43 protein-coding genes, 1 tRNA gene and 3 pseudogenes (2 of these 47 only partly in view) are annotated in these 57,671 nt (G+C 71.9%); 29 read left to right on the top strand and 18 right to left on the bottom strand.

The window, feature by feature from the left end; genetic code table 11:
* The 4 genes and pseudogenes from ADL29_RS06675 to ADL29_RS06660 form a co-directional block, all read left to right on the top strand.
* A protein-coding gene (locus ADL29_RS06675; protein WP_053922787.1) for an alpha/beta hydrolase crosses the window boundary here: on the top strand, nucleotides 1–474 show its end. Its footprint begins 1,089 nt before the window's first position; only the last 474 of its 1,563 coding nucleotides appear in the window; its start codon lies beyond the left edge, outside the window; the stop codon is at nucleotides 472–474.
* 185 nt (nucleotides 475–659) lie between these two features.
* Nucleotides 660–5,393, top strand: coding sequence for a cation-translocating P-type ATPase (locus ADL29_RS06670; RefSeq protein ID WP_211274259.1), 4,734 nt, complete (start codon nucleotides 660–662; stop codon nucleotides 5,391–5,393).
* Between the two features lie 262 nt (nucleotides 5,394–5,655).
* Nucleotides 5,656–6,102, top strand: a pseudogene (locus tag ADL29_RS06665) (RNA-guided endonuclease TnpB family protein); the annotation flags it as partial.
* 290 nt (nucleotides 6,103–6,392) lie between these two features.
* Entirely contained in the window at nucleotides 6,393–6,908 is a 516-nt protein-coding gene (locus ADL29_RS06660; protein ID WP_053922784.1) for a hypothetical protein, read from the top strand.
* Between the two features lie 28 nt (nucleotides 6,909–6,936).
* On the opposite strand, the gene ADL29_RS06655 is transcribed toward ADL29_RS06660, so the two are convergent.
* Nucleotides 6,937–7,386: a DoxX family membrane protein gene (locus ADL29_RS06655; RefSeq protein WP_046926839.1), complete on the bottom strand. Its 450-nt coding sequence runs from the start codon at nucleotides 7,384–7,386 to the stop codon at nucleotides 6,937–6,939.
* 174 nt (nucleotides 7,387–7,560) lie between these two features.
* On the opposite strand from ADL29_RS06655, the gene ADL29_RS06650 reads away from it, so the two are divergent.
* The gene (locus ADL29_RS06650) at nucleotides 7,561–8,799 is read left to right on the top strand and encodes an amidohydrolase family protein (RefSeq protein ID WP_053922783.1); all 1,239 of its coding nucleotides are present in this window, start codon (nucleotides 7,561–7,563) and stop codon (nucleotides 8,797–8,799) included.
* 31 nt (nucleotides 8,800–8,830) lie between these two features.
* Here the strand turns inward: ADL29_RS06650 and ADL29_RS06645 are convergent, their stop codons facing one another.
* From ADL29_RS06645 to ADL29_RS06640, 3 genes and pseudogenes are all read right to left on the bottom strand, one after another.
* Nucleotides 8,831–9,589, bottom strand: a complete 759-nt coding sequence (locus ADL29_RS06645) for a glycosyltransferase family 2 protein (RefSeq protein WP_053922817.1) — start codon at nucleotides 9,587–9,589, stop codon at nucleotides 8,831–8,833.
* A gap of 5 nt (nucleotides 9,590–9,594) precedes the next feature.
* Nucleotides 9,595–10,387, bottom strand: a pseudogene (locus tag ADL29_RS40600) (UTRA domain-containing protein).
* Complete coding sequence (locus ADL29_RS06640) at nucleotides 10,336–14,349, bottom strand: NACHT and WD repeat domain-containing protein (RefSeq protein ID WP_053922782.1); 4,014 nt, start codon at nucleotides 14,347–14,349, stop codon at nucleotides 10,336–10,338. Before ADL29_RS06640 ends, ADL29_RS40600 begins: the two are co-directional and overlap by 52 nt.
* Nucleotides 14,350–15,434: 1,085 nt before the next feature.
* Here ADL29_RS06640 and ADL29_RS06635 point away from each other — a divergent pair.
* A complete protein-coding gene (locus tag ADL29_RS06635; RefSeq protein ID WP_053922781.1) occupies nucleotides 15,435–16,808 on the top strand; it encodes an alkaline phosphatase in 1,374 nt (457 codons plus the stop codon).
* Between the two features lie 239 nt (nucleotides 16,809–17,047).
* Here ADL29_RS06635 and ADL29_RS06630 read toward each other — a convergent pair.
* Nucleotides 17,048–17,121, bottom strand: a tRNA-Pro gene (locus ADL29_RS06630).
* Between the two features lie 169 nt (nucleotides 17,122–17,290).
* Complete coding sequence (locus ADL29_RS06625; RefSeq protein WP_053922780.1) at nucleotides 17,291–18,217, bottom strand: metallophosphoesterase; 927 nt, start codon at nucleotides 18,215–18,217, stop codon at nucleotides 17,291–17,293.
* 137 nt (nucleotides 18,218–18,354) lie between these two features.
* On the opposite strand from ADL29_RS06625, the gene ADL29_RS06620 reads away from it, so the two are divergent.
* Nucleotides 18,355–18,819 (top strand): GatB/YqeY domain-containing protein, encoded by a 465-nt coding sequence (locus tag ADL29_RS06620; protein ID WP_053922816.1) that lies wholly within the window; start codon nucleotides 18,355–18,357, stop codon nucleotides 18,817–18,819.
* Between the two features lie 150 nt (nucleotides 18,820–18,969).
* Here the strand turns inward: ADL29_RS06620 and ADL29_RS06615 are convergent, their stop codons facing one another.
* On the bottom strand, nucleotides 18,970–21,165 hold the full coding sequence (locus ADL29_RS06615) for a transglycosylase domain-containing protein (protein WP_053922779.1): 2,196 nt from the start codon (nucleotides 21,163–21,165) through the stop codon (nucleotides 18,970–18,972).
* 384 nt (nucleotides 21,166–21,549) lie between these two features.
* Between ADL29_RS06615 and ADL29_RS06610 the strand changes: the two genes are divergently transcribed.
* The gene (locus ADL29_RS06610) at nucleotides 21,550–21,891 is read left to right on the top strand and encodes a WhiB family transcriptional regulator (protein ID WP_046926830.1); all 342 of its coding nucleotides are present in this window, start codon (nucleotides 21,550–21,552) and stop codon (nucleotides 21,889–21,891) included.
* Nucleotides 21,892–22,023: 132 nt separating this feature from the next.
* Here ADL29_RS06610 and bagB read toward each other — a convergent pair whose 3' ends face one another.
* Nucleotides 22,024–23,334: an ATPase BagB gene (bagB, locus tag ADL29_RS06605; RefSeq protein WP_053922778.1), complete on the bottom strand. Its 1,311-nt coding sequence runs from the start codon at nucleotides 23,332–23,334 to the stop codon at nucleotides 22,024–22,026.
* Nucleotides 23,331–24,308, bottom strand: a complete 978-nt coding sequence (gene bagA, locus ADL29_RS06600; RefSeq protein ID WP_046926828.1) for an ATPase BagA — start codon at nucleotides 24,306–24,308, stop codon at nucleotides 23,331–23,333. The genes bagB and bagA overlap by 4 nt, the downstream gene beginning before the upstream one ends.
* Before the next feature lie 173 nt (nucleotides 24,309–24,481).
* Between bagA and sp36 the strand changes: the two genes are divergently transcribed.
* The 5 genes from sp36 (at nucleotide 24,482) to ADL29_RS06580 (ending at nucleotide 28,058) form a co-directional block, all read left to right on the top strand.
* Entirely contained in the window at nucleotides 24,482–24,643 is a 162-nt protein-coding gene (gene sp36, locus ADL29_RS42385) for a Sp36 family protein (protein WP_003975360.1), read from the top strand.
* The gene (locus ADL29_RS06595) at nucleotides 24,640–25,104 is read left to right on the top strand and encodes a RidA family protein (protein ID WP_046926827.1); all 465 of its coding nucleotides are present in this window, start codon (nucleotides 24,640–24,642) and stop codon (nucleotides 25,102–25,104) included. The genes sp36 and ADL29_RS06595 overlap by 4 nt, the downstream gene beginning before the upstream one ends.
* A 97-nt stretch (nucleotides 25,105–25,201) precedes the next feature.
* Nucleotides 25,202–26,167, top strand: coding sequence for an NUDIX hydrolase (locus ADL29_RS06590; RefSeq protein ID WP_053922777.1), 966 nt, complete (start codon nucleotides 25,202–25,204; stop codon nucleotides 26,165–26,167).
* The gene (locus ADL29_RS06585) at nucleotides 26,164–26,994 is read left to right on the top strand and encodes an MBL fold metallo-hydrolase (RefSeq protein WP_053922776.1); all 831 of its coding nucleotides are present in this window, start codon (nucleotides 26,164–26,166) and stop codon (nucleotides 26,992–26,994) included. Before ADL29_RS06590 ends, ADL29_RS06585 begins: the two co-directional genes overlap by 4 nt.
* 23 nt (nucleotides 26,995–27,017) lie before the next feature.
* On the top strand, nucleotides 27,018–28,058 hold the full coding sequence (locus tag ADL29_RS06580; protein ID WP_245689175.1) for an agmatine deiminase family protein: 1,041 nt from the start codon (nucleotides 27,018–27,020) through the stop codon (nucleotides 28,056–28,058).
* 109 nt (nucleotides 28,059–28,167) lie between these two features.
* Here ADL29_RS06580 and ADL29_RS06575 read toward each other — a convergent pair whose 3' ends face one another.
* Nucleotides 28,168–28,842 carry a Crp/Fnr family transcriptional regulator gene (locus ADL29_RS06575; RefSeq protein WP_006604164.1) on the bottom strand — a complete coding sequence of 225 codons (675 nt, stop codon included), beginning with the start codon at nucleotides 28,840–28,842 and terminating at the stop codon, nucleotides 28,168–28,170.
* A gap of 494 nt (nucleotides 28,843–29,336) precedes the next feature.
* On the opposite strand from ADL29_RS06575, the gene nth reads away from it, so the two are divergent.
* From nth to ADL29_RS06555, 3 genes are all read left to right on the top strand, one after another.
* Entirely contained in the window at nucleotides 29,337–30,344 is a 1,008-nt protein-coding gene (gene nth / locus ADL29_RS06565; protein ID WP_078970801.1) for an endonuclease III, read from the top strand.
* A 94-nt stretch (nucleotides 30,345–30,438) separates the two neighbouring features.
* Entirely contained in the window at nucleotides 30,439–31,167 is a 729-nt protein-coding gene (locus ADL29_RS06560; RefSeq protein WP_063781368.1) for an NUDIX hydrolase, read from the top strand.
* 13 nt (nucleotides 31,168–31,180) lie between these two features.
* On the top strand, nucleotides 31,181–32,380 hold the full coding sequence (locus ADL29_RS06555; RefSeq protein ID WP_053922814.1) for a MarP family serine protease: 1,200 nt from the start codon (nucleotides 31,181–31,183) through the stop codon (nucleotides 32,378–32,380).
* Nucleotides 32,381–32,806: 426 nt separating this feature from the next.
* Here ADL29_RS06555 and ADL29_RS06550 read toward each other — a convergent pair whose 3' ends face one another.
* The 5 genes from ADL29_RS06550 to ADL29_RS06530 form a co-directional block, all read right to left on the bottom strand.
* Nucleotides 32,807–33,751: an alpha/beta fold hydrolase gene (locus ADL29_RS06550; RefSeq protein WP_053922773.1), complete on the bottom strand. Its 945-nt coding sequence runs from the start codon at nucleotides 33,749–33,751 to the stop codon at nucleotides 32,807–32,809.
* Entirely contained in the window at nucleotides 33,748–34,206 is a 459-nt protein-coding gene (locus tag ADL29_RS06545; protein ID WP_053922772.1) for a phage holin family protein, read from the bottom strand. Before ADL29_RS06545 ends, ADL29_RS06550 begins: the two co-directional genes overlap by 4 nt.
* Before the next feature lie 45 nt (nucleotides 34,207–34,251).
* On the bottom strand, nucleotides 34,252–35,604 hold the full coding sequence (gene nhaA, locus ADL29_RS06540) for a Na+/H+ antiporter NhaA (RefSeq protein ID WP_245689193.1): 1,353 nt from the start codon (nucleotides 35,602–35,604) through the stop codon (nucleotides 34,252–34,254).
* Between the two features lie 281 nt (nucleotides 35,605–35,885).
* On the bottom strand, nucleotides 35,886–37,862 hold the full coding sequence (gene acs, locus ADL29_RS06535; protein WP_053922770.1) for an acetate--CoA ligase: 1,977 nt from the start codon (nucleotides 37,860–37,862) through the stop codon (nucleotides 35,886–35,888).
* A gap of 146 nt (nucleotides 37,863–38,008) precedes the next feature.
* A complete protein-coding gene (locus ADL29_RS06530; protein ID WP_053922769.1) occupies nucleotides 38,009–40,342 on the bottom strand; it encodes a SulP family inorganic anion transporter in 2,334 nt (777 codons plus the stop codon).
* A gap of 319 nt (nucleotides 40,343–40,661) precedes the next feature.
* Between ADL29_RS06530 and ADL29_RS06525 the strand changes: the two genes are divergently transcribed.
* Nucleotides 40,662–41,969 (top strand): polysaccharide deacetylase family protein, encoded by a 1,308-nt coding sequence (locus ADL29_RS06525; protein ID WP_053922768.1) that lies wholly within the window; start codon nucleotides 40,662–40,664, stop codon nucleotides 41,967–41,969.
* Here the strand turns inward: ADL29_RS06525 and ADL29_RS06520 are convergent.
* A complete protein-coding gene (locus tag ADL29_RS06520; protein WP_053922767.1) occupies nucleotides 41,950–42,936 on the bottom strand; it encodes an ATP-binding protein in 987 nt (328 codons plus the stop codon). The genes ADL29_RS06525 and ADL29_RS06520 overlap by 20 nt on opposite strands.
* Before the next feature lie 100 nt (nucleotides 42,937–43,036).
* Here ADL29_RS06520 and ADL29_RS06515 point away from each other — a divergent pair, with 100 nt between their 5' ends.
* Entirely contained in the window at nucleotides 43,037–43,894 is an 858-nt protein-coding gene (locus ADL29_RS06515) for a Fic family protein (protein WP_046926816.1), read from the top strand.
* Between the two features lie 515 nt (nucleotides 43,895–44,409).
* Here the strand turns inward: ADL29_RS06515 and ADL29_RS06510 are convergent.
* Entirely contained in the window at nucleotides 44,410–45,291 is an 882-nt protein-coding gene (locus ADL29_RS06510) for an HAD family hydrolase (RefSeq protein ID WP_046926815.1), read from the bottom strand.
* Nucleotides 45,292–45,849: 558 nt separating this feature from the next.
* Here ADL29_RS06510 and ssd point away from each other — a divergent pair.
* The 7 genes and pseudogenes from ssd to ADL29_RS44440 form a co-directional block, all read left to right on the top strand.
* Nucleotides 45,850–47,025, top strand: coding sequence for a septum site-determining protein Ssd (ssd, locus tag ADL29_RS06505; protein WP_053922766.1), 1,176 nt, complete (start codon nucleotides 45,850–45,852; stop codon nucleotides 47,023–47,025).
* Nucleotides 47,022–48,179: a TadA family conjugal transfer-associated ATPase gene (locus ADL29_RS06500; protein ID WP_053922765.1), complete on the top strand. Its 1,158-nt coding sequence runs from the start codon at nucleotides 47,022–47,024 to the stop codon at nucleotides 48,177–48,179. The genes ssd and ADL29_RS06500 overlap by 4 nt, the downstream gene beginning before the upstream one ends.
* Nucleotides 48,180–48,394: 215 nt before the next feature.
* On the top strand, nucleotides 48,395–49,060 hold the full coding sequence (locus ADL29_RS06495; protein ID WP_342671141.1) for a type II secretion system F family protein: 666 nt from the start codon (nucleotides 48,395–48,397) through the stop codon (nucleotides 49,058–49,060).
* Nucleotides 49,060–49,857: a type II secretion system F family protein gene (locus tag ADL29_RS06490; protein WP_053922812.1), complete on the top strand. Its 798-nt coding sequence runs from the start codon at nucleotides 49,060–49,062 to the stop codon at nucleotides 49,855–49,857. The genes ADL29_RS06495 and ADL29_RS06490 overlap by 1 nt, the downstream gene beginning before the upstream one ends.
* A gap of 32 nt (nucleotides 49,858–49,889) precedes the next feature.
* Complete coding sequence (locus ADL29_RS06485) at nucleotides 49,890–50,135, top strand: DUF4244 domain-containing protein (RefSeq protein ID WP_169795194.1); 246 nt, start codon at nucleotides 49,890–49,892, stop codon at nucleotides 50,133–50,135.
* The gene (locus tag ADL29_RS44950; RefSeq protein ID WP_063788398.1) at nucleotides 50,122–50,499 is read left to right on the top strand and encodes a TadE family type IV pilus minor pilin; all 378 of its coding nucleotides are present in this window, start codon (nucleotides 50,122–50,124) and stop codon (nucleotides 50,497–50,499) included. Before ADL29_RS06485 ends, ADL29_RS44950 begins: the two co-directional genes overlap by 14 nt.
* Before the next feature lie 16 nt (nucleotides 50,500–50,515).
* Nucleotides 50,516–50,749, top strand: a pseudogene (locus tag ADL29_RS44440) (Rv3654c family TadE-like protein); the annotation flags it as partial.
* A 96-nt stretch (nucleotides 50,750–50,845) separates the two neighbouring features.
* Here the strand turns inward: ADL29_RS44440 and ADL29_RS44435 are convergent.
* The gene (locus tag ADL29_RS44435) at nucleotides 50,846–53,290 is read right to left on the bottom strand and encodes a DEAD/DEAH box helicase (RefSeq protein ID WP_078970791.1); all 2,445 of its coding nucleotides are present in this window, start codon (nucleotides 53,288–53,290) and stop codon (nucleotides 50,846–50,848) included.
* A gap of 80 nt (nucleotides 53,291–53,370) precedes the next feature.
* On the opposite strand from ADL29_RS44435, the gene bldG reads away from it, so the two are divergent.
* The 4 genes from bldG to ADL29_RS06455 all read left to right on the top strand — a co-directional run.
* Entirely contained in the window at nucleotides 53,371–53,712 is a 342-nt protein-coding gene (gene bldG / locus ADL29_RS06470; protein ID WP_053922764.1) for an anti-sigma factor antagonist BldG, read from the top strand.
* A gap of 108 nt (nucleotides 53,713–53,820) precedes the next feature.
* Nucleotides 53,821–54,264 (top strand): ATP-binding protein, encoded by a 444-nt coding sequence (locus tag ADL29_RS06465; RefSeq protein WP_053922763.1) that lies wholly within the window; start codon nucleotides 53,821–53,823, stop codon nucleotides 54,262–54,264.
* Between the two features lie 633 nt (nucleotides 54,265–54,897).
* The gene (locus ADL29_RS06460) at nucleotides 54,898–57,303 is read left to right on the top strand and encodes a sodium-translocating pyrophosphatase (protein WP_053922762.1); all 2,406 of its coding nucleotides are present in this window, start codon (nucleotides 54,898–54,900) and stop codon (nucleotides 57,301–57,303) included.
* A 216-nt stretch (nucleotides 57,304–57,519) separates the two neighbouring features.
* Nucleotides 57,520–57,671 carry the 5' end (the start) of a hypothetical protein gene (locus ADL29_RS06455; protein WP_053922761.1) on the top strand. The gene runs 436 nt beyond the window's last position, so the window shows 152 of its 588 coding nt (coding positions 1–152); its start codon is at nucleotides 57,520–57,522; its stop codon lies off the right edge, out of view.

Here is a 57,671-nt window from a genome sequence, read left to right as displayed (position 1 = left end):
CCCCTCCTGATGATGGCCGACACCTACAGCGGCCGGAACGACAAGGGCCGCTACAACAACCTGCACGCCGCCAACGGCGCGATCAACTGCGCCGACACCAAGCAGCGCAGCACCCCCAAGGATGTGCAGGCCAGGCTGCCGGAGTTCCGCAAGGCGTCACCGGTCTTCGGCGAGCTGACCGCGAAGGGTCTGCTGGGCTGCACCGGCTGGCCGGTCACGGGCAAGAGCGACACCCCCGAGGTCTCGGCACCGGGCGCCGCCCCCATCGTCGTCATAGGCAACGCGGGCGACCCGGCGACTCCCGTCGAGGGCGCCCGCAAGATGGCCGACAAGCTCGGCAAGGGAGTGGGAGTGCTCCTCACCGTCAAGGGTGAGGGCCATGGCACGTACGGCGTCAACGAGTGCGCCACCACGGCCGTGAACGGGCACCTGCTGGACGGCAAGGTCCCCGCGGACGGCACCGTCTGCTCCTGACGACCGCGTAGGACGAAGGGCCGCCCGCCGACCGCCGGGCGGCCCTTCCGGCATCCCGCGCAACCGGTCCGCCGGTCGCGGCGCGTCCTCTCCCGACCCGTTCGGCGGCCATGGCCACCGGCCCGCCGCGGTACGGGTCAAGGCGGCGGGCGCTGTGCCCGGCACTGCCACGGGAGAGGGATGACGTGAAGGTTCCGGCTGCGGGCGCAGGGGGCACGGTGCTGGGGCTGCCGGTCGCGGCCGCCCGCCTGGCGTCGTTGCTGGCCCTGGGCGGTGCGGTGTCCGGTGCCGCCGTCTCGGCGCGGATCGCGGTCCGGGCGGGTGAGCGGGCGGCCGGGATCGTCTCGGCGGGCTTCGGTGTGGCCGAGGGCCAGTGGCAGTGGGCGGGCCGTGCCGCGGGAGCGTTGCGGGATCTGGCGCACGGCGAGCGTCCGCGACGGGTGTGGGCACGTGGCGGCCGGGCGCACATCCAGGCGCACGGCCTGTCCGGAAGCGGCGAACGGCACCACCACTATGTGCGCGCGCTCACCGGGGCGTTGCACCGGATCGAGGGGGTGCGCTGGGCGGAGGTGAACGCGGTCACCGGGCATGTGCTCATTGCGTACGCCGAGGGTTCGGTCGGCCTCGAGCGCCTGGTGGAGGCCATCGAGGCGGTGGAGGAAGCGCACGATGCGCGCCGGGCCGTCGACCGTACGGACCAGCGGCACCCGGACACGGACCGGCGGCACCCGGACGACGACCTGGCCGCCTCGGCCGCGGCGGTGGCGCTCGCCGCGGACTGCCTGGGGGCGGGCGTGGCGCTGCTCGGCCGGATGTCCGCGCTGCCGGTCGTGCCCAGCCCGGTACGCGCCGCGGTGGCCCTGGCGGATGCGATGCCGCAGGTCAGGCGGCTGCTGGAACGGCGGATCGGGCACACCCGGGCGGACGTGCTGCTCGCCGTCGTCAATGCGGCCGTGCAGGGGACGGCCTCCGGCGCGACGCCGCTTGCGGTGGACGCGGTGTACCGGGGCTTCCAGCTCTACGAGATCCTGGCGCGCCGGCGGGCCTGGAATCTGCGCGAACCGGAGCTGGTCGTGCCCGCACCGGCCGCGCCGGACGGCGCGGCGCAGCATCCGCAGGAGTGCCTGGGGCGCAGCCAACGGCCGTGCCCGCTTCCGCCGGGACCGGTGGAGAAGGCCGCCGACCGTACCGCGCTCGGGCAGCTGCTCGGCGGTGCCGCGATCCTGCTCGGCACCGGTGACCCCGCCGCGGCCGGGGACGCGATTTTGGCCACCGTCCCGAAGGCGGCGCGGCTGGGGCGCGAGGCGTTCGCCACGGTTCTCGGACACGACCTCGCCCGGCGGGGAGTGGTGGTGCTCAATCCGGTCGCGCTGCGTCGCCTGGACCGCATCGACGCGGTGGTCATCGACTCCTCCGTGCTGTGCAACGGCGAACTGAGGCTGCTCTCCGCCGTCTCGACCAGCGATGCCCATGACGACGCGGCGGTGTGGCGGCTCGCGAGCGGCGTGCTGGGCGCCTGCGGGGAGTCCGGCCTCCCCGGCGGGGGACCCTGGCCGGGGAGCGAGGGCTGGCGACTGGTGCGGGCGGAGGACGCACCGTCGGGCAGCGGCCCGGCGCATCCGGCCGGAGTGACGCTGGACCTGGTGGACCGTACGGGCCGGCGCGGCGGCAGGGTACGGGTGGGCACCTCGCTCGATCCGCTGGCGGAAGCGGTGCTCAGCGCGGCACATGAGGCCGCGGCCACGGTGGTCCTGACCCAGCACGCCAGCGTGGCCGAACTGCTCGCCTGGGGCGACGAGTCCGCGCCCGAGGCCGACGAACTCACCGCACAGGTCCGGTCCCTGCAGCGGGACGGCCACGGCGTGCTGGTGATCGCGCACGACCGGCAGCCGGCCCTGGACGCCGCCGACGTCGGCGTGAACGTACTGCGCCGTCCCGGGGCGACCGACTGGTGCGCCGACCTGGTGTGCGGGCCGGGGCTCGCCGAGGTGTGGCGGCTGCTGGGCGCGGTGCCCGCCGCGCACCGCGCCGCCGGGCGGGCCGCCCGCTTCTCGCTCAGCGGCTCGGCGCTCGGCGCGCTGCTCGTCGCCGGCCGAAGACGCCGCCGCAGCGGGATGCCGGCCCGGGCGGTCCCCGCGTGGCTGGACCTCCCCCCGGCGCACGCCGCCTGCCTGACCGCCATGCTGGCCAACGCCCTCACCGCCCGCCGGCTGGACCACCGGCCGCTGCCGCCTCCCGTGGTCCGGGACGCCTGGCACGCGCTCAGCGCGGACGAGGTGTACCGCCGGCTGCACCCCGGCTCCACCACGACAACGGAGCCCGACGGCACCGGCACCGCGACGGCCATGCGGAACCACGTACTCCGCCTCGGCCACCGGATCGTGTCGTGGGGCGAGGACCGTCCACTGCTCGGCCGCGCCGTGATCACCCCCGTCCGGGGCGCCATGCGGCTGGCCGCCGCCGCACAGCACGAGCTCGACGATCCCCTGACCCCGGTACTCGCCCTCGGCGCCGCCGCATCGGCCATCGTCGGATCCAGTGTGGACGCGCTGCTGGTCGTCGGGGTGATGGCCGGCAACGCGGTGATCAGCGGAGCGCAGCGGATGCGGGCCGAGCGGGCCCTCGGAGAGCTGATGCTCGGTCAGCAGGTGAGGGCGCGGCTGCTGTGCCCGGACGAGCAGCAGTCCGGACGGCAACCGCTCGGGCAGCTGCACCACACGCCGAGCGAACGGGTCCCCGGCGAGTCGCTGCGGACCGGTGACCTGATCGCGCTGCGTGCCAACGACGTCGTGCCGGCCGATGCCCGGCTGCTGTGCACCGATGCCCTGGAAGTCGACGAGGCGGCGCTCACCGGTGAGCCGGTGCCGGTGGAGAAGACCGCCGAGCCGGTGCCGGGCGCCGATCCGGCCGAACGCCGCTGCATGGTCTACGAGGGCACCACGGTGCTGGCCGGAAGCGGTATCGCCGTGGTCGTGGCCACCGGCGCGGCCACCGAGGCCGGGCGGGCCGCCGCCGTCGCCGGGCAGGTCGACGCGTCGGCGGGGATGCAGGCCCGGCTCGCCGAACTCACCGGGATCGCGCTGCCCGCCACGGGCATCGCCGGTGCCGTCGTGACCGGCCTGGGCGTGCTGCGCGGGCTGCCGTTGCGCCGGGCTCTGGAGTCGGGGGTCGCGGTGGCGGTGGCCGCCGTGCCCGAGGGGCTTCCGCTGGTCGCCACCGTCTCGCAGCTGGCCGCGGCCCGCCGGCTGTCCCGGATCGGCCTGCTGGTCCGGTCCACCCGGGCGCTGGAGGCCCTCGGCAGGGTGGACACCCTGTGCTTCGACAAGACCGGCACGCTCACCGAGGGCCGGCTGCGGGTCACCCGGCTGGCCGGACCGTCCGGACCCGTGCCGACCGGCGGGCCGGTGGGCCGGCGCCTGGTGTGTGCCGCCGCCCGCGCCTGCCCGCCGACCGAGGGCGCGGCCCCGCCGCTCTCACACGCCACCGACCGGGCCGTGGTGGCGGCCGCCCACGCCGCGGGCGAGGACACCGCCTGGAGGCTCGTCGAAGAGCTGCCGTTCGAGACCGGCCGCGGCTACGCCGCCTCGCTCGGACGGGACGGCGATACGGCGGTGCTCGCGGTGAAGGGTGCCCCGGAGGTCGTCCTCGCCCGCTGCACCCGGGTACGGGGCACCGGTCACGGCGGCCGGGAGGGAGAGCCGCTCACCGACCTCCGGCGCAGGGCCGCCCAGCGCACCGTGGGCCGGCTGGCCGCCCAGGGCCTGCGGGTACTGGCCGTCGCGGAGCGCACCGCGGCCGGTGCGACCGCGGTGCGCGGCCGGATCGCCGAGCACGTGGACGAGCTGACACTGCTGGGATTCGTCGGCATCGCCGACACTCCGCGGCCGGCCGCGGGCGCCATGGTGCACCGGCTCGGGGAGGCCGGGATCCGGGTCGTCATGATCACCGGTGACCATCCAGACACCGCCGCCGCGATCGCCGCCGAACTCGGTATCCCGCACGCCGAGCGGGTCCTGACCGGCGCCGAACTGGACACGCTGCCCGCCCCCGACCGCATCGCCGCGGTCACCGAAGCCGCCGTCTTCGCCCGGGTGTCGCCCGCGCAGAAGGTGCGGATCGTCAAGGACCTGCGCAAGGCCGGCCGGGTGGTGGCGATGGCCGGCGACGGTGCGAACGATGCCGCCGCGATCCGCCGCGCCGACGTCGGCATCGCGGTTGCCGGACGCGGCTCCGGCTCCGCCCGCACCGCCGCCGACCTCGTCCTCACGGCCGCCGACACCGGGGTCGTCCTGGACGCGCTGCGCGAGGGCCGGGCCCTGTGGGACAGCGTGCGGGACGCCGTCGCCATCCTGGTCGGCGGCAATGCGGGCGAGGTCGCCTTCACCGTCCTGGCCACCGCCCTCAGCGGCCGCACCCCCCTGAGCACCCGTCAACTCCTGCTGGTGAACATGCTGACCGACATGCTCCCCTCGCTGGCCGTGGCCCTCACCCCCGCCAAGGGCGACCCGCAGGGCGTCCGCCCGCTCGGCGCGGGCCCCGCGCGTGGTTTCGTCGGTACGGACATGGCTCGCGCACTGGCCGTACGCGGCGGCGCCACCGCGCTCGCCGCACTGACCGCCTGGCAGATCGGCCGGCTCACCCGGCTCGTCCCCGTCGGCAGCCGCCGCGCCTCCACCATGGGCCTGACCGCACTGGTCGGCGCCCAGCTCGGCCAGACCCTGCTCACCCGCTGGCACAGCCCCCTCGTCCTCGGCACCAGCGCCGTCTCCGCCCTCGCCCTCCTCACCCTCGTCGAAACCCCGCTGGTCAGCCAGTTCTTCGGCTGCACTCCCCTCGGCCCGTTCGCCTGGACCGTCGTCGCCTGCTCGGCCACCGCCGCCACCGTGGGAGCGGCGGTCAGTGCGCGGCTTCTGCGGTAGCGGACTGCGCATGCCGCCTGCCCGTACGGCAGGACGACCCATACGAAGAAATCTCCGTCCGCCGTCCGTACATTGGGCAGTGCCTCCTGCACGGTGCGATACGCCATGTGCTGCACCGCTTCCGGCCATGGCCTGGACGGGACCGCCGCCGCAGGTCACCGGCACCTCCATGCCCTGCTCGGCGTCCACCCTGCGACGGTGTAGGCAGCACGCAATGGTCAAGAGCTCTCAACTGTCAGTCCCCCCGGGTAGGTTCGGATGTATGACGACAGCGGCGATCGCGAAGGGTGCCGGGCATTCCCGGTTCACCTTCCGTGTGCGCCTGTCGTCGACGGCCCGGCGTGCACTCGAAGGCGAGTGGGACCGGTGCCGGTGGGTGTGGAACGAGTGTGTTGCCCGCTCGAAGAAGGCGCACGCCGACGGTGAGAAGGTCGGCCCGGCCGCGCTCGACAAGATGCTGACCGAGGCCCGCCGCACAACGCCGTGGCTGGCCGTTGGGTCGAGTGTTCCTCAGCAGCAGCTCGTACGGGATTTCGGCAAGTCCCGTGCCAAGGCGGTCAAGGACATCAAGGACCGTGTGCCGCAGCACGGGAAGACCGCCGTGCAGAAACTCGCCCGCTACCAGCGGATGATGGCCCGCAGGAAGCCCAAACGGGGACAGGCCGCCTCGAACGGCTACCGGGCTGCGAAGGCGCAGCTACACAAGAGACCATCCGGGGCGCCGCCCCGTATGGCGGCCTGAGCTAGAAATCCCCACATCAGCCCTGGAGGGTAAGGAACCCCCTCCCTTCAGGGAGGGGAGGTTTCAATAACTGCTCTGCCGTGTCCATGCGTTCCCCCTGGTCGCCCGCACCCCTCAAGACCGGAAGATCGTACAAGCGCGGTCAACGCACCTCTCAGGAACGTGAGTTACGGCACCGCTCTGGCCTGTTCGCGTCCGGCATGTCACCCTGCCGCACGCTCGTTGCCACCACCGACCCGCCGGACAAGGAGACGGGGATGACTGACTCCTATGGCCTCAATGGCCTCAATGGCCTCGACGACGTCCATGACGTCCATGACGGCGGCCAATCGACCGAACAGGCCCTCAGGCGGCGTCATGCGGCACGCGGACGAAGCGCCACCGACCGCGCCGAGGCCACCTGCCGGTACGTCGGCATCCCGAGCGACGCGGCCGAAGTCGTACCGACGGGCCCGGCATCGAGGGCCGCCCATGCCGTCCGGCTGTCCGTGCGGGCGCTGGTCCGTCTTCCGGAGAGCTCCCCCGACCCCGCGGCAGACGCCCGTTGTGCAAGAAACGCCTCCGCCGCGGCCGTCGTTGCCGCCCAGATAGCCCGGGAGCACGGCGACACCGCACTCTCCGAAGCCGCCTTCCACGCCGCCATGGCAGCCTCCCGGGCCGCCGGAGAAGCCGCAGGGAGGGACGGCATGGGCCGGGACGAGCCGTTGAACGCCAAGGCGGATGCGGCCGAGGCGGCCGCCGTGGCTGCGGCCGAGAGGGCCGGGTGGATGTGAGGCACAGCCGAAGCAGGATGGGCAGGCCTCACAAGAACAGCCCGAAGGCATGGTCGAGCGACCAGCTCTGCCAGCTCATCGCGGCCAGCGCGGTCACCGAGATCAGCGCCATCATCAGGTTCTGCCCCTGCTCCGCCCAGTCGTGGATCATCAGCACCAGGTAGATCAGGTTGAGTACCGCCCCCGCGATCAGCGCGACCGGCGTCAGCAGGCCCGCGATGAGGCCGAGCCCGAGCGCCAGCTCCGCGTAGGCGACGAGGTAGGCCATGGCCCGGGGGCGGGGCTTGACCAGGCGGTCGAAGCCGCGCCGTACGACGGGCCACCGGTGCTTGGCGGCGATGCCGGCCGCCCAGGTGATCCCGCCGCCCTTGAACCAGGTCTTCTTGTCCTTGTGGCGCCAGCTCTCCAGCCACCACAGGCCGAGGCCGATACGGAGGACCGCGAGCCATTCGGCTCCGCCGAGCCAGATCGTCTGCATGGTGTTCTCCCCAAAGCCGGGTAGCTGACGGTCCGTCAGTGCAGCGGACATCGCGCGATCCCGCAAGGGGTGCGGATCGCCGTTCGTCCTTGCCGCGACAGGGGTGACCCCATAACCTCGATCTGATGGGGCGTCAGATATGGCGCGAGCCGACAGGGCAGTTGGGGGTACGGCGTGGTCAGCAACGAGCCTGGCAACGGGGAGCTTCCGAAGGTCATCAGCGTGGACGATCACGTGATCGAGCCCGCGCATCTCTTCGAGACCTGGCTTCCGAAGAAGCATCGCGACAAGGGACCGAAGCCCTTCACCGCCGGCATCGGCGAGCTGGAGTACGTCGGCGGGAAGTACCGGTTCACCACCGACCCGGCCGGCCAGATCACGGACTGGTGGGAGTACGAGGGCCTGCTCTTCCCGTACAAGCGCATCATCGCGGCCGTCGGCTTCTCCCGCGACGAGATGACGCTGGACGGCATCACGCGCGAGCAGATGCGGCGCGGCTGCTGGGACCCCAGGGCCCGGCTGGAGGACATGGACGTCAACCACGTGGAGGCATCGCTGTGCTTCCCGACGTTTCCGCGTTTCTGCGGCCAGACCTTCGCGGAGGCCCAGGACAAGGAGGTCGGGCTGGCGTGCGTCCGGGCGTACAACGACTGGATGGTCGAGGAGTGGTGCGGGGACAGCGGCGGCCGGCTGATCCCGCTGTGCCTCATCCCGCTGTGGGACATCGATCTCGCGGTCGCCGAGATCCGGCGGAACGCGGCGCGCGGCGTGCGCGCGGTGACCTTCAGCGAGATCCCCACCTACCTGGGCCTGCCGTCGATCCACTCCGGCTACTGGGACCCGTTCTTCGCGGCCTGCGAGGAGACCGGGACGGTCGTGAACATGCACATCGGCTCGTCCTCGCAGATGCCGGCCGCGTCGCCGGACGCCCCGCCCGCCGTCCAGGCGTCGCTGAGCTTCAACAACGCGATGGCCTCGATGATGGACTTCCTGTTCAGCGGCGTCCTGGTGAAGTTCCCGCGGCTGAAGCTGGCGTACAGCGAGGGGCAGATGGGCTGGATTCCGTACGCCCTGGAGCGCGCGGACGCCGTCTGGGAGGAGCACCGGGCGTGGGGCGGGGTCAAGGACCTGATCCCGGAGCCCCCGTCGACGTACTACTACCGGCAGATCTTCTGCTGCTTCTTCCGCGACAAGCACGGTGTCGAGGCGATCGAGACCGTCGGGATCGACAACGCCACGTTCGAGACCGACTACCCGCATGTCGACTCGACCTGGCCGCACACGAAGGAGGTGGCCGCCGATCACGTCGGCGGCCTGCCGGACGAGGTCGCCTACAAGCTGCTGAGGGGGAATGCGATCCGGATGCTGGACCTGCCCTTCGACCGCGACCGGGCGGCTGCGGCCGTCTCCTGAGCCGGGCGGCCGCACCCGCTGCGTGCGCCCGTCAATCCCCCGCGGGACAGCGCCACTTGAAGTGGGTGAGCTGCCGCGCCCTGGCCTCGACGACCGCCATCCGGGCGTCACGCTCCGCCGCATCGGTGTGGGACGCCTGGCCGGTGGCCTGGCCGGGCCACTTCCGGTAGAGGAGACCGACCTCGGACGAGAACCAGCCGCGGCTCGTCGCGTTCAGGGCGAGCAGCAGGCCGGTGTCCTCCGACGCCGGGAGGGCCATCCAGCCACCGAGGGCGAGCAGCAGGTCGCGGCGGACGAAGAGGGTCGCCGGGTGGACCTGGGCGCGGAAACCGTTCGCCTTCCAGAAGTCGAGTACGGCGCCGCGTTCGACCGGGCCCGCTTCGGGGTCTCCGGGGAAGCCGGCGGTGGAGCCGTCGGGCAGCAGGTCGAGGACGCGCGAGGTCGCCCAGGCGATGCCGGGGTCGGCTTCGAGGGCGGCCAGGTCGCGGGCCAGCGTCCCCGGAGGCAACTGGTCATCGGCGTCCAGGACCTTGACGTATGCGCCGTCCGCGTGGGCGAGGGCGATGGTGCGCGCGACGCCGGGGCCGCCGGGCCGGCCCTGACGGAAGGTCACCCGCTCGTCGTCGGGGACGTGGGGGGCGACCGCGTCGCTCGTGCCGTCCTCCTGGATGACCCAGTGCCACTCCCAGCCCTCGGGCAGTTCCTGCCGGCAGAGCGAGCGGTAGGCGTCCGGAAGGAAGGGCGCCGACGGGGCGTGGACGGCAGTGACGATGATGATGCGCCGGCGCACGGCACTCACCACCTTTCCAGGGGAGTGGTGAACAGCATTTCCGTGCGATCGCCGGGCAGGATGACGTCCGAGACGTCGACGACCCGGTCCCGGGTGTCGATCGAGGTCTTCCGGAGGACGAGCACCGAGGTCCCCGGCGGCAGCTCCAGCTCCGCCGCTTCCTCGGGCGTCGGCGGGCGGGCGGGCGGTGACGCGCTCCTCGATGCGGTCCAGCTCGATGCCGACGCTGTGGAGCTGGCTCTGCGAGCCCCCGGGCCAAGGCTCCTTGGCCTCGTCCAGGATGTCGGGGTTCGGCGCGATCAGGTCGTGGACGAGGTACGACGTCACCAGGTTGAAGGGCGCGCTCTCGGCCGCGTACCGGGTGCGGTAGGTGCGTTCGAGGAGGGCCGTGCCTTCGGGGAGGCGGAATGCCGCCGCAAGGTCCTCGTCCGCCTCGATCGTGCGGTACGCGGCGTGGAAGACGAGATCGTCGGCCTTCAGGCCGGTGTCGTGCTCGGTGGCGCCGGTCCGGGCGCGCTCCGCCAGCGGCTCCCGCGCCCGGCCCTTCTCCCACTGGTGGCGGAGGTTGGTGCGCACGGTACGGCGCACGGCACGCAAACGCCCGATCGCTGGCGACGGGGGATGCACCAGCGATCGGGCTGCGGCCAAGAGTACCAAGGCTGCCGCGGTGGTGGGAGCCAACTGCAGGATTGAGACACGGAGTTGTGCCCGTGTCACCTGTCGCGGTCCGGCAGGGGACGGCCCCGTTACTCGCCGCACGGCGGCGCGTACGAGAGATGAGGCAGATACTCGCGCCATTTCTCCGGCGTCAGAACGCCCCGAGTGGTGGCGCAAATGTGCCGGATCGCCTTGTCGCTGTCCAGGTTCCACAGCCGGACGGTACCGGCGCCGCTCGACACCCCGAGCATGTGGCTCTGGGGGCTGAACGACAGGAAATTGCCCGTCTTGGCGTTGGGGCTGGTCGACTGACCGATGGGAGCGGCCCCGGAGGGGACCGTGACGTTCCAGAACCGGACCGTGTTGTCGTTGCCGCCGCTCGCCAGGGTGCGGCCGGTCTTGCTGAACGTCAGCGACACCACCGCTTCGGTGTGGCCCGTGAGCGGGGAGCCCAGCCGGGCCGCCCTGCGGGGGTCGGTGGTGTTCCAGAGCCGGACGGTGTCGTCGTCGCTGCCGCTGGCCAGGGTACGGCCGTCCGGGCTGTAGGCGAGCGCGTTGACGGGGCCCAGGTGCCCCGTGAGCGGCGCGCGGAGCTGGGCGGCGTGGTGCGGGTCGGCGGTGTTCCAGAGCCGGATGGTGGCGTCCGCGCTGCCGCTGGCGAGAGTGCGGCCGTCCGGGCTGAAGGCCAGGGAGTTGACGTAGCCCTTGTGGCCGGTGAGGGGTGCGCCGAGCGGACGGGGGCGGGAGGGGTCGCCGACGTTCCACAGCCGGATGGTGTCGTCGTCGTAGGCGGTGGCCAGCGTGTGCCCGTCCGGGCTGAAGGCCAGCGCGTCGGCACCCGCGAAGCGTGTCCGCAGGGCGATGGTCTGCTTGTAGGGGACGGGCCGTGCCGGGTCGGCGACGTTCCACAGCCGTACCGACTGGTTTCCCATGAACACCGCGAGTGTGCGGCCGTCGGGGGAGAACACCAGCGACCGCACGTACTCGCCCTTGCCGGGTGTGGACGGCTTGCCCAGCATCACGGGCCGGTCGGGATTTTCCACGTTCCACAGCCGCACCCTGTTGTCCCGGGCGCCCGTGGCGAGGACCCGCCCGTCGGGGCGGAACGCCCCTATCCGGCCGACCATGTGCGACGTCGGGATCGACCACAGACGGACCTTGCTGTCGCCGCTCCCCGTGGCCAGGGTCCGTCCGTCGGGGCTGAAGCCCACGGCGTACATCTCCCCGCTGCTGCCCGCGAGCGGCTCGCCGACCTGTGAGGGGTAGGCCGGATCGCTGACGTTCCACAGCGTTGCCGTGCTGTCCGCGCTGCCGGCGGCGAGCATGTTCCCGTCGGGGCTGAAGGCCACGGACCACAGGGGGCCGGTGTGGCCGGTGAGCGGCGCGCCGAGCGGTGCCGGGTGGCGGGGGGAGGCCACGTCCCACAGCCGGATGGTGTTGTCCGAGCTGCCGCTGGCGAGGGTACGGCCGTCGGGGCTGAAGGCCACGGAGTGCACCGTGGCCGTGTGGCCGGTCAGCTCCGTGCCGATCGGGGCCGGATGACGCCGGTCGGTCAGGTCCCACAGCCTGATCGTGTTGTCGTCGCCACCGGCTGCCAGCGTCCGTCCGTCGGGGCTGAAGGCCACGGAGCGTACGGCGGCGGTGGCGCCGGTCAGGGCACCGCGCCGCTTCGGCCGGTGCGGGTCGCGGACGTCCCACAGGCGAACGGTGTGGTCTTCGTCGGCCGAGGCCAGAGTGCGCCCGTCGGGGCTGAAGGCGAGCAGGAAGATCGTGCCGTCATGGCCGGTCAAGGGCGGCCCGAGCGGCTGCGGGTGGCCGGGATCCCGGACGTCCCACAGCCGGACCGTGCCGTCGTCCGAGGCGCTGGCGAGGGTGTGCCCGTCCGGGCTGAAGACGGCGGTGCTCACCCAGCTCGAGTGGCCGGTGAGGGGCTTGCCCAGGGGCTTGGGTCGGGTCGGGTCCGCCACGTCCCACAGGCGAACGGTCCGGTCGTAGCTGGCGGTGGCCAGGATCCGGCCGTTCGGGCTGAACGAGGTGAGGTAGACGGCGCCGGTGTGGCCCAGAAGCGGTGTGGCCAGCGGCGCGTTCACGATCGAGATCAGCCGGTTGTTCGCGCCCTCGTCGTCGGGCCGCCGGCCGTGTGCCACCAGGTCGAGCTGAGCCGACAGGGACGGATCCGTGTACCGGGCGCGATCGGCTTCGGCGAGGACCTGCTCGAAAACGGTGTCGTCCCGCTGCTGCCACGCGATCACCGCCGAGCCGACGGCCAGCATCGCCATGACGACCAGCGCCGCCACCGCACCACGGCTGAGCCAGACCGTGCGCTTGCGCAGCCTGACCGAAGCCGTCAGGAATTCCACCGCGCTGCGGGTCAGAAAGGTGTCACCGGCGGACTTCGCCCAGCTGCGGGCCTGCTCCAGACGGGAGCCCCGGTAGAGCAGTGACGTGTCGCGGCCCGAGCCCTCCCAGGCCCTGCCGTCCTCCTCCAGCCGCTGGCGCAGCAGATTGCCGTTGCGGTCCTCGTCGATCCAGTCGCGCAGGCGCGGCCAGGCGTGGAGCAGCGCTTCGTGGGTGATCTCCACGGCCTCCGCGTCGAGCGTCACCAACCGGGCGTGCACCAGCGCTTCGAGCGATTCCTGCGTCTTGTCCGGATCCGTCGACTCGTCCGCCAGCTGGCGCCGCGTCCCCCGCCGGCGGGTGGCCTGGGTGTCCTCGCCCAGCCGGACCAGCCTGAGGAGGAGCAGTCGCGCGGCCGTGCGCGCCGTCGGGTCGAGGCCGGACCAGGCCCGCTCGGCGGTCGCCGCCACCGCGCCCTGGATTCCGCCCGCCGCGCGGTAGCCGGACAGCGTCAGCCGGCCCCCCTTCCGTCGCTGCCAGGTGGCGAGCAGGGCGTGGGAGAGCAGCGGCAGCACGCCCGCGTCGTGTGCCCCGCCGGGTCCGTCCGCGCTCACTTCCCGGACGATCAGTTCCGCCAGTCCCGGTTCGAGTTCCAGCCCCACGGCCTTGGCCGGGCCGGTCACCGCATCCCGCAGCTCCGCGCTGGTCAGCGGCCCCAGCACCATGTGCCGGTGCTGCAGCGCGTCGGCCAGTTCGGGATGTCCGAGGCACTGCTCGTAGAAGTCGGCGCGTATGCCGATGACGACGAGGACGGGGGCCGGGGTATCCGGTCCGGGGGGCGTGCATGCGGCGTGGAGGAGCTGGATGAAGGTGCGCCTGGCCGTTTCGTCGGAGCAGAGGGTGAACGCCTCCTCGAACTGATCCACGATCACGACCGGACGGGCGGCACCGGACGTCTCACGCTGCGCCCACGCCGCGACGGCCTCCCGCACCGCGCGCGCGAAATGCGGAGTACCGGGCTCCGTCGCCGCCGACTCCTCGGCAGCCGAGAGGACGTCGTCGAGCCCGGGGATCCGGCCGGCCAGCTCCGCGAGAGGATCGCCTCCCGGCACGAGCTGCACCACCTCCCTCTCCCGGCCGGTCCCGCCGCCCGGTGCGCCGCTCTGCAGTGCGGGCACCAAGCCGGCGTTCAGCAGGGAGGACTTTCCGGCCCCCGAGGCGCCCACGAGCATGACCAGGCCGCCCGTCTCCTCCGCTGCGCGCAGCTGAGTGACGAGGGCCTCCGTGCTCCGCTCCCGTCCGAAGAACCACCGGGCGTCCTGCTGGCGGTACGAAGCCAGCCCGCGGTACGGGCACACACCGGGGACGGTCGCGGCTTCGACCGGGGGACGTTCTTCCGGCGCGGTTGCCGCGGCACGGTCGCCGGCCGGGCCGACGACCGCCTGCTCCCACAGACGCTGCCACTGGGCCAGGTCGTACAGGCCCGGGGACACCGGCTTGGGCCGCAGGCGCCGTGCCTGGGGGATCAGGATGTGCAGCACCGCGGCGAGGGCGGCGAACTGCGCAGGCACGTTCTTGGCCCGTCGCCAGTCGCTGATGCGCTGCACGGACACCCGCACGGGCCGTCCTCGTTCGTCGACCCGCTGAAGCCGGACGACCGCCTCGGCCACCTTCTTGAGGGGAGGGTTGCCGGCCTCCTTGTACAGCAGTGCGAGGCGCTCGGCGAAAGCTGAGCGTGCCCCTGAGTCGGAACTCAAGGCGTCCACTCCTTACTTCCCCCGAGCTTGGATTACTTCCCCCGCACTTGGAAACATCCGGACCGGAAAATACACCTTAGCTGGCTGACCTGTGGTTACGCCGTCGGCCGGATACCGGAACCTCCTCTGCGGGCGCACCGGCTGGCAGGATCCTACGCAGCGGTGCAGCAACCGGGCGTTGCCCGGCCAGGCCACCAGCTCAGCGCCCGGAGAGACAACTTCCGAGGGATGGTCTCGGCCACCTTCCGCCGGAGCCGCGAGCCGGGGGTGACGGCCTCGGCGCGGGAGCGCGAGGGATCCGAGGAGCCGGTCCGGTCCGGACTGCCGCCGCGTCGACCAGGGCCCGGCCTGTCCCGGATCCGCGCCGGTACGGGGGGCGCGGATCCAGCCGTCCGCGCCGTTCGGCACCGGTCCCCACAGGGGAGGGACCGGCGTCGGACGGCGCGGTGTTGTTTCTGCCGTGGGGCGTCGTGCGGCTCAGCCGAAGAGGAGACAGCCCGGGCTGTCCATGCCATGGTTGGCGAAGTCGGCCTCCGGCCCGCGCAACGCCGGCGTGGCCCTCGGCGAAGGCCGTCACCGAGGCGCCGAGCGCGAGCGCAGCGGCGGCACCCGCGGCGGCTATATACCGAATACGCATGATGTGTTCCCATTTTGGCCGTTCTCGCGTGGTCTGCGTGAGGTTGGCGCGCGTCGAATGGTGCGCGTATGCCCCGAAGGAGGGAGTACGGCCCGTTCTTGCGCCACGACGATTCAAGCCCTCGGGAGCGCCGCGCAGCCTCGATTCCGCTGATGATCTGCCTCCGCCGCACGGGGGAGCCGTACCGCGGAAGGTGATACGGCGGGGAGGGCCCGGGAGATCCGCAATACGGGGGGCTGGGGCAATTGTGCCTGTATGCACCCGCGTTGGCGGAGAAAAGGCAGGCGAACGCCCGGCGCCGACGGGTACGCCGAAACCGGGCGTATCACCAACTCGCAGTGCGCTCCCCGCGGCACGCGCCCGTGAGCAACGCGCCACCGGTACGCCACGCGGTGTTCACCCGTTCCTGGTGAGCTGCGCGTGGCCGGCGCCAGCCGGCCGGATACGAGGAGATTCCATGCGAAGACTGCGCCTGTCCCGCCGCCGCGCCATAACCGGCGCCGCCGTGCTGCTCGCCACCGGTGTGGCCGTCCCCGCGGGAGCGGCCGCGTTCGGCCCCCAGGACCAGGCGGCGCGCGCGATCCAGGGCGGTAAGGCGAAGAACGTCATCCTGCTGATCGGCGACGGGATGGGCGACTCGGAGATCACCCTGGCGCGGAACTACACCGTGGGTGCCGCGGGCCGGCTCAACATGGACAGGTTCCCGCTGACCGGCGCGTACACGACGTACGCGGTCGACAAGAACGGCAAGCCGGACTACGTCACCGACTCCGCCGCCAGCGGCAGCGGTTGGGCCACCGGACACAAGACGGTCAACGGCCGCATCTCCAAGACGCCGGACACCGACAAGCCGCTGCCGACGATCCTGGAGCTGGCGCAGAAGAACGGCTACGCCACCGGGTCGGTCACCACCGCCGAACTGACCGACGCCACACCGGCCGTGCTCGCCTCCCACGTCAGCGACCGCAGCTGCCAGGGCCCGGCCGACATGGCCAAGTGCGCGGCCGACACCATCGCCAAGGGCGGCCCCGGCTCGATCGCCGAGCAGAGCGTCAACCACAAGGTGGACGTGCTGCTGGGCGGCGGAAAGCAGCGCTTCGACCAGAAGATCACCGAGGGCCCGTACAAGGGCATGACGGTGGCGGAGCAGGCGCGCAAGCTCGGCTACCAGATCGTCACCGACAAGCAGGGCCTCAAGGACTTCAAGGGCGGCAAGCCGGTCCTCGGACTCTTCGCGCCGGGCACCGTCCCCGTCGAGTGGACCGGCAAGCCCGCCGCCGTCGGAGGCACCGACCCGCAGCGCTGCACCACCGGCAACCCGCAGCGCCCCGACGGCACCCCGGCCCTCGACGAGCAGGCCACCAAGGCGATCCAACTGCTGGAGAACAAGCAGAAGTCGCAGCAGGGCCACGGCCGGGACAAGGGCTTCTTCCTCCAGATCGAGGGCGCCTCGATCGACAAGCAGGACCACGCCGCCGACCCCTGCGGCCAGATCGGCGAGACCGCCGCGTTCGACCGCGCGGTGAAGGTGGCCCGCGCCTACGCCGCCAAGCACCCCGACACGCTCGTGGTCACTACCGCCGACCACGGCCACTCCAGCCAGATCGTGCCGCTGGAGGCGAACCCGCCCGGCCTGTCCTCCACCCTCGTCACCGACGAGGGCGGCCAGATGAAGGTCAACTACTCGACCAACACGCCGGGCCAGTCCCAGGAGCACACCGGCACCGAGGTACGGATCGCCGCACAGGGCCCGCAGGCATACCGGGTCCTGGGTATCACCAACCAGACCGACCTCTTCACCACCATCCGCAAGGCGCTGCAGCTTCGCTGACCCCTTTGACGGACGCGAGGGAGGGCCGGAACTCACCGGCCCTCCCTCCGCGCCGTCACCACACACCGGCCGACGCGAGCCCGTGCCGACGGAGCCGGAGCGATGCTGTGGCCCAGTTCACAGGCGCACGTGGGAGTGGGGCCGTTGGGATCGGCCGACGGTCCCCAAGAGGGTCCCGGAAACGAATCAGGGGCCTGATCCACTGAGTGGATCAGGCCCCTGACCTGTTGTTTCTTCAGTCGGGGTGGCGGGATTTGAACCCACGACCTCTTCGTCCCGAACGAAGCGCGCTGCCAAGCTGCGCTACACCCCGAAGCAACGAGCTCTACTTTAGCGGACTGATCCCCGTAGGCGAAATCCGGTTCCTGTGGAGCTGGGGAGCGGGCCTGCCGGGGGCCTGACCTGGTCGATCGTGGCGGTGATCAAGGGGGGCGGGCGGCGGCGAGGCCCGGTGGGTCGCGGCCGCCCGTGCGCCCGTGAGGTCAGTCCCGTGCCGTCAGGGTCAGCAGCGTCGCCTCCGGGGGGCAGGCGAAGCGGACCGGGGTGTAGCGGTTGGTGCCGCAGCCGGCGGAGACGTGGAGGTAGGAGGTGCGGCCGGCGGAGGTGTGGGTGGAGAGGCCCTTGACGCGGTCGGTGTCGATGTCGCAGTTGGTGACCAGGGCGCCGTAGAAGGGGATGCAGAGCTGGCCGCCGTGGGTGTGGCCGGCCAGGATCAGTGGGTAGCCCTCGGCGGTGAAGGCGTCCAAGGAGCGCAGATAGGGGGCGTGGACGACGGCCAGGGAGAGGTCGGCGTCGGGTTCCGGGCCGCCGGCCACCTCGGCGTAGCGGTCGCGCTTGATGTGCGGGTCGTCCAGGCCGGTGAGGGCGATCTCGATGCCGTCGAGCTTCAGGCGGCCGCGGGCGTTGGAGAGGTTGGCCCAGCCCGCCGTGTCGAAGGCGTCGCGGAGGTCTTCCCACGGGTTGTGGACGACGCCGACGGCGGGGGCGTTGCCGTTGAGGCCGTGCCGGCCCTGGACCCGCTCGATCAGGTAGCGGGCCGGGTTGCGCAGCTTGGGGCCGTAGTAGTCGTTGGAGCCGAAGACGTACGCGCCGGGGAACTCCATCAGCGGGCCGAGGGCGTCCAGGGTCTCCGGGACGCCGTGGGGGTCCGAGAGGTTGTCGCCGGTGTTGATGACGAAGTCGGGGCGCAGGCCGGCGAGCGACTGCAGCCAGCGCTGCTTCTTGCGCTGTCCGCCGACCATGTGGATGTCGGAGACCTGCAGGACGCGCAAGGGGCGCATACCGCGGGGCAGTACGGGCACCGTGACGCGCCGGAGGCGGAAGGAGCGGACTTCGATGCCTGCGGCGTAGGCCAGGCCGGCCGCGCCGACTGCGGTCAGGGTCAGGGGTACTCCGTATCGCGCGCGCATGGGCCCCATCGTCGCAGAGTGGCGGGGGTGGATGCAGCGCAGAGTGGCGGGGGTGGGTGCGGCGGGAGGCCGGTGCGGAGCGGGGCCGGAGGGAAAAGGCGCGGCGATTGCCGGTGGGTGGGGGCATACTCGACGGCATGACCACGCTCAAGGCCAGGCTTCAGGACGACCTCACCACTGCGATCAAGGCGCGCGACGAACTGCGCTCCTCCACCCTCCGTCTCACGCTGAGCGCGATCCAGAAGGAGGAGGTCGCGGGAAAGGCAGCGCGCGAGCTGTCCGACGCCGAGGTCGAGAAGGTCATCGCGCGGGAGGCGAAGAAGCGCCGGGAGGCCGCGGACGCCTTCGAGCAGGGCGGCCGGAACGATTCGGCCGAGCGGGAGCGGGCCGAGGGCGAGGTGCTCGCGGACTATCTGCCCAAGCAGCTGACCGATGACGAGCTGGAGCAGCTGGTCGCGGCGGCGGTGGCGGAGGCCAAGGGCGCCGGGGCCGAGGGGCCGAAGGCGATGGGCGCCGTGATGAAGATCGTCAACCCGAAGGTGGCGGGCCGCGCCGAGGGCGGCCGGGTCGCCGCCGTGGTGAAGAAGCTGCTGGCGGGCTGAGGCCGTACGCCGCCCACCGGCGGCCGGATCGTACGAGAAGGGGCGCCCTCCCGGGAGGGCGCCCCTTCATCCGTTTCGCCGGCTTGATTCGTCTGGCGGCGCGGCGGCCAGTCCGTCCGGTCGGCTGTCACCGGCCGGCCAACGTGCCGGTCACCAGCCTCCGTTGCCGCCGCCCAGAATGTCCGGAAATTCCGGGAAGTGCCATCCGCCGCCCGGCTTGTTGTCCCCGCCGTGGCCGTGGCCGGGCCGTTGCTGGCCCTTCCCCTTGCCACCGCGGCCCTTGTTCCCGCCCTTGCCGGGGTCGTTGATCGGCACCGTGGACAGCGCCGGTGCGGGGCGGCCGGCCAGGGCGCCGGTCATCGCGTCGCGCCAGATGGGACCGGGGGTGTCGGCGCCGTAGACCTTGTCGTGCGGGACGCCGCCGATGGTGATGTCGTACATCTTGCGCTGGTGCTGCGGGTCGCCGACCCAGACGGCACCCGCGGCGTTCGGGGTGTAGCCCACGAACCAGGCGGCGTAGCGGCTGTCGCTGGTGCCGGTCTTGCCGGCGCTGTCGCGGCCCGTGAGACCCGCCTTCTTGCCGGTGCCGTCCTGGACGACGCCGCGCAGGAGGGTGTTGATCGTGTCCGCGGTCTTCTTGGACATCGCGCCGCGGCAGCTGCTCTGCGGAACGGCCAGCTCCTTGCCGCGCGCATCCGTGATCGACTCGATGGCGACGGGCGAGCAGTACTCGCCGCCGTTGGCGAAGGCGGCATAACCGGCCGCCATGGTCAGCGGCGACATCTCCTGCACACCCAGCGTCATCGACGGGACCTGCTGCAACGGCTTGCCGTCCGCCCGCTCGATGCCCATCTTCTGCGCCATCCGGACCGCCGGGCAGATGCCCATGTCGGAGATCAGCTGCACGAAGTAGGTGTTGACCGACTTCGCGGTCGCCTCCTTCATGCCGTACGGGCCGACCTCCGATTTGTTCTCGTTCTGGGTGGCGTCGGTGCCCTGCCATTCGCCGTTGCAGGTCTGCACCGGGCTCGGATACCGCATCCGGTACGGCGAGGAGTACTTCTGGTACGGGCTGGTGCCCTGCTCCAGGGCGGCCGCCGCGACCACCGGCTTGAAGGTCGACCCGGGCTGGTAGCCGGCGCCGCCGCCCATGTCGTGGTCCACCGAGAGGTTGATCTGGGTCTGATGCGGGCCGAAGCCGTACGGGCGGGACTGGCCCATGCCGAGGATCTTGCCGGTGCCCGGTTCGACGATGGTCGCCGCACTGGCGACCGGGTCGTCGTCGTAGACGTGCTCGCTGACCGACTTCTGGATCGACTTCTGGGTCTGCGGATCGAGGGTGGTGTGGATCGTCATACCGCCCTGGTTCCAGCGCTTCGAACGGGCCGTGCGGGTCTTTCCGAAAGCCTTGTCGTTGAGGAAGACCTTGCGGATGTAGTCGCAGAAGAAGCCCGCGCCGTCCACGGCGGTGATACAGCCGTTCTTGGGGTGGCTGACCGACAGCCGGACCGGCTTCTGGGCGGCCGCATGGGCCTGTGCCTGGGTGATGTCCTTCACATCGGCCATCCGCTGCAGCACGGTGTTGCGCCGCCGGGTCGCTTCCTGCGGGTCGTTGACCGGGTCGTAGCGGCTGGGCGACTGGACGATGCCGGCCAGCAGGGCCGCCTCCTCCAGCTTCAGGTCCTTGGCGTGCTTGCTGAAGTAGCGCTGGGCGGCGGCCTCGACGCCGTACGCCTGCTGGCCGAAGAAGGTGATGTTGAGGTAGTTCTGCAAGATCTTGCGCTTGCCGAGCTCCTTCTCCAGCTGGATCGCGTACTTGAGCTCCTTGACCTTGCGGCCGAGGGTCTGCTGGGTGGCCTGGGCGACCTTGTCGGGGTCGTCGCCCGCCTCCTCGATGAAGACGTTCTTCACATACTGCTGCGTCAGCGTCGAGGCGCCCTGGGAGACGCCGCCCGACTGGGCGTTCTTGTTGAGCGCGCGCAGGATGCCCTTCAGGTCGATGGCGCCGTGCTGGTAGAAGCGCGCGTCCTCGATCGCGACGATCGCCTTCTGCATGTACGGCGAGATGTTCTTCAGGCCCACCACCCTGCGGTCGCGGGAGTAGACCTTGGCGATCTCGCCGCCGTCGGCGTCCAGGATGGTGGTCCGCTGGCTGAGCGGCGGCGTCTTCAGGTTGGCCGGGATGTCGTCGAAGCCCTCGACCGAGCCCTTGGCGGCAAGCCCCAGCGCCCCGGCGGCGGGCAGCGCGATGCCGGCGAGTACGGCTCCGGCCAGCACGCTGACACCGAGGAACTTGGCGGCCATCTGGGCCTTGGACGGACCCCCGCCCTCGCGCTTCTTAGCCATGCGGACAACCCTACGTTCTGAATCGCCGGACAGGGGTGCACCTGTTCGCTTAGCCTGTTCACACCTGCCACAGCGGGATGGTTACGCCTCGGTTCGTCAACCCCCTCTCTCTGTGCGGCCCCTGCCCCTCTTGCCCGCTTGTGTCGCCGGAAGTCCCATGTGCACACGGTGAAGTGTCCGGACTTGGATGGAAAGCGACGTATGCCGTCCGCTCACTCCGTTGGGTGATCTGCCGCGTACGCATAGTCCGTTCGGGCCATTCAAGATTGGGCCCGAAGGGGGTGTTGCGCCCTGCCTGCCTTCCGTAACGTCCTCAACTGGCAACGGTGAATATGCCGCTTGCCGCCGTGGGGGAGCCTCGATTCGGGAGAGGACGGCGCCAGCATGGGCTGGGTAACCGACTGGAGTGCACAGGCAGCCTGCCGCACTACCGATCCGGATGAATTGTTCGTGCAAGGAGCGGCGCAGAACCGCGCCAAGGCGGTGTGCACCGGGTGTCCGGTGCGTACGGAGTGCCTGGCCGACGCCCTGGACAACCGGGTGGAATTCGGTGTGTGGGGCGGCATGACCGAGCGGGAGCGGAGGGCGCTGCTGCGCCGTCGGCCGACCGTGACGTCATGGCGCCGGCTGCTGGAGACAGCACGTACGGAATACGAGCGCAGCACCGGCATCCTGCCGGTGGACTGCGAGGACGAGGCCTTCGACGAGTACGCCGCGGTCGGGTAGGCGCAGGCGGCCGTGGGGCCGTCAGGTGGGCCGAGTGTGTGTGGTCCGGACGCGGTCCGGGCGGAGGGGCGGCGCCGGTTTCCGTGGTGCGATTGTTCAGTCGCCGGCTTCGGCTCAGTCCTCGCCTTTGACTCAGTCGTCGGCTTCGGCGCTGTTCAGCGCGAGGCGGTCGCCGATCGCGCGCAGACCGGCGAGGTCATGGACGTCACCGGGCAGCGCGGCGACCTCGGTCACCGGGACCTCGGGATGCAGTGCGGTGAAGCGGTCGCGCGTGCGCCGTTCGCGCGCGAGGACCTGCATGCGCTCCGCGTGCAGACGCAGCAGCCCGGCGGCGAGCTGTGCCGCTGAGGCAGATGTGGGTGCTACCTGATCCGTCGCGGCAGCGGGGGAGGGGCCACCGGCGGTTCCTGAAGCAGCCTTCCCGTTGTGATGATCGACAATGCCGGACGGTTCAAGATTTTCCGCGTCGGCGCCCTCCGCGGCGTGCTCCGTGAGGGCCTCCGCGGCGGCCAGCGCCCGCTCCGCGCTGAGTTGGGCGGCGCCGCTGCCGTGGACCCGGTTCAGCACGAGGCCCGCCAGCGGCATCTGCTCGGCGGCCAGCCTCTCGACGAAGTACGCCGCCTCGCGCAGCGCGTCCCGCTCCGGCGCGGCCACCACGAGGAACGCCGTACCGGGCGCCTGGAGCAGCCGGTACGTGGCGTCCGCGCGGGTGCGGAAGCCGCCGAACATGGTGTCCATCGCGGCCACGAACGTCTGTACGTCACGCAGAAGCTGACCACCCATCAGCTTACTGAGGGTGCCCGTCATCATGGACATGCCGACGTTCAGAAACTTCATCCCGGCCCGCCCGCCGACCTTCGCCGGTGCCATCAGGACCCGGATGAACTTGCCGTCCAGGAAGGAGCCCAGGCGCTTGGGCGCGTCCAGGAAGTCCAGCGCGGAGCGGCTGGGCGGGGTGTCGACGACGATCAGGTCCCATTCGTCGCCGGCGCGGAGCTGGCCGAGCTTCTCCATGGCCATGTACTCCTGGGTGCCCGCGAAACCGGCCGACAGCGACTGGTAGAAGGGGTTCTCCAGGATGGCGCGCGCCCGGTCGGGGTCCGCATGGCCCTCGACGATCTCGTCGAAGGTGCGCTTCATGTCCAGCATCATCGCGTGCAGTTCGCCGCCGGCCGTCTCATCGACGCCCTTGACCTGGCGCGGGACGTTGTCAAGCTCCGAGATGCCCATCGACTGCGCCAGCCGCCTGGCCGGGTCGATGGTCAGCACGACGGCCTTGCGGCCGCGCTCGGCGGCGCGTACGCCCAGCGCCGCGGCGGTTGTGGTCTTGCCGACGCCGCCCGAACCGCAGCACACCACGATGCGGGTGCGCGGGTCGTCCAGCAGCGCGTCGACCTCGAGCCACGGGGGCGAGGCGTCCAGGGTCATGTCGTCCGAGGTCATATGGGCCCCTGTTTCCGCAGATCTCTCGCCAGGCGGTAGAGCCCGGCGAGGTCCACTCCCTCGGGGAGCAGCTCCAACTCGTAGGTGGGCAGGCCGATGGCCTTCAGCTCGGCATGCTCGGTGCGCTCCAGCTCAACGCGTTCGGCGTGTTCGCGCGCCTGCTCCAGCAGCGGGTCGATCAGCCGCTCCGCCAGTCCGCCTCGGCGTGCGCCGCCCAGGCCGGCCTGGGAGAGCGCCTTGGCGATGCCCGTACGGGCCCCGCGGGCGGCGATGTCGAGATCGCCGTTGTCCAGCAGGGCGGGGCGGGTCATGTTGATGACGATGCCGCCCACCGGGATGCCGGCCGCGCGCAGCTCGGCGATGCCGTCGGCGGTCTCCTGGACCGGCATCTCTTCCAGGAGGGTCACCATGTGGACCGCGGTCTCGGGCGATTTGAGGACCCGCATCACGGCCTGCGCCTGATTGTGGATCGGGCCGATCTTCGCCAGGCCCGCCACCTCGTCGTTGACGTTCAGGAAGCGGGTGATGCGGCCGGTGGGCGGGGCGTCCATCACCACCGCGTCGTAGAGGAACCTGCCGGTCTTGTCCTTACGGCGCACCGCCTCGCACGCCTTGCCGGTCAGCAGGACGTCCCGCAGGCCCGGTGCGATGGTCGTGGCGAAGTCGATCGCGCCGAGCTTCTTCAGGGCCCGGCCCGCGCCGCCCAGCTTGTAGAACATCTGGAGGTAGTCCAGGAGGGCGCGCTCGGCGTCGATCGCCAGCGCATGGACCTCTCCTCCTCCCGGTCCCACCGCGATCTTGCGCTCCTCGTACGGAAGCGCCTCGGTCTCGAACAACTGGGCGATGCCCTGCCGGCCCTCGACCTCGACCAGGAGGGTGCGGCGCCCCTCGGTGGCCAGGGCGAGCGCGAGGGCGGCGGCGACCGTGGTCTTGCCGGTGCCGCCCTTGCCGCTGACGACATGGAGCCTGCTCACGCCAAGGAGCCTAACCAGTCCTCGTCGGCGCTACGCACGGGATACGCCCGGGAAGACCCGGAGATCGGCAGAAGAAATATCCGGGACACATCAGGGACACGGCGGGAACCCGCCCCGGGCGCCGGGCGTGGACGGCGTCCGCCGCCGCCCCGCACACGTATTACGCTCGCCCCATGACCAAGTGGGAATACGCGACTGTGCCGCTGCTCGTGCACGCGACGAAGCAGATTCTGGACACCTGGGGCGAGGACGGCTGGGAGCTCGTCCAGGTCGTGCCGGGCCCGAACAACCCCGAGCAGCTGGTGGCCTACCTGAAGCGGGAGAAGCAGGCGTGAGCGCGGTAGAGGACAAGATCGCGGAACTCGGCCTGAAGCTGCCGCAGGTCGTGCCGCCGCTGGCCGCGTACCAGCCCGCGGTGCGCTCCGGTGCGTATGTCTTCACCTCCGGCCAGCTGCCGATGGTGGACGGTGCGCTGCCGGCCGCCGGCAAGGTGGGCGCCGAGGTCAGCCCGGAGCAGGCCAAGGAACTCGCCGCCATCTGCGCGCTCAACGCGCTGGCCGCCGTGAAGTCGGTGACCGGCGATCTGGACAGGATCCAGCGGGTCGTGAAGGTCGTCGGGTTCGTGGCCTCCGCGCCGGACTTCACCGGGCAGCCTGGCGTCATCAACGGCGCCAGTGAGCTGCTGGGCGAGATCCTCGGCGACAAGGGCGTGCACGCCCGGTCCGCGGTGGGCGTGGCGGTGCTGCCGCTCGACGCACCGGTCGAGGTCGAGATCCAGGTCGAGATCGCCGAATAAGCGGAACCGGCCGAATAATGGCCGGGGGTGTCGCCCAGCGGCCGGCCGGGCCCGAGAGACCCTCGAACATCTGCGTGCGAGCGCATAGCATCCGGCCATGTCGTCCACGACCAATGGCCAGTGGTATCCGCCGGAGTGGCCGGACCGTATCCGGGCGCTCGCGAGCGGCGAGCTGACCCCCGCCACACCCCGGCGGGCCGCGACCGTCCTGCTGCTGCGGGACGCCGCCCCCGGCTCGGCCTCCCGCGGCCCCGCCGTCCATATGCTGCGCAGACGCGCCTCCATGGCCTTCGCCGGAGGCGCGTACGCGTATCCGGGTGGCTCCGTCGACCCGCGCGACGAGCGTCCGGTGGCCTGGGCCGGGCCGTCGCGCGCCCAGTGGGCGGTCCGGATGGGCGTGGATCCGGCCACCGCGCAGGCCATCGTCTGCGCCGCGGTCCGCGAGACGTTCGAGGAGGCGGGCGTGCTGCTCGCGGGCGCCTCGGCCGACTCCGTCGTCGCGGACACCACCGGCGAGGACTGGGCGGCCGACCGCGCCGCCCTGGTGGCCCACGAGCTGTCCTTCGCCGACTTCCTGGGCCGCCGCGGCCTGGTCCTGCGCTCCGATCTGCTCGCCGCCTGGGCGCACTGGATCACCCCGGAGTTCGAGCCGCGGCGCTACGACACCTGGTTCTTCGTCGCCGCGCTCCCGGAGGGCCAGCGCGCCGTCAACGCCTCCACGGAGGCGGACCGTACGGTGTGGATCCGCCCGGAGGAGGCCGCGGCCGGATACGACAGCGGCGAGCTGCTGATGATGCCGCCGACCATCTCCACGCTGCGCTCGCTCCAGCCGTACGGCACCGTCGCGGAGGCGCTGGCCGCGGCCGAGGCCCAGGACCTGACACCGGTGCTGGCCCGCGCGCGCCTGGTGGAGGGCAGGATCGTGCTGAGCTGGCCGGGGCACGACGAATTCACCAAGCACATCACGGCCGGCGACGGCCCGGGGGACGGCGCTGCCGACGGCGCGTCAGGCACCGCGAGCCCCTCGGACACCACGAACCCCTCGGGAGAGACCCCCGCATGACCGATGCAGCCGCCCTTCCCGGCCAGCCCCGTGGCGGAGTGATCTCGGGGCAGGCCACCGCGCGCGCCCACTGTGTGCTGGCGCCGAACCCGTCGGCGATGACCCTGGACGGCACCAACACCTGGATCGTCGCCGAGCCGGACTCCGATCTCGCCGTCGTCATCGACCCCGGTCCGCTCGACGAGACCCACCTCCAGGCGGTCATCGACACGGCCGAACGGGCCGGCAAGCGCATCGCGCTGACCCTGCTGACCCATGGCCACCCGGACCACGCCGACGGCGCCGCCCGGTTCGCCGAGCTGACCCGTTCGGCCGTACGGGCGCTGGACCCGGCGCTGCGGCTCGGCGGCGAGGGACTGGCGGCCGGCGACGTCATCACCACCGGAGGCCTGGAGCTGCGCGTGGTGCCCACACCGGGGCACACCGCGGACTCGCTCTCCTTCCATCTCCCGGCCGATGCCGCGGTCCTGACCGGCGACACGATCCTGGGGCGCGGGACCACGGTGGTCATGCACCCCGAGGGCCGGCTGGGCGACTACCTGGACTCGCTGCGGCGACTGCGTTCCCTCACGGTGGACGACGGGGTGTCAACGGTCCTGCCGGGGCACGGGCCGGTGCTGAACGACGCCCAGGGGGCGGTGGAGTTCTATCTGGCGCACCGGGCACACCGGCTCGCCCAGGTGGAGACCGCGGTCGAAGCCGGTCATCGCACCCCTGCCGAGGTCGTCGCCAGTGTGTACGCCGACGTGGACCGTTCCCTGTGGCCGGCCGCGGAACTGTCCGTACGGGCGCAGCTGGACTATCTGGGCGAGCATGGCCTGATCTGATCCCGGACGAGCCGGAGCCCGCCGTGACCGAACTTCCGTACCGGGCCGGGGACGCCCGGTCGATGCCCGCCGAGACCGCGCCCCATGCCCGTACGTACCTGGCCTGGCCGCCCCGCGGGTCCGTATGGGGTGTGGACACCCCCGCCGTCCAACAGGACGTCGCCCGCCTGGCCCGGACCCTCGCCGCGTACGAGCCCGTGACGCTGCTGGCCGCCCCGGAGGAGGAACGGCGGGCCCGCCGGGCCTGCGGGGCGGGCGCAGCGGACGGTTCGGGGGTGGAGATCCTGCCCGTCCCGGTGGACGACCTGTGGGTACGGGACAGCGGGCCGGTCTTTGTGACGGGCCCCGGTGGTGTGGCGGGCGTCGACCTCGGCTTCAACGGGTGGGGCGGCAAACAGGACCACCACCGGGACGGCCAGGTCGCCCGGCGTCTGCTCGGGCACGCCGGGACGCCCCGTATCGCCGCCGGGATCGTCGCCGAGGGCGGCGCCCTGGAGGCCGACGGCGAGGGCACCTTGCTGGCGACCGAGAGCTCGCTGGTCAACCCCAACCGCAATCCCGGCCGTTCGCGCGACGGCATCGAGGAGGCGCTGCGGCAGGCGCTCGGCGTGCGCACCGTCATCTGGCTCGAAGGCGTCCGCGGCGAGGACATCACGGACTGTCATATCGACGCCCTCGCCCGCTTCGCCGAGCCCGGCACGGTCGTCCTGAGCCGCCCTGAGCCGGCCGCGCCTCCCGTATGGCAGCGGGTGTACGAACAGGCCCGCGCGGCCCTGGAACAGGCCACGGACGCGGCCGGGCGCCGGCTGCGGATCGTCGAGCTGCCGGAGGTGTCCGCGGCGGGCAACCGCGGACCGGACTTCCTGGGTTCGTACGTCAACTACTACGTCGCCAACGGGGCGGTGATCCTGCCGCGGTTCGGCGACCGCACGGCCGACGACCGCGCGGCCGGGACGCTGCGCGAGCTGTACCCGGGGCGGGAGGTCCGGCAGATCCCGGTCGACACCCTCGCGGAGGGCGGCGGCGGGATCCACTGCGCGACGCAGCAGGAGCCGGTGGGGTAGGGCCTGTCCGGCGGATCACGGCCGGGCCCGCGCCTGACCCGCCGGTGGGCGCCAAAGGCGAAGGGCCCCGCCGGAGCGGGGCCCTTCGGGGCTTTGTGCGGACGCGGTGTCAGCGCGAACGCTTGGCCAGCCGCTCGACGTCCAGGAGGATCACGGCGCGGGCCTCCAGACGCAGCCAGCCGCGGCCGGCGAAGTCGGCGAGAGCCTTGTTGACGGTCTCACGGGAGGCGCCGACGAGCTGGGCGAGCTCCTCCTGGGTGAGGTCGTGCACGACGTGGATGCCTTCTTCGGACTGGACGCCGAACCGGCGCGACAGGTCCAGGAGGGCGCGGGCCACCCGGCCCGGCACGTCGGAGAAGACCAGGTCGGACATCTGGTCGTTGGTCTTGCGCAGGCGGCGGGCGACGGCGCGCAGCAGGGCCGTGGCGACCTCGGGGCGGGCGTTCAGCCAGGGCTGAAGGTCGCCGTGGCCCAGGCCGAGCAGCTTGACCTCGGTGAGCGCCGAGGCGGTGGCCGTGCGCGGGCCCGGGTCGAAGAGCGAGAGCTCGCCGATCAGCTCACCGGGGCCCAGGACGGCGAGCATGTTCTCGCGGCCGTCCGGGGAAGTGCGGTGCAGCTTCACCTTGCCCTCGGTGACCACGTAGAGGCGGTCGCCGGGGTCCCCTTCGTGGAACAGGGCGTCGCCGCGGGCGAGCGTGACCTCTCCCATCGAGGCGCGCAGCTCGGCCGCCTGCTCGTCATCGAGCGCCGCGAAGAGCGGTGCGCGCCGCAGAACGTCGTCCACGAGATCTCTCCTTGTCGACATGCTCCGGGGGACTGTGGTCCCCATCATGCCGGAATGCAAAACAGTGCGATCAATCACAAGTTTGCCGGACCGGTGCCGCAAGCCATAAGGCAGGGGGCCGATTGGGGTCACGAATCACAGTGGTCGGGGCGGATGTCAGTGGGTGGCCTTAGTCTGGCCGAGTGTCCAATACGCCGGTGAGAGCACGGGACTGGGGGGCTGAGCGAGTGAGCGCCGTGGGCGATTCCGCTGTGGGCGAACACCCGTCCACCAATGCGTCGAATACGGATAAAAGTAGCAAATCCCTCCCCGGGGTGACGTCCGGCCGGAAGGCGTCGGCGCAGCGGTCCGGCGCGTCGCGGCCGGCGGCGGGGAAGGCGACGGACACGGCGAAGGACACGACGGCAGAGCGCGGAATACCGGCGGGCGCGACCGCCCGGACCTCCGCATCGACGAGCCCGGTAGGCAAGACCTCGGCAGGGAAGAAGGCCGCCGTGAAGGAAACCCCGCTCGCGAAGCCGGCGGCAGCCAGGACAGCCGCCAAGAAGGCGGCGACGAAGGCCGTCGCCAAGAAGACCGCCGGGAAGACGGTCGCGAGGAAGACCGCGACGACGAAGGACGCCGCCACGAAGAAGGCCGCCGTGGCCAAGGCGCCCGCCGCGAAGAAGGCCACCGCCGCGAAGAAGGCCACCGCAGCCAAGAAGGCTGCCCCCGCCAAGAAGGCCCCCGCCCGCAAGCCCGAGTCGCGGGTCGCCATGGTGCGGCGGGCGCGGCGGATCAACCGGGAGCTGGCCGAGCTGTATCCGTACGCCCATCCGGAGCTGGACTTCACCAACCCCTTCGAGCTGCTGGTCGCCACGGTGCTCTCGGCACAGACCACCGATCTGAGGGTCAACCAGACCACCCCGCGCCTGTTCGCGGTCTGCCCGACCCCCGAGGACATGGCCGCGATGGACCCGGAGCGGCTGGAGGAGCTGATCCGGCCGACCGGCTTCTTCCGGGCGAAGACGAAGTCGCTGCTCGGGCTGTCGGCGGCGCTGCGCGACCGCTTCGGCGGCGAGGTGCCGGGCCGCCTGGAGGATCTCGTCACGCTCCCCGGGGTCGGCCGCAAGACCGCCAATGTCGTACTCGGCAATGCCTTCGGCGTCCCGGGGATCACCGTCGACACGCACTTCGGCCGTCTGGCGCGCCGCTTCGGCTGGACCACCGCGGAGGACCCGGACAAGGTCGAGGCGGATGTCGCCGCGATCTTCCCCAAGAGCGAGTGGACGATGCTCTCGCACCGCGTCGTCTTCCACGGCCGCCGCGTCTGCCATTCCCGCAAGCCCGCCTGCGGGGCCTGCCCCGTCGCCCCCCTGTGCCCCGCGTACGGCGAGGGCGAGACGGACCCGGAGAAGGCCAGGAAGCTGCTGAAGTACGAGCTGGGCGGCCAGCCGGGGCAGCGGCTGAAGCCGCCGGCCGACTATCCGGGGCAGCCCGCGCCTCCGATGGCGGCCCCATGACGGCAGCCGCGGTGACCACCGGGTGACCTCACCCACCACAGGGCAAGCCCCGAAAAGGGGAGGGACCATGGATTCAGGGCCTGAGGGGGCGCGTATGACGAGTGCACGGGAGCAGTACGGCGAGGAGACCGGGACCCGCGCGGGGACGGTGTACGGCCAGGAGGCCACCGTCACGGCCAATGGCCTGCCCGAGTGGCTGGCCCCGCTGGCGCGCGCTGCCGGGACCATAGAGCCGCGGCAGCTCAGCCGCTTCCTGCCGCCCGAGAGCGGCGGCCGGCAGTCCGCGGTGCTGATCCTCTTCGGCCAGGGTCCCCGAGGCCCCGAGCTGCTCCTGATGGAGCGCGCCGGCACCCTGCGCTCGCACGCCGGCCAGCCCTCCTTCCCCGGTGGCGCCCTCGATCCGGAGGACGGCGACCCCGACGGGCCCGGCCCGGTGCGGGCGGCGCTGCGCGAGGCCCAGGAGGAGACCGGTCTCGATCCGGCCGGTGTCCAGGTCTTCGGCGTGCTGCCGAGGCTCTACATCCCGGTCAGCGGTTTCGTCGTGACGCCGGTCCTGGGCTGGTGGCGCGAGCCGAGCCCGGTCCGCGCCGTGGACCAGGCGGAGACCGCCCGGGTCTTCACGGTTCCCGTGGCGGATCTCACGGATCCGGCCCATCGGGTGACCACCCGCCACCCCAGCGGTCACATCGGCCCGGCCTTCCTGGTCGAGAACGCCCTGGTATGGGGCTTCACGGCCGGCGCCATCGACCGGATCCTGCATTTCGCGGGCTGGGAGATTCCGTGGGACCGTGACAAGCAGGTCCCGCTCGACTGGCGCTCGTGAGACGGTGTCCGGCGTGAACGTCCTGGACATCCTGCTGCTGCTGGCCGCCGTATGGTTCGCGATCGTCGGCTACCGGCAAGGCTTTGTCGTCGGCATCCTGTCCGTGATCGGCTTCCTCGGAGGCGGCCTGATCGCGGTCTATCTGCTGCCGGTGATCTGGAACGAGATCACCGATGACGCGACGCCCAACACCTTCGCCGCGATCGCGGCGGTCGCCATCGTGATCGTCTGCGCCTCGGTGGGCCAGGCCCTCACCACCCACCTGGGCAACAAACTGCGCCGCCACATCACCTGGTCGCCGGCGCGGGCACTGGACGCGTCCGGCGGCGCGCTGGTCAACGTCGTGGCGATGCTGCTGGTCGCCTGGCTGATCGGCTCCGCCCTGGCGGGCACGTCGCTGCCGACGCTCGGCAAGGAGGTCCGTAACTCCCGGGTGCTGCTCGGTGTGTCCCAGGTGCTCCCCCAGGAGGCCAACACCTGGTTCGCGGACTTCTCCTCCGCGCTCGCGCAGAACGGCTTCCCGCAGGTCTTCACGCCGTTCTCCAACGAGCCGATCACCTCCGTGCCCCCGCCCGATCCCCGGCTGGCGAACGGCCAGGTCGCGGAGCGGGCCAAGCGCAGCATTGTCAAGATCGTCGGTACGGCGCCCAGCTGCGGCAAGGTCCTCGAAGGCACCGGATTCGTCTTCGGCAGCCACCGCGTGATGACCAATGCGCATGTCGTCGGAGGCGTCACCCGGCCGACCGTCCAGGTGGGCGGCGAGGGCCGGCAGTACGACGCCAGGGTGGTGCTCTACGACTGGCGGCGCGATATCGCCGTCCTGGACGTGCCCACGCTGAAGGCCCCGGCGCTGAAGTTCGCCGCCACGGACGGGACCAGCGGCAAGAGCGCCATCGTCGCCGGCTACCCGGAGAACGGCGGCTATGACGTCCGCGCGGCCCGTATCCGCCGCCGCATCGAGGCCAACGGCCCGGACATCTACCACCGCGGCACGGTCAGCAGGGACGTCTACTCCCTCTACGCCACGGTCCGGCAGGGCAACTCCGGCGGCCCGCTGCTCACCCCCAAGGGCGAGGTCTACGGCGTCGTCTTTGCGAAGTCGCTGGACGACTCCCGTACCGGCTACGCGCTGACCGCCGACGAGGTCCGCGGGGACGTCACCAAGGGGCGTACGGCCGTGCGGGAGGTCAACAGCCAGGGTTGCGCGATCTGAGGCGGCAGACGGGGCGCAGGCGGCGCGGGGGCGGATGTTTCCCGCGCCGGGCGCGCGCCGGGGCGCGGCGGCTCAGCTGCGCGGATGGCGCAGGCGCGCACTCATCCAGCGCGCTCTCCGGCGCAGGATGCGCGGAATTCCCATAGGGTGCGCGGGTCCGGGGGAGCCGCCGGATCCAAGATCCGGGGTTTCCCTCTCCCGAGTGCCCACTGCAGCGGCACTGCTGCGGCGGTTGCGTGCCACGTCACGGTAGTCGTGCGTCCAGCCCATACCCACGACACTGCCCGGGCCCCAAGGTCCGTAACCGCCCCGGGGGCCGCCAATTGGCCTATGCGCCAGGCAATTGGCGGTTCGCCACACGAACGTTCGATGTGGTGGCGAACGGTCGCCCGGACGCTTCCGGCGCTTCCCCGGGCTCCCGGCTCCTCAGCGGTCCGGTTCCGGGTCCTTCAGCCAGTTGATCAGCTCGGTGGAGAACGCCGCGGGGTCCTCTTCGTGCGGGAAGTGCCCCAGCCCGTCGAAGAGCCGCCACCGGTACGGGGCCTCCACATACTCGCCGGAGCCGGCCGCGCTGCGGGTGCGCATCACCGGGTCGAGGGATCCGTGCAGGTGGAGCGTGGGGACCCGGACCGGCATCTTCATCCGGCGGTTGAACTGGATGCCGTCCGGGCGGGCCATCGACCGCACCATCCAGCGGTACGGCTCGATCGAGCAGTGCGCCGTGGAGGGGATGCTCATCGCCCGCTGGTAGACCGCGACGGCGTCGTCCTCGGGCAGCCGCGGCCCGGACCAGTCGCGGATCATGCGGCCGACCAGCGCCGCGTCGTCCGCGGTGAGCCGGCGCTCGGGCAGCCAGGGCCGCTGGAAGTTCCAGATGTGCGAGCTGCGGGCGCTCTGCCGTACGTCTGCGAGCATCGCCGAGCGCCAGCGCCGCGGGTGCGGCATCGAGGCGACCGCGAGCCGGCGCACCAGCTTGGGCCGCATCACCGCCGCGGTCCAGGCCAGATAGCCGCCCAGATCGTGCCCGACCAGCGCCGCGTCCGGCTCGCCCAGGGACCGTACGACGCCCGTGATGTCGAGGGCGAGGTTCGCGGGGTCGTAGCCGCGCGGGGTGCGGTCGCTGCCGCCGACGCCCCGCAGGTCCATCGCGACCGCCCGGAAGCCCGCGTCGGCGAGCGCGGGCAGCTGGTGGCGCCAGGTCCACCAGAACTGCGGAAAGCCGTGCAGCAGGAGCACCAGGGGGCCGTCGCCCATCTCGGCGATGTGGAAGCGCGCGCCGTTCGCCGCGACGTCCCGGTGCGACACCCTCTTGTTCCCCCTGCCGGGAACGTCGAGGTGTACGACCGAGGTGGTGCTGTCAGGGGCTGTCATACGGACGAGCGTGTCACAGACTCCAGGACCGGGTGCTCCTCCGGCGCGACGCGCGGGTGCGGCTTGGCCTTCTGCAGTACAGCAGCGGTCTCCTTGGCGGAGCTGATCGACTTCTCCGGCTTCTTGATCTTCTTGATCTTGGCCGTGGCGATCAGTACCAGCAGCGCGGCGAGGACGAGGAACGCGCCGCCCACGATCAGGAAGGACCAGGCGAGCCCCATGCCGAGGTTGTGGATGCCGTACGCCGCCGCGAAGCTGAGCACCGGCAGCGCGAACAGCGCCAGCGCACCCGCCACCACAAAGGCGGCGCCGCCGATGCCGGCCCGCTTGGCGTCCTGCCGCAGCTCCGCCTTGGCCAGCGCGATCTCGTCGTGCACCAGTGCGGACATCTCGGCGGTGGCCGTGGCCACCAACTGCCCGAGGCTGCGGTCCGTGCCGCCGTCGGCTGCGCTCATCGCCGTCTCCCTCTTCTCTTCGCCCGGATGGCAAAGCCTCTCAGATCATGCCGGACCATCGTCCCCGGCGTGGGTGCGGGCGGCCACTTCGGCAAGGCGGCGGTGTTCGGCGGCCTTTGCCTCGAGGATCGCGGCCATCCGAAGGTGGTATTCGGGCTTGTCGAGTTCGTAGATGTCGGGGATGCCGTCGTGGTCCTCGTCGCGCTCCTCGTCCTCGCACAGCGTGCGGTACTTGTTGTTGCGGAGCTTGAGGAGCACGGCCGCGCACACGGCGGCGAGCAGGGAGCCGATCAGCACCGATGCCTTGATCTCGGAGGCCAGCGCGAGGTCCTCGGAGAAGGCCAGTTCGCCGATGAGCAGTGAGACCGTGAAGCCGATTCCGGCCAGGGTCGCGACGGCGAAGACATCCGGCCACTTGAGGTCGGGGTTGAGTTCCGCCTTGGTGAAGCGGGCGGTGACCCAGGTGCCGCCGAAGACGCCCAGTGCCTTGCCGACCACCAGGCCGAGGACGACGCCGAGCGTCTCGGGCCGGGTGAAGACGTCGTGGACCGCGCCGCCGGCGATGGACACGCCCGCGGAGAAGAGGGCGAACAGCGGCACCGCGAGGCCGGCCGAGAGCGGGCGGACCAGATGCTCGATGCGTTCGCCGGGGGACCGGTCCTCGCCGTCGCGCCGGTGGCAGCGCAGCATCAGGCCCATGGCGACGCCCGCGATGGTGGCGTGCACCCCGCTGTTCTCCATCAGGCCCCAGATGACCAGCGCCAGGGGGACGTAGACGTACCAGCCGCGGACGCCCTTGCGGAGCAGCAGGTAGAAGAGCGCCAGGCCGATGACGGCGAAGCCGAGCGCCAGGAAATTGATCGTCGAGGTGAAGAAGACCGCGATGATCAGGATTGCGAAGAGGTCGTCGACGACGGCGAGGGTGAGCAGGAAGGCGCGCAGTGCGGAGGGCAGGGAGGTGCCGATGACGGCGAGGACCGCGAGCGCGAAGGCGATGTCGGTGGCGGTGGGGACCGCCCAGCCCTGGAGCGAGCCGCCGCCGATGCCGTTGACGACGGCGTAGACGATCGCGGGCGTCGCCATACCGCAGACCGCGGCGACGACCGGGAGGGCGGCGGCCTTGGGGTCGCGCAGTTCGCCGGCGACCAGTTCGCGCTTGAGCTCGATGCCGGCGACGAAGAAGAAGATCGCGAGCAGGCCGTTGGCGGCCCAGTGCTGGACGGACAGATCCAGGCCCAGCGAGGCGGGTCCGAGGTGGAAGTCGCGTATCGCCGCGTAGCTGCCGCTCAGGGTGTTTGCCCAGATCAGGGCTATGACGGCGGCGGCGAGGAGCAGAACGCCGCCGACGGTCTCGGCGCGCAGCGCATCCGCGACGAAGTTTCGCTCGGGGAGCGGCATCCGCCCGAGAAATATGGAACGGCGGGGCTTCGTCGCGCTCACGGGGTGACCTCCGGTCAATTCGGCAGCTGTGTACGGCTGTTGCAGTTGCCGACCAGACTTCCCGGCGCACCCTGAGTTTCTTGGCGTGTCATTAACGCACTTCCTACTTTACCGGGCGAGTGCGAGGAGCTATTCGGTGGCCATCACTTTACGGGCATATCGGGCGCGAGGCCGCCGGAGTGCGACGGAGGGGGCACCCGGCCGTGACGGCCCGGTGCCCCCTCCGTGAGCGGTCCCGCTCAGTCCTCGCTGGCCGCGCTCGGCAGCTTCGCCTGGATCAGGTCCATGACCGAGGAGTCGGTGAGCGTGGTGACGTCACCGAGGTCGCGGTTCTCGGCCACATCGCGCAGCAGCCGCCGCATGATCTTGCCGGAACGGGTCTTGGGCAGCTCCGCGACCGGCAGGATCCGCTTCGGCTTGGCGATCGGGCCGAGCTGCTGGGAGACATGTGCGCGCAGCTCGTCGACCAGGCCTTCGTCCTCCGCCGCGCCGCCGCGCAGGATGACGAAGGCGCAGATGGCCTGGGTCGTCTGCGGGTCGGTGGCGCCGACGACCGCCGCCTCGGCCACCTTCGGGTGCGAGACCAGCGCCGACTCCACCTCGGTGGTGGAGATGTTGTGCCCGGAGACGAGCATGACGTCATCCACCCGGCCCAGCAGCCAGATGTCGCCGTCCTCGTCCTTCTTGGCGCCGTCGCCCGCGAAGTACTTGCCCGCGAAACGGGACCAGTACGTGTCCAGATAGCGCTGGTCGTCGCCCCAGATGGTGCGCAGCATCGACGGCCACGGCTCGGTGAGGACCAGATAGCCGCCGGCGCCGTCGGGGACCTCGTTGGCGTCGTCGTCCACCACGGTCGCCGAGATGCCGGGCAGCGGCAGCTGCGCCGACCCGGGCTTGGTCTCCGTGACGCCCGGCAGCGGGCTGAGCATCATCGCGCCGGTCTCGGTCTGCCACCAGGTGTCGACGATCGGCGTGGCATCCGCCCCGATGTGCTTGCGGTACCAGATCCACGCCTCGGGGTTGATCGGCTCACCGACCGAGCCGAGCACCCGCAGCGAGGACAGATCGAACTTCGCCGGGATGTCGTCGCCCCACTTCATGCAGGCGCGGATCGCGGTCGGCGCGGTGTAGAGGATCGTCACGCCGTACTTCTGCACGATCTCCCACCAGCGGCCCTGGTGAGGAGTGTCGGGGGTGCCCTCGTAGAGCACCTCCGTCGCGCCGTTGGAGAGCGGGCCGTAGGTGATGTACGAGTGGCCGGTCACCCAGCCGACGTCGGCGGTGCACCAGTAGACGTCGGTCTCCGGCTTGAGGTCGAAGACCGCGTGGTGGGTGTACGACACCTGGGTGAGGTAGCCGCCGGTGGTGTGCAGGATGCCCTTGGGCTTACCCGTCGTCCCGGAGGTGTAGAGGATGAACAGCGGATGCTCGGCGTCGAACGCCTCGGGCGTGTGCCGCTCGCTCTGCCGCTCGACGATCTCGTGCCACCACACGTCGCGGCCGTCCTTCCAGGTCCCTCCCGCCTCGTCGAGGGACTGGCCGGTGCGGCGGACGACGAGGACGCTGCGGACGTTGTCCGTGCCGGGCCTGGTGAGCGCCTCGTCCACGGCCGGCTTGAGCGCGCTCGGCTTGCCGCGCCGGTAGCCGCCGTCCGCGGTGATGACGACCCGGGCGTCGGCGTCCTCGATGCGCGTCGCCAGCGCGTCCGCGGAGAAGCCGCCGAAGACGACCGAATGCGGGGCGCCCAGGCGGGCGCAGGCCAGCATGGCGATGACCGTCTCCGGGATCATCGGCATGTAGATGGCCACCCGGTCGCCGGTCGTCACGCCCAGCTCGATCAGGGCGTTGGCGGCCTTGGAGACCTCGCGCTGGAGCTCGGCGTAGGTGATCGCGCGGGTGTCGCCGGGCTCGCCCTCGAAGTGGATCGCGACCCGGTCGCCCAGGCCGTTCTCCACATGGCGGTCGACGCAGTTGTAGGCGACATTGAGCTTGCCGTCGGCGAACCACTTCGCGAAGGGCGGGTTGGACCAGTCGAGCGTTTCGCTCGGCTCGACCGCCCAGGTGAGGCGTTTGGCCTGCTCGGCCCAGAAGCCCAGCCGGTCCGCCGCGGCCTGCTCGTACGCGGCGGCCGTGATGTTGGCACTCGCGGCCAGATCGGCGGGCGGCGCGAACCGCCGCTCCTCCTTGAGCAGGTTGGCCAGGCTTTCGTTGCTCACAACTTCTCCCATTCCCAGGGCGTCCGATGTGTCCCGCTCATAGCTCATCAGCCCGCGCCCGGCCATGACAAGGGCTGTGGACAATTATTGGTGTAGACCTGTCAAGACCTGGTCCGCCGCAGGGCCGTTCGGCGGCCCGGCGCAGGTCAGACCCGGGCCGGCGCCGGCTCGCCGCGGACCGCCGAGAAGTGCCCGCCGGCCTCGTCGAGCACATACGCCTGAGCGTCGCCGACATGGAAGTACATGCCGTGCAGCACGAGCGTGCCCTCCGCCACCCGGCGGGCCACACACGGGTGCGCCCGCAGGTGGTCGAGCTGCTGCAGGACGTTGACGAGCGCCAGCCGCTCCTGGTCGTCGGCCACCGGCCGGTTGCTGAGGGCGACTTCGCCCCTGCCCAGCCGTCCGATGCGCGCCATGCGGGCCAGGCTCGGGCGGCCGTGCCGCAGCCACCGGGCGAGCGGCGTCGGCTCGGCCTCGTCCGGTGCGGCGGAGGCCAGCAGTGCCCCCATCGCCCCGCACCCCGAATGCCCGCACACCGTGATCGAACCGACCCGCAGCACCTCCACGGCGTACTCGATCGCCGCCGCCACCGAGTCGCAGGAGGCCTCCGAACCGGGCGGCGGCATCAGGTTGCCGACATTGCGCACGGTGAACAGATCGCCCGGACCGCTGGACGTGATCATGCTCGTGACCAGCCGGGAGTCGGCGCAGGTCAGGAACAGCTGGGTGGGCCGCTGCCCCTCGCGCGCCAGACGGGCCAGCTCCTCGCGCACCAGCGGGGCGGTATGCCGCTGGAACGCGCTGACGCCGCCCAGCAGTTGGCTGCCGCTGCTCTGTGCCACGGGCTCGCCCGCCGGGCCGGGCCGGGTGCAGTGGTGGTTGCGCCAGGGTGTCCAGGGACGGCAGGAGTGCGCGCTGGCCGGCTCGGCGATCGGGCGGCCCGAGCGGCCTCCCAGGGTGACCCAGCCACCGTGCGCACGATGCCCCGCGGACCAGGACCGCAGCGCCTCGTAGGCGGCATGGTCCATGAACGAACCGCACAGCTCGATGACGACATTGGCGCGGTCCGGCACCAGGGCCAGCGCCCGGGTCAGCCGCGGCACCGCCAGAAACGTCAACTGCCCGCTGACCCGCACCCGGTGGCAGTCCTCCTCCTCGGTCACGGTGACCCGGGTGTGCGTCAGTCTCCTCAGTGCAAGAAACACCGAGACTGCGATTCCGGTTGCCACGCCCTGCAGCACACCGAGCACCACGACCGCGCCCAAGGTGGCGGCGTACACCGGGAATTCGCGGTGCCGCTGCACATGGCGGATGTGCGCGAAGCTCACCATCCGTACGCCGACGACCATCACCAGGGCGGCGAGCGCGGCCAGTGGGATCAGCTCCAGCGTCCCGGCCAGCAGGCCCGCGCAGAGCAGCACCCAGACGCCGTGCAGCACGGTGGCCCGACGGGTCGCCGCCCCCGCCTTCACATTCGCCGAGCCGCGCATCGCGCCACCGGAGACCGGCATGCCGCCCAGCAGCCCGGAGACGACGTTGGCGACGCCCTGCCCGGCCAGCTCGCGGTCGAGGTGGGCCCGGCCCCCGGGGGCGGCGGGCCGCTCGGCTGCCAGGCGGTCGACCGCCACCGCCGACAGCAGCGACTCCACGCCGGCCACCAGGGTGACGGTCAGCACCGCTGCGGCGACGGCCGGCCAGGAGGCGTCGGGCAGCTCGGGCAGCTCGGGCAGCCGCCAGGACGGCAGATCGACCCGCGGCAGCGCCGTCCCGGTGCTGACGGCCGTCGCGGCGAGGACGGCGGCCAGCGGGGGCGGGACGCTGCGCGCCCAGCGCCCGCCGCGCCCCGGCAGCCGCTTCCAGCCGGCCAGTACGGCGACGGTGACGGCGCCGACCAGCAGCGCCGCGGCGTGCGGATGCTCCAGCTGGCGGGGCAGTGCGGCGGCGTTGGCGAGCGCCGAGCTGTCGGGGCTGCCGCCGAGCACCACATGGAGCTGGCCGACGGCGATCGTGACGCCGATTCCGGCGAGCATGCCGTGCACGATCGCCGGGCTGATGGCCAGCGCCGCGCGGGCCACCCGCAGTGCCCCGAGGGCGAGTTGGGCGAGCCCGGCCAGGACGGTGATGGCGCAGGTGGCGCGCCAGCCGTACCGCTGGACGAGGTCGGCGGTGACCACGAGGAGGCCGGTGGCCGCGCCGCTGACCTGGAGCGGTGCGCCGCCGAGCAGACCGGCGACGATGCCGCCGACGGCCGCGGCGACCAGCCCGGCCTGCGGTGGGGCGCCGGTGGCGAGGGCGATGCCGAGCGAGAGCGGGACGGCGAGCAGGAAGACGACGACCGAGGCGGGGAGGTCCCGCCGGAAGGCCCGGCCGGCTCCCTCGGCGCGCGGCTCGGGCACGGAGTCCGTACGGACCTCGGGCGGGATTTCGGCGGGGTGCGGGGCGCGCGGCTTCGGCGGTGGCGACTTCTCGATCTGCGACATTCCCGTCTCCTCCGGGGCGACGCGGTCGCGCGGGGCGCGATCGTGGGCGGCGGTGTACTGCGGCGGGACGCGAGCCGGCCGGACGGGCCGTGCGTGGGGTGGCGGTCCGGTGACTCTCAAGCATCGGTAAATGGATCGTAATGACGTGTAAAGGGAGAGAGAAGCTTTTTCGGGCATACAGGGCCGTCGTTCCATCTATCGGGTGATTCTTATGACTATTGGGCTCTCTTTTCCCTCTGTTTCTCCGTGTTCCTTCACTTACGGGTAGTCCTTCTGATTGATCACTCGGGATCACTCGGGGGCAGGCGAAGGAGGCTCGATGGCAGCACCGACGAAGCTCACGGCGTCGATAGCCGCGGCGGTGGCGCTGGCCGCGATAGCCGGCGGCTGCGGCGGGCCCTCGCGCGGCGGCCCGCCGCAGCACACCAGGAGGGGACGGCCCGTGCCGCAGGCCCCCGCCCGGACGGTCCGGCTGATCGGCGACGGCTCGACCGCGTACACCGGCGAACAGCCCCTTCAGCCCACACCCCTGCGCCTCGAGCCGGGCAAACGGCCCCCGCAGTTCGTGGTGTTCTCCTGGGACGGCGCGGGCGAGGACAGCAGGAAACTCTTCTCGCGCTTCCGGGCGGTCGGCAGGAAATACCAGGCGACCATGACGTTCTTCCTCAGCGGCGTCTACCTGCTCCCGGAGGACAAACGGGACTTGTACGCCCCGCCCCGGCACACCCCCGGCACCTCGGCGATCGGCTTCAACGACGTCCGGGGGACCAGGGACACCGTGGCGCAGCTGCGCGGCGCCTGGCAGGAGGGTCACGAGATAGGCACGCACTTCAACGGCCACTTCTGCGGCCCCCGGGGCGTCGGCGTCTGGACGCCGGGCGAATGGGTCAGCGAGATCGAGCAGGCCGAGGACTTCGTCACCCACTGGAAGACCAACTCGGGCCTGATATCCGAGCCGCCACTGCCGTTCGACTACTCCCGGGAACTCGTCGGCGGGCGGGCACCGTGCCTGGAGGGGCAGCACAATCTGATACCCGCCGCCAAGGAGATGGGCTTCCGCTACGACGCCAGCTCCTCCGGCGGACGGCAGACCTGGCCGCACCGGACCGACGGCATCTGGGACTTCCCGCTGCAGCAGATTCCGCTGCCCGGCCGGGCCTTCGAGGCCCTCGCGATGGACTACAACTTCCTCGCCAACCAGTCGGGCACCACCCACGGCAACCGCGCGATGCACGCCACCTGGGGCAGGCAGATGCTCGACGGCATCATGGCGGGCTTCGAGCGCGCCTATCGCGGCAACCGCGCCCCGCTGTTCATCGGCGACCACTTCGAGTCCTGGAACGGCGGCACCTACATGACGGCCGTCGAGCAGGCCATCAAGGCCATCTGCCCCAGGAGGGGCGTACGGTGCGTCAGCTTCAAGCAGCTGGCCGACTGGCTGGACGCACAGCAGCCCGAGGTGCTGGCCAGACTGCAGGAACTCTCGGTGGGCGAGTCCCCGCAGGGCGGCTGGGCGTCGTATCTCGCCGGGGACACCGGCGGCGCCCCCTACGGACCGGCGGGCAGGCCGGCCGCACCGGTGCTGCCCGCCGGGGCGGATGCGCGGATCAGGCCGGCTGCGGAGTAGCCGCTTCCTCCAGCAGGACGAAGGCGGGGTCGACCTGGGCGGCAAGGTCGGCGCCCGTCTTGGCGTTGCCCCAGCTCTCCGCGTTCTTGAGGTGGAAGTGCACCATCTGGCGGGTGTAGCGCTCCCAGTCGCGGCGCTCGTACGAGGCGTCCGCGGCGCCGTGCAGCACCTCGAGGGCGCCACGGTTGGCCTCCTCCAGCTGCGCGAAGGGGGCCTGGCGGCCCTTCTCCATGGCGCGCACCCAGTCGGAGTGCCCGACGGTCACCAGCAGGTCGTCGCCCGCCTCGGAGCGCAGAAACGCCAGGTCGTCCGGGCTCTGCACCTTGTTGCCCACCACCTTGAGGGGGACGCCGAAGTCCCGGGCGTACTCCTTGTACTGGCGGTAGACGGCAATGCCCTTACGGGTCGGCTCGGCCACCAGGAAGGTCATGTCGAAACGGGTGAACATCCCGGAGGCGAAGGAGTCCGAACCGGCCGTCATGTCGACGACGACATACTCCTCGCGCCCGTCCACCAGGTGGTTGAGGCACAGCTCGACCGCGCCGACCTTGGAGTGGTAGCAGGCCACGCCCAGATCGGACTCGGTGAACGGGCCGGTCGCCATCAGCCGTACGGAGCCGTCGTCCAGCGGTACGGTCCGGGCGCAGGCGTCGTAGACGGGATTGTCCTCACGGACCCGCAGCAGGCGGGAGCCCTCACCGGGCGGGGTGGTCTTGATCATGGTCTCGGCGGAGCGGAGCCGGGGGTTGCTGCCGCGCAAGTAGTCCTTGATCAACGGGAGATGGGCGCCCATCGCGGGGAGCGCGGCGGCCGCCTGCTCGTCCAGGCCGAGGGCGGCGCCCAGGTGCTGGTTGATATCGGCGTCCACCGCGACCACGGGGACGCGGGCCGCGGCGAGATGCCGGATGAACAGGGAGGACAGCGTGGTCTTGCCGCTGCCGCCCTTGCCTACGAAAGCGATCTTCATGTTCACCAAAGTAATCGGCGGATCACACCGGGTGAGGGCTTTACGTGAAGAAGACCACTCCTTCGAGGGGTGTGGCCTGGTGATGCGTAGGGTCGTACCCATGGCTGCACACTCCCGGGGCCCGGCCCCCGCCCCCTCGACCCCGAGTGCCGACCCGCTCGCCGCCCTGGCGTCGCTCCCGGGGGTCGCCGATGCCGTGGACTCCGTACGCAAGGGCGTCGACCGGGTCTACGGGCACCGGATCATGCGACGCCGCAGCAATGAGGTCAGCTCCGAGGCGGCGCTGCGCGGAGCGCGCGGTTCCGCGGCGCTCGCGGGGGCCGACTGGGCGCTCGAAGAGGTCCGGCGGCGCTCCGACTTCGGTGTGGAGGGCGAGCCGCGGACGGTCGGCGCGGCGCTGCGGCTGACCGCCGAGGCCGGACAGCTGCTGAGCGTGTGGCGGCAGTCGCCGCTGCGGGTGCTGGCGCGGCTGCATCTGGTGGCGGCCGGCGGTGGGGCGGCGGACGAGACGGTGGGCCGGCCGCGACTGGCGGGCGAGCCGGTGGACGAGCCGCTCGTCGGGCTGCCGCTGCCGGACGCCGACGAGGTGGCGGGGCGTCTGGACGGCCTGTCGCGGCTGCTGCTGGCCGGCACCGAGGCCCCGGCCCTGGTGACGGCCGCGGTGGTGCACGGCGAGCTGCTGGCGCTGCGGCCCTTCGGCTCGTACAACGGGCTGGTCGCGCGGGCCGCCGAGCGGATCGTGCTGGTCGGCAGCGGGCTGGACCCGAAGTCGATCTGTCCGGCCGAGGTCGGGCACGCCGAACTGGGGCGAGCGGCCTATACGGCCGCCCTGGAGGGCTACGCCTCGGGCACCCCGGAGGGCGTCGCGGCGTGGATCGCGCACTGCGGGCGCGCGGTGGACCTGGGGGCGCGGGAGAGCACCGCGGTCTGCGAGGCGCTGCAGCGCGGTGCGGCGTAAGCGGTAGCGGGGCAGCGGGCGCAAGCGGAATCGTCGATATTCGTCGGCCCGGCGGTATAAGCAGCGTTAAGGGCGCTCGTCCTAAAGGGCGGCGCCCTTAACTGGCCTTTAACCACACTCAACGCACGGGCTCTGCGCAGGAGCTCAACGCGGAGGCTTAACACGGGGGATAACGCAAGGGCCGAGCGGAGTGGCTCAACGCAATTGCCCTGAAAAGGGGTTGCGGCGGTACCTGTACTGCTCTGGTACCGCCGCTGGCATGTCCGTCGCGTGACCATGCGTGCACGATATTTTGCCCATCAGGTCGGAAACTTTGTCCGTTACCTGGTGCGGCTGGCCCCTAATCGAGGGGTCGGCGTCGCGTGGGTGCCCGACATTCATGCATCGGTCCGTGGGGCCTTGCTGCGTTTCTAGGTAGTCCTCTCGGATGTCCTTGGTCTCGCGGGCCGTTAAGTCCTTTGTACTACTGATGCGGGGCAAGCGGAACCCCAGGCAGCAGATATTTACGTTTGGCTTCAAATGCGGGCAATGCGGGCGAGGCGTTCCGCCGCCGTCCGGCGCCGGCTCGCGTACCAGACCAGGCCCGCGGTGGCGGCCGCCGCGCCCACCGCCGCGACCGCGGCGAGGACCGGCCGCGGGGGCAGCGAGAGTGCCGGCAGCCGCTGCTTGAGCGGCACCGGACGGTTGAACATGAGCACCGGCCAGCCGCGCGCCACCGCCTCGCGGCGCAGCGCCCGGTCCGGATTGACCGCGAAGGCGTGCCCGACCGCCTCCAGCATCGGGATGTCGGTCACCGAATCGCTGTAGGCGTAGCAGCGCTCCAGGTCGTAGCCCTCGGACGCGGCGAGCTCCCGGACCGCCTGCGCCTTGGTGGGGCCGTATGCGTAGTACTCCACCTCGCCGGTGAAGCGGCCGTCCTCGCCGACCACCATCCTGGTGGCCACCACCCGGTCGGCGCCCAGGAGTTCGCCGATCGGCTCGACGACCTCGGCCCCGGAGGTGGAGACGATGACGACGTCCCGCCCGGCGGCATGGTGCTCCTCGATGAGCGAGGCCGCCTCGTCGTAAATGATCGGATCGATCAGCTGGTGCAGCGTTTCGGCGACGATCTCCCGCACCTGGGCCACATCCCAGCCGCGGCAGAGCGAGGAGAGATATTCGCGCATCCGCTCCATCTGGTCGTGATCGGCGCCGCCGGCGAGGAACACGAACTGGGCATATGCGGTACGCAGGACGGCACGTCGATTGATCAGGCCGCCTTGGTAGAACGACTTGCTGAAGGTCAGCGTGCTCGACTTTGCAATGACGGTCTTGTCCAAGTCGAAGAACGCGGCAGTACGGGGCGTCGAGTGAGGCACGGAGTGGTTTTCCACGGGGTGAGCATAGGGGCCAACCATTCGGCGTAAGGTGTGGCGCGTGGGTTTGCCTGAGAAGGCTCTCGGGTACACCATGGAAGTCACGGATCGTTCGCGACCGTGCTAACCCGGTCCGGCTCCTCCCCCCCCGAGTCGGCCGTGGGGACGACCCCCGCTCTCCCCCCCGGCGGGGGTCGTCGCATGTCCGGGCGCCTTTTGCGCCGCCGGGCCCGGATGGGGCCCTTCCCCTTCGCTTGCGCCACGGCCCCTGCCGACGGCTGCCGTTCGTGACTGTCCGTAGTTGACGCGCTGCTCTGTGAAAGCCTCTCCACGGGTTCCTGTACTTCTTGCGCTCTCCTTACGTTGTTCTTGCGTTTCCCCTTGCGATCTCCTTGTCGGTCGTCGTCCCGCTCTGCACCCCGGAAGTAGTCGTCCGGGTCGCTGGAATAGGTGACGGGGATATTCACAGGCGGGGAGTTGTCCACAGATTTGGGCCAAGATCCACGGGATTTTCCCGATCGCTGCACCGTGAAAGTCCGCGAGTTCACGGACGTGTGAGTTCGCGTATGGACGAGTTCTGTAGCGACAGGGGGACGGAACGTGGCGGGATCCAGGACGGCCGGCCGGTCGGGCCGGAGCGAGGACGGGCGGGGCGGGCCGCTGATCCTCACCGAGGACGAACGGCTTCTCGATGATCTTCTGCGGCTGTGTGCGGCGGCCGGTGTGCTGCCCGAGGTGGGACACGGCCCGCCGGCCCGTGGCGGGGCCTGGGAGGCGGCGCCGCTGGTGATCGTCGGGGCGGACTGCGCGGCCCGGCTGCGCGGTGCCGGGCGCCGGGAGGGCGTGGTCCTCGCCGGGCGCGACGCCGATGATCCCGCGCTCCTGCACCGGGCCGTGGCCATCGGGGCGGAACGGGTGCTGGCCCTTCCCGACGGCGAGCGCTGGCTGGTCGACCGGATCGCCGACGCCGCCGAGGGGGCCGGGCCGCCGGCCCTCACGGTCGGCGTCATCGGCGGCCGCGGCGGGGCCGGCGCGAGCACCCTGGCCTGCGCCCTCGCCGTCACGGCGGCCCGTACGGGAGCGCGCACGATGCTGGTGGACGGCGACCCCCTGGGCGGCGGGCTCGATGTCCTGCTGGGCGGGGAGAAGGAGCGGGGCCTGCGCTGGCCCGCCTTCTCGGAATCGCGCGGCCGGGTCGCCGGCGGCGCCCTGGCGGAGTCGCTGCCGCTGCTGCACTCCCTGCGGGTGCTCAGCTGGGACCGGGGCGGCGAGGTCGCCATTCCACCGCCTGCGATGCGGTCGGTGCTGGCGGCCGCGCGCCGACGGGGCGGTGTCGTGGTGGCGGATCTGCCCCGCAGGGTCGACGAGACGGTGACGGAGGCGCTGGCCCAGGTGGATGTGGGCCTGCTGGTCGTCCCCGCGGAGCTGCGCGCGATCGCGGCGGCGCGGCGGGTGGCGGTCGGCGTACGGGCGGTGCTCGGCGATCTGCGGACGGTGGCGCGCGGTGTCCCCGGGCCGGATCCCGGCCTGCCGCCGGATGAGATCGCCCGCCTGCTGGAGCTTCCTCCGGCCGGTGAACTTGCCTGGGAGGCGGGCCTGTTGGGGGATCTGTCCCGGGGTGTGCCGCCGGGGGTGAATCCGCGGGGGCCGCTGGCGCGGTTCTGTACGGGCTTCTGGGAGCGGGTGCCGGTGCCGTCGGAGCCGTCACCCCGGCGGCCCCGCCCGTCCGGCGGCCGGCCGGACTTCACGGCCGTCCGGGGCGGTGTGCGCGCATGACCGGCCAGGACCTGCTGGACGGGGTGCGCAGGCGGCTGGCCGAGGCCGGGGCGGAGCCGACACCGGCCCGGGTCGCGGTGGCGCTGCGCGCGGAGGGGCGGCTCCTGGGGGACGCCGAAGTGCTGGGTGTGGTGGCCGCGTTGCGGTCCGAGATGGTGGGCAGCGGGCCGCTGGAGCCGCTGCTGGCCGCGCCGGAGGTGACGGACGTGCTGGTCACCGCGCCCGACGAGGTGTGGGTGGACCGGGGCGGCGGGCTGGAGCGTACGGGGGTGCGCTTCCGGGACGCGGCGGAGGTGCGCCGGCTCGCGCAGCGGCTGGCGGCGGTGGCCGGGCGCCGTCTCGACGACGCCCGCCCCTGGGTCGACGCCCGCCTTCCGGACGGCACCCGGCTGCATGCCGTGCTGCCCCCGGTGGCGGTCGCCGGGCCCTGTCTGTCCCTGCGGGTGCTGCGCCCCCGAGCCTTCACCCTCGCGGACCTGGTGGCGGCCGGGACGGTGCCACCGGGCGGCGACCGGCTGCTCACGGCGCTGCTGGCCGCCCGGCTGTCGTTCCTGATCTCCGGGGGGACGGGCTCGGGCAAGACGACGCTGCTCAGCACCCTGCTGGGACTGGTCGGCCCGGCCGAGCGGCTCGTCCTGGCCGAGGACTCGGCGGAGCTGCGGCCGGACCATCCCCATGTGGTGCGGCTGGAGACCCGCCCCGCCAACCAGGAGGGCATCGGGCGGGTGACGCTGCGGGACCTCGTCCGGCAGGCGCTGCGCATGAGGCCGGACAGGCTGGTGGTCGGCGAGGTGCGCGGCGCCGAGGTCACCGATCTGCTGGCGGCCCTGAACACGGGGCATGAGGGCGGCTCCGGCACGGTGCATGCCAATGCCGCGTGCGACGTCCCCGCGCGCCTGGAGGCCCTCGGTTCGACGGCCGGGCTGGACCGGGCCGCCCTGCACAGCCAGCTGGCGGCCGCGCTCTCGGTCGTCCTCCATCTCGTACGCGACCGCTCCGGCCGTCGGCGGATCGCCGAGATCCATGTCCTGGAGCGGGACCGCGACGGCTTCGTGGTGACCGTACCGGCGGCGCTCTGGGCCCCGGACGGCTTCCAGGAGGCCCGTGGCTGGGGGCGGTTGACGGAGCTCTGCGAGCGAGGCGACGAGCGGTGAGGTGGGCCTTGGGGCTGGCTGCGGCGGCGGTGCTCTGCGCGGGTGCGGCGGGGTGGTCGGCCGGTGGCGGACGGGACGTCAGGGGGCGGCGGCGGGCTCGGGAGCTGCTCGGGGGCGAGCCGGGGAAAGCGGTGTGGTGGTCCCGGTGGCTCGGCTGGTGGCGCGCCGGGTGCCGGGGCCGTGGGCGTATCGGGCCGGAGGCCTGGTGTCTCCCGGTGGGGCTCGTGATCGGTGTGCTGGGCGGGTCCCTGGTGCCCGTGCTCGTCTCGCCGGCCGCCGGGTTCGTCGTCCGCCGGTGGCTGGCGGCCCGGAGCGCGGAGCGCGAACGGGACCGGCGTACCGCGGAGGTGATCGGGCTGTGCACGGCCGTGGCCGGTGAGCTGCGGGCCGGCCGGCAGCCGGACCGCGCGCTGCTCGCCACCGGGGTGCCGGGCCTCGGGGAAGAGGGGGCGGCGGTGGTTGCGGCCGCGCGCTACGGAGGTGATGTGCCCCGGGCGCTGCGTACGGCGGCGCGTCTCCCCGGGGCCGAGGGGCTGACGGGGGTGGCCGCCTGCTGGCAGGTCGCGGTGCAGGGCGGCGCCGGGCTCGCCTCCGGACTGGAGCGGATTGCGGACGGCCTCCGGGCCCGGCGCGATCAACGGGAGGAATTGCGCGCCCAGTTGGCGGGCCCGCGGGCCACGGCGCTGATGCTCGCGCTGCTGCCGGTGGCCGGGCTCGTGATGGGTGGCGCGCTGGGTGCCGACCCGCTGCGGGTGCTGCTGCACACCCCGGCCGGATGGGGCTGCCTGGCGGTCGGCGGACTGCTGGAGTGGGGCGGGATGGCCTGGACGGCGCGGATCGTCGCGGATGCGGGCGACGAAGAGAAGAAAGGGGGTGCGTGATGAGCGCGGAAGTTGTCCACAGGGTGGGGATGGCGGTTTCGGCCGCGATGGCGGCGGTGTATGCGGTCTCGTTGTTACGGGAGGCGCGCCGTGGCCGGGCGGTACGGAAGCGGGCGCGGGAGCTGGCGGCCCCCGGGAGGCCGGCGGGACGCGCTGACGGGGATCGTGCAAAGGGTGGCGGACGGCTGCGGCATCGGCTGAAGGAGGGGCTGGGGCCGCTGGGAGTGGCCTGTTTCGTGATCATTCTGGTCGACGGAGCGGCCGGTGTCATCGCGGGGCCGGCCCTGGGCTACGGCGCTCACCTCTGGCTCGCCCGGCAGCGGGCCGCGCACGAGGGGCGACTGGCGGAGGCCCGGGTGCGCGCCGAACTTGCCCCGGCCGCCGACCTGTTGGCCGCCACCCTCGCCTCCGGGGCCGGGCCGCGGGAGGCGGCCGAGGCGGTGGGGCGGTCGCTGGACGGGACGGTCGCCGAGCGTTTGCGCCAGGTGGCGGCCGAGCTCCGGCTGGGCGGCGAACCGGCCGTCGTGTGGCCGCGGTTGGCGGCCCTCCCCGGGGCCGGCGGGCTGGCGCGCTGTATGGAGCGCGCCGGGATATCGGGGGTGCCGGCCGTCGAGCCGGTGGCGCGGATCGCGGCGGAGCTCCGTGCGGAGCACGGCCGGGCCGCGGCCGCCAGGGCCCGGCGGGCGGGGGTGCTGGTCACCCTGCCGCTGTCGGCGTGCTTTCTGCCGGCGTTCCTGACGCTCGGGGTGGCGCCGGTGCTGATCGGCCTGGCGGGCGGCCTGCTGGGCCGTCATTGAAATGGACAAGTCGTGAGTTCAAGGGGGTTGGCATGGTCATGGGAGCTGGCACGGTCAAGGGGGCCGGCATGGTGCGGCGTCGGTGGATGCGGTGGCGCGGCTGGTGGCTGCGGCTGCGCACCGCGGAGGCGGACCGGGGAATGATCACGGCCGAATACGCCGTCGGCACGGTCGCGACCTGTGCCCTGGCGATGGTGTTCTACAAGGTCGTCACCAGCGGCACGGTGGCCGAGCTGCTGCAAGGCGCCTTGGAGAAGGCGTTCGGTGTCCGGGTCTGACGTCGCGCCGCCCGGCCGGACCGCCCGCGACGCGGGGTCGGTGACGGCGGAGGCGGCCCTGGTGATGCCGGTGCTGGTGGCGGTCGCGGGGGCGCTCATCTGGGGCCTGATGGCCGCCTGCGCCCGTATCGAGTGTGTGGACGCGGCACGGGCCGGGGCGCGGATGGCCGCACGGTCGGAAACACGGGCGGCGGTGCTCCGGGCGGCGCGGGACGCGGCTCCCGAGGGCGCGCGGGTCGTGCTGGTGCGCGAGGGCGACCTGGTGCGGGTACGCGTCGAGGCCCGGCTGCCCGGTCCGGGACGGCTGACGGCGCAGGTCACAGGGGAGGCGGTGGCTCTTGCGGAGGAGACGGTGGGGCGGTGATGAGGGCTCCGCGACGGTGTGGACGGTCTTCGCGGCGGCCGCGCTGTGTGCGGTCTTCACGGCCCTGCTCGCCGTGAGCCAGGCCGTCACGGCCCGGCACCGGGCGGGCGGCGCCGCGGACCTGGCGGCCCTGGCCGCCGCGGACCGCGCCCTCCACGGGCGGTCCGTGGCCTGCGCGGCGGCGCGCCGGGTGGCGGTCGCCCAGCATGCCCGGCTGGTGCGCTGCGCGCTGGCCGGGCCGGTCGCCGACGTATCGGCCGAGGCCGGCAGCGGGCCCTACACGGCGCGGATACGGGCCAGGGCGGGCCCCGCCGCCGCAGCCGCCACGCCCGCCGCAGGGCACCCGTCAGGGGCCCTGCGGCGCGCCTCGCAGCAGTTCCCCCAGCAGCCGGATCGCGCCCCGCTTGTGGAGCGGATCGTTGCCGTTGCCGCATTTGGGGGACTGGATGCAGGACGGGCACCCGGCCTCGCACTCGCAGGCGGCAATGGCGCTGCGGGTGGCGGTGAGCCAGTCGGCGGCCGTGTGGAAGGCGCGCTCGGCGAAGCCCGCGCCGCCCGGGTGGCCGTCGTAGACGAAGACGGTCGGCAGGAGGGTGTCGGGGTGCAGCGGGACGGAGACACCGCCGATGTCCCAGCGGTCGCAGGTGGCGAACAGCGGCAGCATGCCGATGGAGGCGTGTTCGGCGGCGTGCAGCGCGCCGCCCAGCTGCTGGGGATTGATGCGGGCGGCGTCGAGCTGGTCCTCGGTGACCGTCCACCACACCGCGCGGGTGCGCAGCGTGCGGGGCGGCAGGTCCAGCTTGGTCTCGCCCAGGACCTCGCCGGTGATGAGCTTGCGGCGCAGAAAGGAGACCACCTGGTTGGTCACTTCGACGGACCCGAAGCACAGCCGGGCGTCGCCCCAGGGGACCTCGGTGTCGGTTTCGAGGATGGAGACGGCGGTCGTGTCGCGGGCCGTCGTGGAATAGGGCGGATTGGCCTCCTCGACCAGCGCGACATCGTCGTCCAGGTCGAGCCGTTGGACGAGATAGGTGCGGCCCTGATGGAGGTGGACGGCGCCGTCGTGGACGGTGGTGTGCGCGGCGCCGGCGTCCACGGTGCCCAGCAGCCGCCCGGTGCCGGCCTCCACGACCTGCACCGGCGAGCCGCCCTGGCCGCGGATGTCGGTCAGGTCCGCGGCCCGCTCGCGGCGCGTCCAGTGCCAGGCGGTGGCGCGCCGGCGCAGCAGCGCGGCGGACTCCAGCTGCGGCAGCAGACCGGCGGTGGCGGGGCCGAACAGCGGGAAGTCGGCCTCGGTGAGCGGGAGTTCGGAGGCGGCCGCGCACAGGTGCGGGGCGAGGACGTACGGGTTGTCCGGGTCCAGGACGGTGGATTCGACGGGCCGGTCGAAGAGCGCCTCGGGGTGGTGGACCAGATAGGTGTCCAGGGGGTCGTCGCGGGCCACCAGGACGGCGAGGGCGCCCTGCCCGGAGCGCCCGGCCCGCCCGGCCTGCTGCCAGAGCGAGGCGCGCGTCCCCGGATAGCCGGCGATGACGACGGCATCCAGGCCGGAGACGTCCACGCCCAGTTCGAGGGCGGTGGTCGCCGCCAGGCCGAGCAGATCGCCGCGGTGCAGGGCGCGTTCCAGGGCGCGGCGTTCCTCGGGCAGATAGCCGCCCCGGTAGGCGGCGACCCGTGCGGGCAGCGAGCGGTCCACCTCGGCGAGCCGCTCCTGCGCGATCAGGGCGATCAGTTCGGCGCCGCGCCGGGAGCGGACGAAGGCCACGGTGCGTACGCCCTGGACCGCGAGGTCGGTGAGCAGATCGGCGGTCTCGGCGGTGGCGGTGCGGCGCACGGGGGCACCCTGCTCGCCGTGGAGTTCGGTCAGTGGCGGCTCCCACAGCGCGAAGACCAGCTCACCGCGCGGCGAGGTGTCCTCGGTGATCTCCACCACGGGCAGCCCGGTGAGCCGGGTCGCCGCCTCCCCGGGCTCGGCCGCGGTGGCGGAGGCGAGCAGAAAGACCGGTTCGGCGCCGTAGCGGGCGCAGATCCGCCGCAGCCGGCGGACGACCTGTGCGACATGGGAGCCGAAGACGCCGCGGTAGGAGTGGCACTCGTCGATGACGACATAGCGCAACGCGCGCAGGAAGGAGGACCACCGGGGGTGGGCCGGCAGGATCCCGCGGTGCAGCATGTCGGGGTTGGTCAGGACGTAGTTGCCGTACTGGCGCACCCATTCGCGCTCCTCGACGGGGGTGTCACCGTCGTAGACCGCGGGCCGGATCGCCGTGCCCAGCGGGGCGGCCAGCTCGCGTACGGCGCGCCGCTGATCGGCCGCCAGTGCCTTGGTGGGCGCCAGGTACAGGGCCGTGGCCCCCCTGCCGTTGGGGGCCTCCGAGCCGTCCAGGAGCGTGGACAGGACCGGCGCGAGATACGCCAGGGACTTGCCGGAGGCGGTCCCGGTGGCGACGACGACCGACTCGCCGCGCAGCGCGTGTTCGGATGTCCGTGCCTGGTGGGCCCAGGGACGCTCGATTCCGGCCGAACGGATGGCATCGATCACTTCCGGGCGGATCTCTTCAGGCCAGTCGGCATGGCTGCCGATGCGCGGGGGCAAGTGCTCCGTATGAGTGATGCGCGCAGCGCGGGTCGCGCCCCGGGCGAGACGGTCGAGAATCATGCCTGGGGAGGGACGCGCACCCGCGTCCTGCGGCAGTCGATTGGAGGCCATCGGCACCGAGTGTGTCACCGGACTGACCGACAATGCTGACAAGGCGTCGTGCACGCCTGCTGGTAAGTGATTGAATGCCATCGCGGCTGCCAGATCCGCCCCTACTTCGGTGGGGAGGCCCCAGGGGGGCGACCGCTCGATAGCAAGGTGCTGGAGGATCCGTGGACCTGTCCCTGTCGACCCGGACCGTTGGCGACCGTACGGTCGTCGAGGTCGGTGGCGAGATTGATGTATACACCGCGCCCAAGCTGCGTGAGCAGCTGATCGAGCTTGTGAACGACGGAAGCTACCACCTCGTGGTGGACATGGAACGTGTCGACTTCCTGGACTCCACTGGGCTCGGCGTGCTGGTCGGCGGGCTCAAGCGAGTGCGTGCCCATGAGGGCTCGCTGCGCCTGGTCTGCAACCAGGAGCGCATTCTCAAGATCTTCCGTGTCACCGGACTGACCAAGGTGTTCCCGATTCACACCTCGGTCGACGAAGCCGTCTCGGCAACCGACTGACGGCTCGGTGGTGCCCCGCGCCCCAGGCGCGGGGAAGGAAGGAGTGGGGGGTACCGGGCGTCTCGTCCGGCCCCCTGCGTTGCACGTCCGCATATCGAGGGGGATGGCATGGCCACCGTCGAACTTCGCTTCAGCGCCCTTCCCGAGCACGTCCGGACCGCGCGTCTGGTCGCCGCTGCCGTGGCAAGGCGTGCCGGGGTGGACGAGGCCGTGCTGGACGAGGTGCGCCTGGCCGTCGGTGAGGCGTGCAGCCGCGCCGTGGGCCTGCACGCCAGTAACGACATCGCGGCCCCGGTGCGGGTGCTGCTGATCGAGGACGAGAAGAAGTTCTCGATCGAGGTGGGTGACGGGGTACCGGGCGGGGCCGGCCCGGCCGGCGCGCATGCCGGGGGCGAGGCCGAGGGCGCCGCGGAGAGCGAGTCCGAGGGCGAGGACGAGATGGGCCTCGCGGTGATCAGCGGGCTGGTCGACGACGTCGAGGTGACGTCCGACGAGAGCGGCGGCGTGATCCGGATGAGCTGGCCGGCGGCATCGGCCGCGATCGTGCCGTAGCGCGGCCGCAATGCCGCGGGGGGACGAGCGCGAGCCGGTCTGCGTCCGCGGCCGGCGGGGAACACGCCACTGCGTCCAAGACCCATGCAACCCGGTCGCCCCGGGCTGATCGTGGCCACGCCGGTCTTTGCGCTCTGTGCCGTGCCCTTCGTCCGGGCCGGCGACAGCTGGAGTGACGGCGATCCGGGTGACCGTGGTGGCTGCCCGTCCCCGGGCCGTCAGCCCCTCAGGGGTCCGATCCGGTCGTGATCTGACGCCGCATCGAGCACCCCCGGAAAGCGCTCCGGCCGCCCGGCCGCCACCCGTTCGGCCGTAGCCGGGCGAAGCAATTATCTCCTCCGTCACGCGTGCCACACTCGGCCCGGAAGATCGCACCACGCCTTTGAACAGCGGCGATCAGATGGCGATCAGTACGACAGGGAGATCATCGGCCACCGGTCAGTGAATTCGCCGCTTTCCTTCGTCCGAGCGAATTCTGTGGCCGACATCCTTTTGATCATCGCGACGACCGGCGAATTCCCTTTGAGGCGCCCTGTTTTGATCAGGTGCGGCTCCCTACAATCCGTCCACATCTTGCTCAGGACGCCTGAGCGTGCTTCCGCGCGCCCATGTGCCAAACGTCAAGGAGGACGAATGGCGGGGCCTTACACCCCTCAGTTGCTGGACACCCCCTCTTTTCTGGCCGCACCGTCGCTGACGTCGGGAAACCGCGCCATCGTGCTGGTGATCGCCGTCGTCGCGCTGGCCGCGCTGGCCGTGGCGGCGGTGCTGGTCCGCCAAGTACTCGCGGCCGGTGAGGGAACCGACAGTATGAAGAAGATCGCGGCGGCCGTGCAGGAAGGCGCAAATGCCTACCTGGCCCGGCAGTTGCGGACCCTCGGCGTATTTGCCGTGGTGGTGTTCTTCCTGCTCATGCTGTTGCCCGCGGACGATTGGACGCAGCGCGCGGGGCGCAGCGTCTTCTTCTTGATCGGCGCCGGATTCTCCGCGGCCACCGGCTATATCGGCATGTGGCTCGCCGTGCGCAGCAATGTGCGCGTGGCCGCGGCCGCCCGGGAAGCCACACCGGCCGAGGGCGGGAAGAAAGAAAAGGATCTTACGGCGGTCGCGCACACGGCTATGAAGATCGCATTTCGCACGGGCGGCGTGGTCGGTATGTTCACCGTCGGGCTCGGCCTGCTCGGCGCCTCCTGCGTAGTGCTCGTCTACGCGGTCGACGCGCCCAAGGTGCTGGAGGGCTTCGGCCTCGGCGCCGCGCTGATCGCGATGTTCATGAGGGTCGGCGGCGGCATCTTCACCAAGGCCGCGGACGTCGGCGCCGACCTCGTCGGCAAGGTCGAACAGGGCATCCCCGAGGACGACCCGCGCAACGCCGCCACCATCGCGGACAACGTGGGCGACAACGTCGGCGACTGCGCCGGTATGGCGGCCGACCTCTTCGAGTCGTACGCGGTCACCCTGGTCGCCGCGCTCATCCTGGGCACGGCCGCCTTCGGCAACGCCGGGCTCGCCTTCCCGCTGCTGGTCCCGGCCATCGGGGTGCTCACCGCGATGATCGGCATCTTCGTCGTCGCGCCCCGGCGCAGCGACCGCAGCGGCATGACGGCCATCAACCGCGGCTTCTTCATCTCCGCGGGCATCTCGCTGGTCCTGGTGGCCGCCGCCGTGTTCACGTACCTGCCGTCCCGCTACCGGGACCTGAAGGGCGTCAGCGACCCCGACATCCTCGCCCGGTCCGGCGACCCGCGGATGCTGGCCCTGGTGGCGGTCGCCGTCGGCATCGTGCTCGCCGCGCTGATCCAGCAGCTGACCGGCTACTTCACCGAGACCAACCGGCGGCCCGTGCGGGACATCGGCAAGACCTCGCTGACCGGCCCGGCCACCGTCGTGCTCTCCGGTATCTCCGTCGGCCTGGAGTCGGCGGTGTACTCGGCGGTGCTGATCGGGCTGGCCGTCTACGGTGCGTTCCTGCTGGGCGGCTCCTCGATCATGCTGGCGCTTTTCGCGGTGGCGCTGGCCGGCACCGGCCTGCTGACCACCGTCGGCGTGATCGTGGCGATGGACACCTTCGGCCCGGTCTCCGACAACGCGCAGGGCATCGCCGAGATGTCCGGCGATGTCACCGGTGACGGCGCGAAGGTCCTGACCGACCTGGACGCGGTCGGCAACACCACGAAGGCCATCACCAAGGGCATCGCCATCGCCACCGCCGTACTGGCGGCGGCCGCGCTGTTCGGCTCGTACCGGGACGCGATCGCCACCGCCGTCCGCGACATCGGCAAGGCCGCCAGCGGCATGGGCCTGAGCCTGGACATCTCGCAGCCCAACAACCTGGTGGGGCTGGTGCTCGGCGCCTCGGTCGTCTTCCTGTTCTCCGGGCTGGCGATCAATGCCGTGTCGCGGTCGGCGGGCGCGGTGGTCTTCGAGGTGCGCCGGCAGTTCCGGGAGCGCCCCGGGATCATGGACTACTCGGAGAAGCCCGAGTACGGGCGGGTCGTCGACATCTGCACCAAGGACGCGCTGCGCGAGCTGGCGACCCCGGGGCTGCTGGCGGTGCTCACCCCGATCGCGGTCGGCTTCTCGCTCGGCGTCGGTGCGCTCGGCTCGTTCCTGGCGGGGGCGATCGGCACCGGCACCCTGATGGCGGTCTTCCTCGCCAACTCCGGCGGCGCCTGGGACAACGCCAAGAAGCTGGTCGAGGACGGCCATTACGGCGGCAAGGGCAGCGAGGCCCATGCCGCGACGGTCATCGGCGACACGGTCGGCGACCCGTTCAAGGACACCGCGGGCCCGGCGATCAACCCGCTGCTGAAGGTCATGAACCTGGTGGCCCTGCTGATCGCGCCGGCTGTGGTGAAGTTCTCGTACGGCGAGGACAAGAACCTCGGGGTGCGGATCGTGGTCGCGGTGCTGGCGCTCGCCGTCATCGTCGGTGCGGTCTACGTCTCGAAACGGCGCGGGATCGCCGTGGGTGACGAAGACAACTCCGGGAAGCCGGAAAAGGTCGCCAAGTCGACAGAAACGGCGACGGTGTCGTAGTCGCGAAGATCTCCGGAAGGGACCGACGACGGCTCAACGGGCGGGTGGACGGCGCATTTTGCGGGCGCCGGCCACCCGCCGTCGTTGTGCCCGGAAGGCCCCGTGCTCCTTGGTGCAAATGGCTGCAATGCGGGGCGGACGGCCTGCCCGACCCGTCGACCAGGCCGTTTGGACGTGTATGTTCCGGGGCCGAGAGCAATGGAAGGGACCAATCCGGTGAACAAGAAGCTTGTGGCGGCACTGTCCGGCGGTGCGGCACTCCTGCTCGCGCTGACCGGCTGCAGCGACGACACCAACAAGGAACTCGACAGCTGGGCGAAGAAGTTCTGCGACCCTGCGCAGGCCCAGTTCAAGGCGATCCAGGATGC

This window comes from Streptomyces chattanoogensis (assembly GCF_001294335.1).
Lineage (GTDB): Bacteria > Actinomycetota > Actinomycetes > Streptomycetales > Streptomycetaceae > Streptomyces > Streptomyces chattanoogensis.
This window is presented reverse-complemented; position numbering and strand designations above follow the sequence as displayed.

What these genes read in the sequence shown, in the direction of transcription:
- ADL29_RS06530 (WP_053922769.1), bottom strand. Translation starts at nt 40,342, where the DNA reads ATGTCGCAGATCGAGAAGTCGCCACCGCCGAAGCCGCGCGCCCCGCAC.
- ADL29_RS44435 (WP_078970791.1), bottom strand. Translation starts at nt 53,290, where the DNA reads ATGGCATTCAATCACTTACCAGCAGGCGTGCACGACGCCTTGTCAGCA.
- ADL29_RS06560 (WP_063781368.1), top strand. Translation starts at nt 30,439, where the DNA reads ATGACGAGTGCACGGGAGCAGTACGGCGAGGAGACCGGGACCCGCGCG.
- ADL29_RS06660 (WP_053922784.1), top strand. Translation starts at nt 6,393, where the DNA reads ATGACTGACTCCTATGGCCTCAATGGCCTCAATGGCCTCGACGACGTC.
- ADL29_RS06485 (WP_169795194.1), top strand. Translation starts at nt 49,890, where the DNA reads ATGGTCATGGGAGCTGGCACGGTCAAGGGGGCCGGCATGGTGCGGCGT.
- bagB (WP_053922778.1), bottom strand. Translation starts at nt 23,334, where the DNA reads ATGACCTCGGACGACATGACCCTGGACGCCTCGCCCCCGTGGCTCGAG.
- ADL29_RS06585 (WP_053922776.1), top strand. Translation starts at nt 26,164, where the DNA reads ATGACCGATGCAGCCGCCCTTCCCGGCCAGCCCCGTGGCGGAGTGATC.
- ADL29_RS06545 (WP_053922772.1), bottom strand. Translation starts at nt 34,206, where the DNA reads ATGAGCGCAGCCGACGGCGGCACGGACCGCAGCCTCGGGCAGTTGGTG.
- ADL29_RS06655 (WP_046926839.1), bottom strand. Translation starts at nt 7,386, where the DNA reads ATGCAGACGATCTGGCTCGGCGGAGCCGAATGGCTCGCGGTCCTCCGT.
- ADL29_RS06515 (WP_046926816.1), top strand. Translation starts at nt 43,037, where the DNA reads ATGGCTGCACACTCCCGGGGCCCGGCCCCCGCCCCCTCGACCCCGAGT.
- ADL29_RS06615 (WP_053922779.1), bottom strand. Translation starts at nt 21,165, where the DNA reads ATGGCTAAGAAGCGCGAGGGCGGGGGTCCGTCCAAGGCCCAGATGGCC.
- ADL29_RS06460 (WP_053922762.1), top strand. Translation starts at nt 54,898, where the DNA reads ATGGCGGGGCCTTACACCCCTCAGTTGCTGGACACCCCCTCTTTTCTG.
- ADL29_RS06610 (WP_046926830.1), top strand. Translation starts at nt 21,550, where the DNA reads ATGGGCTGGGTAACCGACTGGAGTGCACAGGCAGCCTGCCGCACTACC.
- ADL29_RS06525 (WP_053922768.1), top strand. Translation starts at nt 40,662, where the DNA reads ATGGCAGCACCGACGAAGCTCACGGCGTCGATAGCCGCGGCGGTGGCG.
- ADL29_RS06625 (WP_053922780.1), bottom strand. Translation starts at nt 18,217, where the DNA reads ATGCGCGCGCGATACGGAGTACCCCTGACCCTGACCGCAGTCGGCGCG.
- ADL29_RS06590 (WP_053922777.1), top strand. Translation starts at nt 25,202, where the DNA reads ATGTCGTCCACGACCAATGGCCAGTGGTATCCGCCGGAGTGGCCGGAC.
- sp36 (WP_003975360.1), top strand. Translation starts at nt 24,482, where the DNA reads ATGACCAAGTGGGAATACGCGACTGTGCCGCTGCTCGTGCACGCGACG.
- ADL29_RS06620 (WP_053922816.1), top strand. Translation starts at nt 18,355, where the DNA reads ATGACCACGCTCAAGGCCAGGCTTCAGGACGACCTCACCACTGCGATC.
- ADL29_RS06510 (WP_046926815.1), bottom strand. Translation starts at nt 45,291, where the DNA reads ATGGTTGGCCCCTATGCTCACCCCGTGGAAAACCACTCCGTGCCTCAC.
- ADL29_RS06550 (WP_053922773.1), bottom strand. Translation starts at nt 33,751, where the DNA reads ATGACAGCCCCTGACAGCACCACCTCGGTCGTACACCTCGACGTTCCC.
- ADL29_RS06465 (WP_053922763.1), top strand. Translation starts at nt 53,821, where the DNA reads ATGGCCACCGTCGAACTTCGCTTCAGCGCCCTTCCCGAGCACGTCCGG.
- ADL29_RS06520 (WP_053922767.1), bottom strand. Translation starts at nt 42,936, where the DNA reads ATGAAGATCGCTTTCGTAGGCAAGGGCGGCAGCGGCAAGACCACGCTG.
- ADL29_RS06490 (WP_053922812.1), top strand. Translation starts at nt 49,060, where the DNA reads ATGAGCGCGGAAGTTGTCCACAGGGTGGGGATGGCGGTTTCGGCCGCG.
- ADL29_RS06500 (WP_053922765.1), top strand. Translation starts at nt 47,022, where the DNA reads ATGACCGGCCAGGACCTGCTGGACGGGGTGCGCAGGCGGCTGGCCGAG.
- ADL29_RS06635 (WP_053922781.1), top strand. Translation starts at nt 15,435, where the DNA reads ATGCGAAGACTGCGCCTGTCCCGCCGCCGCGCCATAACCGGCGCCGCC.
- nhaA (WP_245689193.1), bottom strand. Translation starts at nt 35,604, where the DNA reads ATGCCGCTCCCCGAGCGAAACTTCGTCGCGGATGCGCTGCGCGCCGAG.